The 56,071-nt window shown below is 60.8% G+C and carries 58 protein-coding genes and 1 tRNA gene (2 of these 59 cut by a window edge); 41 read left to right on the top strand and 18 right to left on the bottom strand.

Features of this window, described 5'->3' with window-relative positions; translation table 11 throughout:
* The 4 genes in view from NXT3_RS11540 to eutB are tightly spaced (at most 43 nt apart) and all read left to right on the top strand, a layout consistent with a single transcriptional unit that may run on beyond the window.
* On the top strand, positions 1 to 1,951 hold the 3' portion of the coding sequence (locus NXT3_RS11540; RefSeq protein WP_104839357.1) for a phosphoketolase family protein. It extends 506 nt beyond the left edge of the window; 1,951 of the gene's 2,457 nt are visible here — the last part of the coding sequence; its start codon lies beyond the left edge, outside the window; its stop codon occupies positions 1,949 to 1,951.
* Between the two features lie 43 nt (positions 1,952 to 1,994).
* The gene (locus NXT3_RS11535; protein ID WP_104839356.1) at positions 1,995 to 5,867 is read left to right on the top strand and encodes a GH36-type glycosyl hydrolase domain-containing protein; all 3,873 of its coding nucleotides are present in this window, start codon (positions 1,995 to 1,997) and stop codon (positions 5,865 to 5,867) included.
* Between the two features lie 2 nt (positions 5,868 to 5,869).
* Positions 5,870 to 7,189 (top strand): glucoamylase family protein, encoded by a 1,320-nt coding sequence (locus NXT3_RS11530; RefSeq protein WP_104839355.1) that lies wholly within the window; start codon positions 5,870 to 5,872, stop codon positions 7,187 to 7,189.
* A 35-nt stretch (positions 7,190 to 7,224) separates the two neighbouring features.
* The gene (eutB, locus tag NXT3_RS11525; RefSeq protein ID WP_104839354.1) at positions 7,225 to 9,576 is read left to right on the top strand and encodes an ethanolamine ammonia-lyase subunit EutB; all 2,352 of its coding nucleotides are present in this window, start codon (positions 7,225 to 7,227) and stop codon (positions 9,574 to 9,576) included.
* A 167-nt stretch (positions 9,577 to 9,743) separates the two neighbouring features.
* Here the strand turns inward: eutB and NXT3_RS11520 are convergent.
* Positions 9,744 to 9,819 (bottom strand) — tRNA-Lys (locus NXT3_RS11520).
* Between the two features lie 276 nt (positions 9,820 to 10,095).
* On the opposite strand from NXT3_RS11520, the gene NXT3_RS11515 reads away from it, so the two are divergent.
* The 4 genes from NXT3_RS11515 to NXT3_RS11500 all read left to right on the top strand — a co-directional run bounded on the left by NXT3_RS11515 (position 10,096) and on the right by NXT3_RS11500 (position 14,112).
* Positions 10,096 to 10,866 (top strand): Stf0 family sulfotransferase, encoded by a 771-nt coding sequence (locus NXT3_RS11515; RefSeq protein ID WP_037423437.1) that lies wholly within the window; start codon positions 10,096 to 10,098, stop codon positions 10,864 to 10,866.
* 196 nt (positions 10,867 to 11,062) lie between these two features.
* The gene (locus NXT3_RS11510) at positions 11,063 to 12,070 is read left to right on the top strand and encodes a glycosyltransferase family 2 protein (protein WP_050988333.1); all 1,008 of its coding nucleotides are present in this window, start codon (positions 11,063 to 11,065) and stop codon (positions 12,068 to 12,070) included.
* 140 nt (positions 12,071 to 12,210) lie between these two features.
* The gene (locus tag NXT3_RS11505; RefSeq protein WP_097524998.1) at positions 12,211 to 13,218 is read left to right on the top strand and encodes a TIM44-like domain-containing protein; all 1,008 of its coding nucleotides are present in this window, start codon (positions 12,211 to 12,213) and stop codon (positions 13,216 to 13,218) included.
* A 177-nt stretch (positions 13,219 to 13,395) separates the two neighbouring features.
* Positions 13,396 to 14,112: a pentapeptide repeat-containing protein gene (locus NXT3_RS11500; protein ID WP_234819708.1), complete on the top strand. Its 717-nt coding sequence runs from the start codon at positions 13,396 to 13,398 to the stop codon at positions 14,110 to 14,112.
* 49 nt (positions 14,113 to 14,161) lie between these two features.
* Here the strand turns inward: NXT3_RS11500 and NXT3_RS11495 are convergent, their stop codons facing one another.
* The 4 genes from NXT3_RS11495 to NXT3_RS11480 form a co-directional block, all read right to left on the bottom strand.
* A complete protein-coding gene (locus tag NXT3_RS11495) occupies positions 14,162 to 14,656 on the bottom strand; it encodes a hypothetical protein (protein ID WP_234828036.1) in 495 nt (164 codons plus the stop codon).
* A 48-nt stretch (positions 14,657 to 14,704) separates the two neighbouring features.
* Positions 14,705 to 14,968, bottom strand: coding sequence for a hypothetical protein (locus tag NXT3_RS11490; protein WP_037423441.1), 264 nt, complete (start codon positions 14,966 to 14,968; stop codon positions 14,705 to 14,707).
* Complete coding sequence (locus NXT3_RS11485; protein ID WP_037423442.1) at positions 14,968 to 15,294, bottom strand: hypothetical protein; 327 nt, start codon at positions 15,292 to 15,294, stop codon at positions 14,968 to 14,970. Before NXT3_RS11485 ends, NXT3_RS11490 begins: the two co-directional genes overlap by 1 nt.
* A gap of 207 nt (positions 15,295 to 15,501) precedes the next feature.
* Entirely contained in the window at positions 15,502 to 16,179 is a 678-nt protein-coding gene (locus NXT3_RS11480; protein ID WP_199773281.1) for a LexA family transcriptional regulator, read from the bottom strand.
* A gap of 401 nt (positions 16,180 to 16,580) precedes the next feature.
* Between NXT3_RS11480 and NXT3_RS11475 the strand changes: the two genes are divergently transcribed.
* From NXT3_RS11475 to NXT3_RS11460, 4 genes are all read left to right on the top strand, one after another.
* Positions 16,581 to 17,081: a helix-turn-helix domain-containing protein gene (locus NXT3_RS11475; protein WP_097538173.1), complete on the top strand. Its 501-nt coding sequence runs from the start codon at positions 16,581 to 16,583 to the stop codon at positions 17,079 to 17,081.
* A gap of 133 nt (positions 17,082 to 17,214) precedes the next feature.
* On the top strand, positions 17,215 to 17,823 hold the full coding sequence (locus NXT3_RS11470) for a hypothetical protein (RefSeq protein WP_097524992.1): 609 nt from the start codon (positions 17,215 to 17,217) through the stop codon (positions 17,821 to 17,823).
* A gap of 196 nt (positions 17,824 to 18,019) precedes the next feature.
* Entirely contained in the window at positions 18,020 to 18,514 is a 495-nt protein-coding gene (locus NXT3_RS11465) for a BA14K family protein (RefSeq protein ID WP_083854219.1), read from the top strand.
* Between the two features lie 245 nt (positions 18,515 to 18,759).
* A complete protein-coding gene (locus tag NXT3_RS11460; RefSeq protein WP_050988334.1) occupies positions 18,760 to 19,128 on the top strand; it encodes a BA14K family protein in 369 nt (122 codons plus the stop codon).
* Positions 19,129 to 19,156: 28 nt separating this feature from the next.
* Here the strand turns inward: NXT3_RS11460 and NXT3_RS11455 are convergent, their stop codons facing one another.
* Together NXT3_RS11455 and NXT3_RS11450 are read right to left on the bottom strand one after the other, a co-directional pair.
* Positions 19,157 to 19,336 carry a hypothetical protein gene (locus NXT3_RS11455; protein WP_097538175.1) on the bottom strand — a complete coding sequence of 60 codons (180 nt, stop codon included), beginning with the start codon at positions 19,334 to 19,336 and terminating at the stop codon, positions 19,157 to 19,159.
* A gap of 196 nt (positions 19,337 to 19,532) precedes the next feature.
* Positions 19,533 to 19,727 carry a hypothetical protein gene (locus tag NXT3_RS11450; protein ID WP_037423450.1) on the bottom strand — a complete coding sequence of 65 codons (195 nt, stop codon included), beginning with the start codon at positions 19,725 to 19,727 and terminating at the stop codon, positions 19,533 to 19,535.
* A gap of 887 nt (positions 19,728 to 20,614) precedes the next feature.
* Here NXT3_RS11450 and NXT3_RS11445 point away from each other — a divergent pair.
* Entirely contained in the window at positions 20,615 to 20,980 is a 366-nt protein-coding gene (locus NXT3_RS11445) for a hypothetical protein (RefSeq protein WP_083854223.1), read from the top strand.
* 70 nt (positions 20,981 to 21,050) lie between these two features.
* Here NXT3_RS11445 and NXT3_RS11440 read toward each other — a convergent pair whose 3' ends face one another.
* Positions 21,051 to 21,452, bottom strand: a complete 402-nt coding sequence (locus NXT3_RS11440) for a hypothetical protein (RefSeq protein ID WP_037423452.1) — start codon at positions 21,450 to 21,452, stop codon at positions 21,051 to 21,053.
* A gap of 344 nt (positions 21,453 to 21,796) precedes the next feature.
* On the opposite strand from NXT3_RS11440, the gene NXT3_RS11435 reads away from it, so the two are divergent.
* On the top strand, positions 21,797 to 21,952 hold the full coding sequence (locus NXT3_RS11435; RefSeq protein WP_037423507.1) for a DUF3309 family protein: 156 nt from the start codon (positions 21,797 to 21,799) through the stop codon (positions 21,950 to 21,952).
* 33 nt (positions 21,953 to 21,985) lie between these two features.
* On the opposite strand, the gene NXT3_RS11430 is transcribed toward NXT3_RS11435, so the two are convergent.
* Positions 21,986 to 22,327, bottom strand: coding sequence for a GFA family protein (locus tag NXT3_RS11430; RefSeq protein WP_037423455.1), 342 nt, complete (start codon positions 22,325 to 22,327; stop codon positions 21,986 to 21,988).
* Positions 22,328 to 22,486: 159 nt separating this feature from the next.
* On the opposite strand from NXT3_RS11430, the gene NXT3_RS11425 reads away from it, so the two are divergent.
* The 14 genes from NXT3_RS11425 (at position 22,487) to NXT3_RS11365 (ending at position 35,968) form a co-directional block, all read left to right on the top strand.
* Positions 22,487 to 23,917 carry a terminase large subunit domain-containing protein gene (locus NXT3_RS11425; RefSeq protein WP_199773280.1) on the top strand — a complete coding sequence of 477 codons (1,431 nt, stop codon included), beginning with the start codon at positions 22,487 to 22,489 and terminating at the stop codon, positions 23,915 to 23,917.
* Complete coding sequence (locus tag NXT3_RS11420) at positions 23,917 to 25,971, top strand: portal protein (protein WP_097538178.1); 2,055 nt, start codon at positions 23,917 to 23,919, stop codon at positions 25,969 to 25,971. Before NXT3_RS11425 ends, NXT3_RS11420 begins: the two co-directional genes overlap by 1 nt.
* Positions 25,972 to 26,508: 537 nt before the next feature.
* Entirely contained in the window at positions 26,509 to 26,745 is a 237-nt protein-coding gene (locus NXT3_RS11415) for a hypothetical protein (RefSeq protein ID WP_037423463.1), read from the top strand.
* Between the two features lie 157 nt (positions 26,746 to 26,902).
* Positions 26,903 to 27,847 carry a hypothetical protein gene (locus tag NXT3_RS11410; protein WP_104839350.1) on the top strand — a complete coding sequence of 315 codons (945 nt, stop codon included), beginning with the start codon at positions 26,903 to 26,905 and terminating at the stop codon, positions 27,845 to 27,847.
* 147 nt (positions 27,848 to 27,994) lie between these two features.
* Positions 27,995 to 28,990: a DUF5309 domain-containing protein gene (locus tag NXT3_RS11405; RefSeq protein WP_104839349.1), complete on the top strand. Its 996-nt coding sequence runs from the start codon at positions 27,995 to 27,997 to the stop codon at positions 28,988 to 28,990.
* Between the two features lie 66 nt (positions 28,991 to 29,056).
* Complete coding sequence (locus NXT3_RS31965; protein ID WP_199773279.1) at positions 29,057 to 29,233, top strand: hypothetical protein; 177 nt, start codon at positions 29,057 to 29,059, stop codon at positions 29,231 to 29,233.
* Positions 29,230 to 29,553 (top strand): hypothetical protein, encoded by a 324-nt coding sequence (locus NXT3_RS11400; RefSeq protein ID WP_037423469.1) that lies wholly within the window; start codon positions 29,230 to 29,232, stop codon positions 29,551 to 29,553. The genes NXT3_RS31965 and NXT3_RS11400 overlap by 4 nt, the downstream gene beginning before the upstream one ends.
* Complete coding sequence (locus NXT3_RS11395; RefSeq protein ID WP_104839348.1) at positions 29,550 to 30,146, top strand: phage adaptor protein; 597 nt, start codon at positions 29,550 to 29,552, stop codon at positions 30,144 to 30,146. The genes NXT3_RS11400 and NXT3_RS11395 overlap by 4 nt, the downstream gene beginning before the upstream one ends.
* Positions 30,143 to 30,745: a hypothetical protein gene (locus NXT3_RS11390; RefSeq protein WP_104839347.1), complete on the top strand. Its 603-nt coding sequence runs from the start codon at positions 30,143 to 30,145 to the stop codon at positions 30,743 to 30,745. The genes NXT3_RS11395 and NXT3_RS11390 overlap by 4 nt, the downstream gene beginning before the upstream one ends.
* The gene (locus NXT3_RS11385) at positions 30,742 to 32,370 is read left to right on the top strand and encodes a hypothetical protein (protein WP_179864700.1); all 1,629 of its coding nucleotides are present in this window, start codon (positions 30,742 to 30,744) and stop codon (positions 32,368 to 32,370) included. The genes NXT3_RS11390 and NXT3_RS11385 overlap by 4 nt, the downstream gene beginning before the upstream one ends.
* Complete coding sequence (locus NXT3_RS11380; protein WP_097524984.1) at positions 32,367 to 32,813, top strand: GNAT family N-acetyltransferase; 447 nt, start codon at positions 32,367 to 32,369, stop codon at positions 32,811 to 32,813. Before NXT3_RS11385 ends, NXT3_RS11380 begins: the two co-directional genes overlap by 4 nt.
* 7 nt (positions 32,814 to 32,820) lie before the next feature.
* Positions 32,821 to 34,170, top strand: coding sequence for a tail fiber domain-containing protein (locus NXT3_RS11375; protein ID WP_104839346.1), 1,350 nt, complete (start codon positions 32,821 to 32,823; stop codon positions 34,168 to 34,170).
* Positions 34,171 to 34,260: 90 nt separating this feature from the next.
* Complete coding sequence (locus NXT3_RS11370) at positions 34,261 to 35,472, top strand: hypothetical protein (RefSeq protein WP_097524982.1); 1,212 nt, start codon at positions 34,261 to 34,263, stop codon at positions 35,470 to 35,472.
* 1 nt (position 35,473) lies between these two features.
* A complete protein-coding gene (locus tag NXT3_RS11365) occupies positions 35,474 to 35,968 on the top strand; it encodes a hypothetical protein (RefSeq protein WP_104839345.1) in 495 nt (164 codons plus the stop codon).
* Between the two features lie 136 nt (positions 35,969 to 36,104).
* Here NXT3_RS11365 and NXT3_RS11360 read toward each other — a convergent pair whose 3' ends face one another.
* Positions 36,105 to 36,947: a glycosyltransferase family 2 protein gene (locus tag NXT3_RS11360; RefSeq protein WP_097524980.1), complete on the bottom strand. Its 843-nt coding sequence runs from the start codon at positions 36,945 to 36,947 to the stop codon at positions 36,105 to 36,107.
* 318 nt (positions 36,948 to 37,265) lie between these two features.
* Here NXT3_RS11360 and NXT3_RS11355 point away from each other — a divergent pair, with 318 nt between their 5' ends.
* From NXT3_RS11355 to NXT3_RS11330, 6 genes are all read left to right on the top strand, one after another.
* Positions 37,266 to 38,024 carry a TylF/MycF/NovP-related O-methyltransferase gene (locus NXT3_RS11355; RefSeq protein ID WP_037386506.1) on the top strand — a complete coding sequence of 253 codons (759 nt, stop codon included), beginning with the start codon at positions 37,266 to 37,268 and terminating at the stop codon, positions 38,022 to 38,024.
* Positions 38,025 to 38,092: 68 nt separating this feature from the next.
* A complete protein-coding gene (locus tag NXT3_RS31640) occupies positions 38,093 to 38,428 on the top strand; it encodes a hypothetical protein (RefSeq protein WP_052035560.1) in 336 nt (111 codons plus the stop codon).
* A gap of 212 nt (positions 38,429 to 38,640) precedes the next feature.
* Entirely contained in the window at positions 38,641 to 39,948 is a 1,308-nt protein-coding gene (locus NXT3_RS11350; protein ID WP_234819693.1) for a calcium-binding protein, read from the top strand.
* Between the two features lie 93 nt (positions 39,949 to 40,041).
* On the top strand, positions 40,042 to 40,887 hold the full coding sequence (locus NXT3_RS11345; protein WP_234819692.1) for a glycoside hydrolase family 108 protein: 846 nt from the start codon (positions 40,042 to 40,044) through the stop codon (positions 40,885 to 40,887).
* 120 nt (positions 40,888 to 41,007) lie between these two features.
* Positions 41,008 to 41,259, top strand: coding sequence for a hypothetical protein (locus NXT3_RS32370; protein WP_234819691.1), 252 nt, complete (start codon positions 41,008 to 41,010; stop codon positions 41,257 to 41,259).
* Entirely contained in the window at positions 41,252 to 41,590 is a 339-nt protein-coding gene (locus NXT3_RS11330) for a DUF1515 family protein (RefSeq protein ID WP_104839344.1), read from the top strand. The genes NXT3_RS32370 and NXT3_RS11330 overlap by 8 nt, the downstream gene beginning before the upstream one ends.
* Before the next feature lie 76 nt (positions 41,591 to 41,666).
* On the opposite strand, the gene NXT3_RS11325 is transcribed toward NXT3_RS11330, so the two are convergent.
* On the bottom strand, positions 41,667 to 41,957 hold the full coding sequence (locus NXT3_RS11325; RefSeq protein WP_097538187.1) for a hypothetical protein: 291 nt from the start codon (positions 41,955 to 41,957) through the stop codon (positions 41,667 to 41,669).
* 32 nt (positions 41,958 to 41,989) lie between these two features.
* The gene (locus NXT3_RS11320; protein ID WP_037423532.1) at positions 41,990 to 42,268 is read right to left on the bottom strand and encodes a putative periplasmic lipoprotein; all 279 of its coding nucleotides are present in this window, start codon (positions 42,266 to 42,268) and stop codon (positions 41,990 to 41,992) included.
* Between the two features lie 333 nt (positions 42,269 to 42,601).
* On the opposite strand from NXT3_RS11320, the gene NXT3_RS11315 reads away from it, so the two are divergent.
* The 4 genes from NXT3_RS11315 (at position 42,602) to NXT3_RS11300 (ending at position 48,474) form a co-directional block, all read left to right on the top strand.
* Entirely contained in the window at positions 42,602 to 44,377 is a 1,776-nt protein-coding gene (locus NXT3_RS11315) for an SLC13 family permease (protein WP_097538188.1), read from the top strand.
* A gap of 173 nt (positions 44,378 to 44,550) precedes the next feature.
* Complete coding sequence (locus NXT3_RS11310; RefSeq protein WP_097538189.1) at positions 44,551 to 45,111, top strand: DUF924 family protein; 561 nt, start codon at positions 44,551 to 44,553, stop codon at positions 45,109 to 45,111.
* Between the two features lie 86 nt (positions 45,112 to 45,197).
* On the top strand, positions 45,198 to 45,665 hold the full coding sequence (locus NXT3_RS11305) for a GFA family protein (protein WP_104839343.1): 468 nt from the start codon (positions 45,198 to 45,200) through the stop codon (positions 45,663 to 45,665).
* 202 nt (positions 45,666 to 45,867) lie between these two features.
* Entirely contained in the window at positions 45,868 to 48,474 is a 2,607-nt protein-coding gene (locus tag NXT3_RS11300) for a mechanosensitive ion channel family protein (protein ID WP_104839342.1), read from the top strand.
* A 349-nt stretch (positions 48,475 to 48,823) separates the two neighbouring features.
* Here the strand turns inward: NXT3_RS11300 and NXT3_RS11295 are convergent, their stop codons facing one another.
* Positions 48,824 to 49,456: a TerC family protein gene (locus tag NXT3_RS11295; RefSeq protein ID WP_097524971.1), complete on the bottom strand. Its 633-nt coding sequence runs from the start codon at positions 49,454 to 49,456 to the stop codon at positions 48,824 to 48,826.
* A gap of 375 nt (positions 49,457 to 49,831) precedes the next feature.
* On the opposite strand from NXT3_RS11295, the gene NXT3_RS11290 reads away from it, so the two are divergent.
* A complete protein-coding gene (locus tag NXT3_RS11290) occupies positions 49,832 to 50,095 on the top strand; it encodes a hypothetical protein (protein WP_104839988.1) in 264 nt (87 codons plus the stop codon).
* A 79-nt stretch (positions 50,096 to 50,174) separates the two neighbouring features.
* On the opposite strand, the gene NXT3_RS11285 is transcribed toward NXT3_RS11290, so the two are convergent.
* From NXT3_RS11285 to NXT3_RS11270, 4 genes are all read right to left on the bottom strand, one after another.
* Positions 50,175 to 50,594: a CBS domain-containing protein gene (locus NXT3_RS11285; protein WP_104839987.1), complete on the bottom strand. Its 420-nt coding sequence runs from the start codon at positions 50,592 to 50,594 to the stop codon at positions 50,175 to 50,177.
* Positions 50,595 to 50,731: 137 nt separating this feature from the next.
* The gene (locus NXT3_RS11280; RefSeq protein ID WP_104839341.1) at positions 50,732 to 51,391 is read right to left on the bottom strand and encodes a dihydrofolate reductase family protein; all 660 of its coding nucleotides are present in this window, start codon (positions 51,389 to 51,391) and stop codon (positions 50,732 to 50,734) included.
* 106 nt (positions 51,392 to 51,497) lie between these two features.
* Positions 51,498 to 51,791 (bottom strand): hypothetical protein, encoded by a 294-nt coding sequence (locus NXT3_RS11275; RefSeq protein ID WP_234819689.1) that lies wholly within the window; start codon positions 51,789 to 51,791, stop codon positions 51,498 to 51,500.
* Positions 51,792 to 51,836: 45 nt separating this feature from the next.
* Complete coding sequence (locus NXT3_RS11270) at positions 51,837 to 53,246, bottom strand: adenylate/guanylate cyclase domain-containing protein (RefSeq protein ID WP_104839340.1); 1,410 nt, start codon at positions 53,244 to 53,246, stop codon at positions 51,837 to 51,839.
* Between the two features lie 230 nt (positions 53,247 to 53,476).
* Between NXT3_RS11270 and NXT3_RS11265 the strand changes: the two genes are divergently transcribed.
* Positions 53,477 to 54,310: a response regulator gene (locus NXT3_RS11265; protein ID WP_097538194.1), complete on the top strand. Its 834-nt coding sequence runs from the start codon at positions 53,477 to 53,479 to the stop codon at positions 54,308 to 54,310.
* A gap of 274 nt (positions 54,311 to 54,584) precedes the next feature.
* Positions 54,585 to 55,916, top strand: a complete 1,332-nt coding sequence (locus NXT3_RS11260; RefSeq protein WP_104839339.1) for a GGDEF domain-containing protein — start codon at positions 54,585 to 54,587, stop codon at positions 55,914 to 55,916.
* A gap of 52 nt (positions 55,917 to 55,968) precedes the next feature.
* Here NXT3_RS11260 and NXT3_RS11255 read toward each other — a convergent pair whose 3' ends face one another.
* A protein-coding gene (locus NXT3_RS11255) for a GlxA family transcriptional regulator (protein WP_012708387.1) crosses the window boundary here: on the bottom strand, positions 55,969 to 56,071 show its end. Its footprint extends 902 nt past the window's final position; the window shows 103 of its 1,005 coding nt (coding positions 903-1,005); its start codon lies off the right edge, out of view; its stop codon occupies positions 55,969 to 55,971.

Raw genomic sequence — 56,071 nt, 5'->3', positions numbered from 1 at the left:
CGGCGCGGCATTCGACAACCCTGACCTCATCGTCGCCTGTGTCGTTGGCGATGGCGAGGCCGAGACAGGACCTCTCGCGACCGGTTGGCAAGGCAACAAGTTCCTGAATCCCGCGCGCGACGGCTGTGTGCTGCCGATCCTGCACTTGAACGGATACAAGATCGCCAATCCGTGTTTTCTCGCCCGGATACCGCATGATGAATTGCGGAAATTCTTCGAGGGCATGGGTTACAAGCCCTATTTCGTCGAGGGGCATGAGCCGGGTAACGTTCACCAGCAATTGGCAGGCGTGCTCGATACCGCCGTCGCCGACATTCGCGAAATCTGGGACGGCGCCCGGACCAGAGGCAATCTGAAACGCCCGGCATGGCCGATGATCGTCTTTCGCACGCCGAAAGGCTGGACCTGCCCCTCAGAGATCGACGGCAAGAAGTGCGAGGACTATTGGCGATCGCACCAGGTGCCGATGGGCGAGATGGACAAGCCGGAGCATATCCTCATCCTCGAGCAATGGATGAAAAGCTACCGTCCAGAGGAGCTTTTCAATGACGAGGGGCGGCTGAAGCCGGAGTTGGCCGCGCTGGCGCCGAGCGGACGTCGTCGAATGAGCGACAACCCGCACGCCAATGGTGGGCTGCTGCTGCGCGACCTCAAGATGCCGGCTTTTCGGGACTATGCGGTCGATGTTCCGCGTCCCGGAGCGACGACCGTGGAAGCCGCCCGTCTCATGGGCAAGTTCTTGCGGGACGTGATGAAGCTCAACATGGACAGCCGGAACTTCCGCCTGTTCAGCCCGGACGAAAACAACTCCAACCGATGGCAGGACGTGCTCGAGGTCACCGATCGTTGCTACATGGCCGAGATCCTTCCGGAGGACGACCACCTGTCGCCGGATGGCCGCATCATGGAGGTCCTGAGCGAGCACCAGTGCCAGGGCTGGCTGGAAGGCTATCTGCTAACGGGCCGCCATGGGTTCTTCTCCTGCTATGAAGCCTTCATCCACATCATAGATTCAATGTTCAATCAGCACGCCAAATGGCTGAAGGTGTGCAACGAGATCCCGTGGCGCAGGCCGGTCGCCTCCCTGAACTATTTCCTCAGTTCCCATGTCTGGCGGCAGGATCACAACGGGTTCAGCCATCAGGATCCCGGGTTCATCGACCACGTCGTCAACAAGAAGGCTGACGTCATTCGCGTCTACCTGCCGCCGGACGCCAATACGCTTCTTTCCGTGACCGACCATTGCCTGCGCAGCCGCAACTACATCAACGTCGTCGTCGCCGGCAAGCAGCCCGCTCCGCAATGGCTGACCATGGAGCAAGCCGTGCGGCATTGCAGCATGGGTCTCAGCATATGGGACTGGGCGAGCAACGACAGAGACGGCGAACCCGATGTCGTCATGGCCTGTTGCGGCGACGTCCCCACTCTTGAGACCTTGGCTGCGGTCCAGTTGCTGCGCGAGCACCTGCCGGAGGTGAAGGTGCGGGTCATCAATGTCGTCAACCTGATGAAGCTGCAGCCGGCGGAGGAGCACCCGCACGGGCTGTCTGACCGGGATTTCGATGGCCTTTTCACCAGGGACAAGCCGATCATCTTCGCCTTCCACGGCTATCCGTGGCTCATCCACCGGCTGACCTATCGCCGGACGAACCATGGAAATCTTCACGTGCGCGGCTACAAGGAAGAGGGCACGACGACGACGCCATTCGATATGGTTGTCCTCAACGAGCTCGATCGCTTCCATCTCGTCAGCGACGTCATCGATCGGCTGCCGCAGCTCGGTGCACGCGCTGCCTATTTCAAGCAAGCCATTCAGGCAAAGCTGATCGAGCACCGGGAATATATCGAGAAGTATGGCGACGACATGCCGTCCATCAGCGGATGGCAATGGGGCGTCAAGGGCATGGAGCAAGTGCGGGGAGCGACATCCACGGAAGGCGACAATGCCTAGCTGCGACAGGAGCTCTGCCCGCATCGATTGAGGGATCGGTCTGATGGCCCAGTCGGTTGACAGGAAAGAAGACGTCGCTGCGGCGCATCCGGTGGGGTCGCGCCCCGACACGGCCTTGCTTTCGAACGGCCGATACAGCCTGCTCCTTACGGAGTCCGGTGCCGGATTTGCATCCTGGTGCGGCCACGATGTCACCCGTTGGCGGGAGGATGGCACGCGAGATTGCTGGGGCCAGTTCTGCTACATCCGTGATCTTGAGGACGGGAAGGTGTGGACAATCGGCCGGCAGCCGATCTGTCGGGCGGATGCCATTTACGAGCGCAGCTTTCGCGGCGACCGCGCGGAGTTTCGCTGTTCGGCCGGGGACATCGACATTTGGTGGGAGGTCTGCGTCGCAACGGATTGCGATGCCGAGGTGCGTCTGCTCCGGCTGTTCAACAGGGGCACGACGGCGAAAGAACTTGACCTGACGAGCTGTGCTGAAGTCTGCCTGAATGGCCGACGCGCCGACAGTGCGCATCCGGCCTTTGCCAAGCTCTTCGTCGAAACGTGGTTCGACGAACAAACTTCCGCATTGTTCGCCCGGCGCCGGCCACGCAGCGCATCGGAGAAGCCGATCTGGGCGGTGCACGTTTCCGCAGCGAGCGCGGATGACCAGCCTGCGGTCGAGTACGAGACGGACCGCCGCAGGTTTCTTGGCCGCGGACGGACGCCATCGAACCCCAGCGCACTCGGACGTGGAAAGAGCCTGTCAGCCACGACGGGTCCCGTGCTCGACCCAATCTTCAGCCTACGCAGGAGAGTTCTTCTGAAACCCTCTGAAACGCAGCGTATCGCCTTCGCGACGGGCGCGGCTGACAGCGAGGCGGCGGTTGCAGCCATCGCAAAGCGGTTTGCAGACGTCAATGCCGCTGGCCGGGCGCTGTCAGATGCGTTTGAAACCTATGCCACGGAACTCGCGTCCTCTAAGCTCTCCCCGGAAAAGGTGGACGTCTGCAATCAACTCGCAGGAAGCCTGGCATTCTTTGATTCCGATCTTCGAGATAGCGGCGCTCTGAGACAAGAGCCGCTGAGCACTGGGAACCTGTGGTCGGTGGGGATATCCGGCGATCTCCCTATAATGCTGCTGCGCATCGACAAGACGGATGCAAACGCGCTCGTCGAGGAGGTTATCGACGCTCACGCCTTCATCACCAACCGTGGGCTTTCCTTCGACCTGGTCCTGCTCGACGAGAGCGGCGCGATCGAGGAAATGCAGTTGAGCGACAAGGCGAAGGGCCAAATGGAGAGGGCGCCTGGCGGCCCCGGAGGCGTTCACGTCCTGTCCGCGTCCGCTATTTCGAGTGCCGCAGCGGATGCCATCGCCGCCGCGGCGCGCGTTCTCCTTTGTTGCAGACGAGGATCGCTTGCCGATCAGCTCGAGCCGAAGTCGACGGCCAAGCTCTCCGCTTCGAAGCACACCGAGACGAACTTCCGTGACGCTCCCGTAAGACAAGGCGGCGCAGCCCGGACCGACTTGCTTTTTTGGAACGGTCGCGGGGGATTCACCCGGGATGGGCGCGAATATGTGATCGCGATGGGCGACGGCGCAGAGACGCCGACGCCCTGGTGCAACGTCATAGCCAATCACGCATGTGGCTGCATGACCAGCGAGAGCGGCCTTGGCTACAGCTGGGCGGGCAACAGCCAATTGAACAGGCTCACGCCCTGGTCGAACGATCCGGTGTCGGATCCCCCGAGTGAGATCATCTACCTGCGCGATGAGCGAACCGGAGAGCTCTGGACGCCGACGCACTTGCCTCTTGGGCATACTTCGACGAGCACCGTTAGACATGGGCAGGGTTACAGCCTCTACGAGAGCGCCGACAGGCTGCTACACCAGGAAATGACGGTGCATGTCCCGGTGTCGGAACCGATCAAGATCGTCCGCCTCGCTATACGCAACGAGGGAGCGGAAACGCGCACGCTTACCGCCACCTATTTCATCGAATGGGTTCTCGGTACGCTGCGTGAGAACGCTTCCGGTCGGGTGGCATGTGAGTTCGACACCCATACCGGTGCCGTTATTGCGCGGAACGTCTGGGAAAGTGATTTCTCCGGAAAACTGGCATTCGTTGCCTCGAGCGCGCCGCTGCGGTCGTTTACCTGCGACCGGCGTGAGTTTCTCGGCAGCAACGGCTCCGCATTTCTGCCGGCGGGACTGGAGGGTCCCAATCTCAGCGGCAGCGTCGGATCCCCCATAGACCCCTGCGCTGCGCTGATGGTCGAGGCGTCGGTTCCACCCGGCGAAAGCGTCGAACTGGTTTTCGTGCTCGGGCAAGCAGATAGCCTCGATGATGTCCGCCGGCTGGTTCGCGAATATGCCGCGCCAGAGAGTGCCCGAAACTCTCTGGCGATCGTCACTCGCCAATGGGACGGGCTGCTGAGCTCCGTTACGGTTCGAACGCCCGACACCGCCTTTGACCTCATGATGAACCGCTGGCTGATTTATCAGGTGTTGTGTTGCCGCGTCTGGGCTCGAACGGGCTTCTATCAGTCAGGCGGCGCATACGGTTTTCGCGATCAACTCCAGGATGTGGCGGCCCTGGTGCATTCCGCGCCCCATGAAGCGCGCGCCCACATCCTTCGAGCCGCTGCGCGTCAGTTCACCGAGGGGGACGTTCAACACTGGTGGCATCCTCCGTCGGGCGTCGGGGTGCGGACGCGCATGACCGATGACCTCTATTTCCTGCCCTACGTCGTCCAGCACTACGTATCGGTCACAGGGGACCACGGGCTTCTGGGCGAGCGGGTTCCTTTCATCACCTCGCCGCTGCTAGCCGACGATCAGGAGGAGAGCTTCGGCGTTCCGCAGGTGAGCGAGGAAAGCGGGACCATATATGAGCACTGCTGCCGCGCGCTGGATTGGGGTTTCCGGCTCGGCAGCCATGGGCTTCCGCTTATGGGAACGGGCGACTGGAACGACGGCATGAACAAGGTGGGCGCCGAAGGCAAGGGCGAGAGCGTCTGGAACGGCTGGTTCTTCCTGACTGTGCTCAACTCTTTTGACGCCATCGCGTCGGCAATGGGAGACGAAGAACGCGCCGCGTGGTGCCGCGAGTCCGCCGAGGCGTTGCGCACTGCCCTGGAGGCCGAGGCCTGGGACGGCGACTGGTATCGGCGTGCCTATTTCGACGACGGTACTCCCCTTGGCTCACACCTGAATGACGAGTGCCAGATCGACGCCATCCCTCAGGCATGGGCGGTGATCTCCGGTGCCGCTGATGCCGAGCGGGCTTCCAGGGCAATGCGGGCAGTCTGGGAGCGGCTCGTTCGTTCCGACGACAAGCTGATCCAGCTTTTCGATCCGCCCTTCGACAAGGGGGCGCTGCAGCCGGGTTACATAAGAGGCTATGTGCCGGGAATTCGAGAAAATGGCGGGCAATATACCCATGCGGCCGCCTGGGTTGTGTGGGCGACTGCATTGCTGGGGGATGGAGATCGGGCGTTTGAACTCTGGAGCCTGCTCAATCCCATCAACCATGCCCTTTCTCCCGAGGAAACCGAGCATTACATGGTCGAACCCTATGTGGTCAGCGCCGACGTCTATGGTGCGTTTCCGCATACGGGCCGCGGGGGCTGGACCTGGTATACGGGATCGGCCGGCTGGCTCTACCGCGTCGGCCTTGAAGCTATTCTCGGCATCCGTCGGGAGGGAGCTCGTCTTTTCGTCGAGCCGTGCATTCCGGCGCGATGGCCCGGGTACGAGGTGGACCTTCGGTATGGGGCAGCCACCTATCGGATACGGGTCAACCGCGAAGCCGAAGCTGGCGGAAGGCCGCGCCCGCTGACCCTTGACGGCAAGGACCTCGCTGAACGGTATGTTCCGCTCGTGGACGACGGACGAAACCATGACGTCCACCTGGTGGTCGGCTAGCCATGTCGCAATTGCTGTCGACCGATCCCGACCTGAACCGCATGCCGACCGATCAGGATCTCGCTCGGCTGCAGTTCACGACGCTCCTCTACTATCTGCACTGCACCAACCCGGACAACGGGCTCGTTCGTGACAAGACGCAGGCCGAGGCTCCGGCAAGCATTGCCGCGATCGGCATGGCCCTTGCCACAATCCCCGTGCTCGTGGAGCGGAGGATTATCATCCGCAAGTTCGCCTCGAAGATAGCGCGCCGAAGGCTTAGATGTCTCCTGGAGTGCCCCCAGGGACCTGATCCCGACGCGTCCGGCTACAAAGGCTTCTTCTATCATTTCCTTGATATCGAAACCGGCAGACGTGTGTGGGAGTGCGAACTGTCCACGATCGATTCAGCCTTCCTGTTCGCAGGTGCACTGACAGTCGCCGCCTATTTTGACGGAGACGCGGATGAAGAAATCGAAATTCGCCGCCTGGCAAACGCGCTCTACGAACGCGCCGACTGGAACTGGGCCTGCGATCACGGCCTGACGCTGACCCACGGCTGGAGGCCGGAGGACGGGTTCATTCCCTATCGGTGGCGCGGCTACGACGAGGGCTTGCTCCTCTACATCCTTGGCCTCGGTTCACCCACTCATCCGCTGCCGCCGGAATCCTATGCCGCCTACACCGAGAGCTACGAGTGGCGGAACCTTTATGGCCGGGACCTGCTCTATTCGGGACCGCTGTTCACCCACCAGCTCTCGCACATGTGGATCGACTTCCGCGGCATCCGCGACGAATTCATGCGGGAGCACAACAGCGACTATTTCCAGAACAGCCGGCATGCGACCTTTGTCCAGCAGGAATACGCCCTCCGCAATCCCCTGAACTTTGTCGGCTATGGCGAGCACTGCTGGGGGTTCACGGCCAGCGACGGGCCTGGCTGGACCAAGAGAAACATCGACGGCGTCGACAGGGAGTTCTTCGACTACATCGCCCGCGGCGCGCCATACGGACCGGACGACGGGACCGTATCCCCGTGGGCAGTCGTCGCTTCGCTGCCATTTGCGCCAGAGATCGTCATCCCGACCGTTTGGAACTGTGCGCGCATGAATCTCGGCATGACGCGGCTTTACGGATTCAAACCCTCGTTCAACCAGACCTATGCGGTGGAAGACAGCGAAACCGGGTGGTGGGTCAGCCCCTATCATTTCGGCATCGATCAAGGTCCCGTCGTTCTGATGATCGAAAACTACAGAACCGGATTGCTGTGGAACATCATGCGTCGCTGCGAGCCGCTGGTCGTGGGACTGAGGCGAGCCGGGTTCTCCGGCGGCTGGCTATGAGGTCGATGCAACTCAATGGGCGGAAAGGAATAGCCATGAACAAGGGCTTGCTCTTCGATCAGCATGAAGGGATTTCCAGAAGAGATCTCCTCGTGATGGCGGGAACTGCCGCCGCTACGCTCGCGAGCTATCGCCCTAGCGCCAGAGCGGCGCTTGGCGAAGGTGCTTTTGCAATTGAGGAGGTCAAGCAGGGCGAGGACGTCTTTGGCTATATCGGCAGGATTAAAGGCGGGTTTGACCAGACGGCTTACCAGCAGGTGATAGGCGCCGCGAATGCCTTCAAGGAAGGAGATGAGGCTATTGAAGTGGGGGCCGAAGATGAGACGACGCGACGGAATGCGCGCGCCCTTCTGGCAAACACGAAAATCAATGACCTCCACCAGCGCCCGCTGTTTGAGGATGATCTGCATAAATTGATCTGGCAGACGACGGACCGGGCCCAGTACGAAAAGGTCAAGGACTGGACCATGGGACAACTCAAGGAATTTCTTCTGGCCGAACCAGAGGAGAACATCAAAGGCATCATGAATGGCCTGACCAGCGACACGATCGGCTTTGTCCCGAAACTGATGAGCAACGAGGAACTGGTCTCGCTCAGCCAGAAGATCTTCAACGTAATGCCTGGCACCAGGATGGGAGCCAAAGGGTACATGGGCGCCCGGATCCAGCCCAATTCTCCGACAGACCACCCCGATGACATCGTCTGGCAGGTTTTCGATGCCTTCTCCTATGCAACCGGGGACATCGTCATCGGTACCAACCCGGTGGACAGCACGGTCGCGAGCGTCGTCGCCGTTCAACGCGCGCTCAAGGATATCGTCGATACCTTCGGGCTTGGCGAAGTGATCCCTTGGTGCGTGCTCGCACATATCGATGTCCAGGCCGAAGTCAGCGACAGTTTCCCGGGAACAGTCTCCACGATGTTCCAAAGCCTTGCTGGGACGGATGACTGCAACAAGATTTTCGACATCACGAATGAGAAAATCCTGAAATATGCGCGCGCAAAGGAGGGAGAAAGATACGGCCTCTACTTCGAAACCGGGCAGGGCTCGGAATTTACCAATGGCGCAGCAAACGGCGTCGACATGATGGTGCTCGAGTCGCGAAAATACGGCTTCAGCAGAGCGGTCGGCCTCGAACTCGCAAAGGTACAGCCGAGCGGCGCATGGCTGCATGTCAACGATGTTGCCGGTTTCATTGGACCGGAGGTCTTCAAGAGCCGCGAACAACTGGTGAGATGCTGCCTCGAAGACATGGTCATGGGCAAGCTCCATGGGCTTACTATCGGTCTGGATATCTGTACGACCCTGCACATGACGGTCAGCCTCGAAGACCTGGATTGGTGCCAGGACCAGATCATGCCGGCCAATCCCGCCTACCTGATTGCGCTGCCCACCAAGAACGACCCGATGCTGAGCTATCTCACCACGTCGTTCCAGGATCACGTCCGGATCAGGGAAAGATTTGGCTTCAAGGTCAACGATGCGATGTGGGACTTCTACAAACGGATCGGGATCGTTGGCGAAGACAACAGCTACACAGCGAATTATGGAGATCCCCTTTGGGTGTATTACCAGTATCGCCTCGCCAAAGGGGATGGGCGTTCCAAGGATGCTATTTACGTCGAGGGCGGCCGGAAGATGCGGGAAGTTGAAGCAAGAGGTGTCGACCTGGCCACGGGGCACGGGGAGAAAATCTGGGACCTCAATCCAACGCTCGCGGCCAAGGTGAAGGCCCTCTACGACGACGCCAAGCAGTCTCTGTGGGCCGAGCTCACGCCGGAATTTATCGCCGCCGTACCCGACGTCGTGCCCGTCCGCACCCTGTCCAAGGACCGCAACGATTACATTGCCCACCCGAACACAGGTGAAACGCTCGGTCCCGAAGCAGTCGCGGAGATCGAAAGAATAAGAGATGCGTGGGGAGACGGCATGCCCAAGGGCCAGATCGTCATCTCGGACGGTCTGAACGCCAAAGCCATCATGGACGAAGGACATCTCGCGCCTTACCTCGAGGAAATGCGCCGGTTGCTCGCCGAGGCGGGTGTCACGATGGGCGACAAGAACATCATGGTCACCAGCGGAAGGGTGCGGGCCGGCTACCGGATTGGTGAAGTGCTTTTCGAAAATGCGGATCCCAACAGCTTCAGGGGGATTCTTCACATCATCGGTGAGCGGCCCGGAACCATGCACCACGCCTACTCGGTCTACATCACCGTCGCCAAGGGCAAGCAATGGTCCGAGAAGAAGATCGACCATGACATGACGAAGCTGGTGAGCAATGTCGCAGACACGGCCTTGGCACCAAAAGAAGCCGCCAGGGAAACCCTGACCATTATCCGTGAGATCGTCGGCAAGGACGTGAATGGCAGCCGTCGTTATGGGTAATGCCAAATCGCGCTAACGTCGATGCGAAAGCCAGCTCGGCGGCAAGGCGTTCGTCGATACGCATTCGGCGTGCCAGAGATGCAGATTTCGGGCCTCGCCAAATGCGAGCATTAGCCAGGAATATTCCGGCTATGATTTCTGTAAAGCTCTGGTTTCTTAGAAGTTTTTGGTGGGTGATCACGGGCTCGAACCGTGGACCCGCTGATTAAGAGTCAGCTGCTCTACCAACTGAGCTAATCACCCGTCCAAGACCGCGTCGCAGCGATCTGGTGGGGCGTATAATGGCGTTGGCCCGGCTTGTCCAGCACCCTCTGCAAAATTCTTGGCAAAAAATTCTTCGCCCTTCGGGACCAACGGCCCCGCAAGCGCGCTCCGCGAATTTTTCGGTGGTCGGCGTCAATGCTCCAGTTGGCGGTGCTCTCCCGCTGAAGCGGACGGTACGCTCCAAAAAAACGCCGACATTTTTGACTAGAACACGCGCCGGCTGGGGAGGCTGCACGGCGAATCGAATGGAGAATTATGCGCGGCTATCTACTTTTGACCGAGGCGAGAAGCGGCTCCAACTGGCTCGGCTCACTCATCAATGGTTCGGGGAACATGGGGCGGTCGAGCGAATGGCTGTCGCCGAAAATCCATCGTCTGGATGCCGGTTCATTGTCGTGGGAGGTGTTCTTCGACCAAATTATCAGAAAGAGTTCCAGCGATAATGGAAATTTCGGGCTGAAGATCTTCCCCAATCATCTTTTCGTCACGCGTGAAAAATACGGCATGGACTTCATTCAATATTGCCTGTCCGTGCATGACGTGGCGCTCATCTTCTTGCGGCGCAAGGATACGCTGCGCCAAGCAATCTCCTATGCCCGGGCAAGACAAACGCGCAGTTTCGCTGCTCATATCGAAAGCAAGGCCGAGCCCCAATACGATTTCGAAGAAATCGCGAAATGCTTCTTCTATATCCGCGACAGCAATAGCTTCTGGCAGAGCTATCTCGAACTCACGGGCGCGAAATTCACCGAGTTCGTCTATGAGGAGCTTGTCGCGGACCCAACTCCGTTCGTCACTTGCGTTGCGGAACATCTGAGAGTGCCTCCTCCGATTGAGCTTCAAACATCGATGGCGGTTCAGCGTGACGACCTGACCGACGAATGGGTAGCCCGGTTCAACAAGGACCGCAGATCTGCACACCTGCTGGACGCCTATGATCGCCGCGAACACATCCCCGGCAAGATCAAGAACTTCTTCAAGCTGGCGACGCGGAGTCTCGAGCCGCGCTATCCTTTCGCGTTTTGACGGGAGAGGTTCGCAATCTGGAAGCGGCGAGCGGGCAGGGTGCCGCTACGCTCCTATTCCCGTGGAGTTGAATTATCGACGCGATGCCGATAAACGCTCGCATCGTGGCAGCCGACTGGAGCGCATGGTGGGCGATCTTCATTATCCTTTTCGTCTTTCCGGCACCGGGCGGAGCCAAAGGAGCCTTCTGGACCGGTTGCTGACCCGTTACGAGACCCACAAGCTGACGGCTCGGGTGCGCAAGAGAAAACGGGCGATCGAGATCGTCTGCCTTCGGGAAGGTGGTCATCGGCCCCTCGCGAAGAATGATATTCCGCTCGTTTTCAATACGCACAACGACATAAAGCTGATGCCGTCCTTCCTGGCGCATTACAGGAAGCTTGGCGTTTCGCGCTTCATCTGTGTCGATGACGTTTCATCGGACGGGACACGCGAATACCTGCTTTCTCAAGCCGATGTCGATGTGTGGCGGTCACCCCTGCGTTACCGCGACGCTCGACGCGGCCGCGAGTGGCGCGAAGCCCTGTTCGATCGCTACGGCGGCGATCGTTGGTATCTCAATGTTGATTCCGATGAATTCCTGATCTATCAGGATTGTGAGCATCAACGTCTCGACAGGCTCATACAGGTTCTCGAACGGCGGGGCGAAAAGCGCCTCGCTGCTCCCATGATCGACATGTATCCGATCGAACCGCTGGGCTCGGCCACGTTTGGCACCGATGACCAGCGCATGCCGTGGGAAATCGCCGATCATTTCGATGGCGACGGATATGAAATCGGCTACACCAAGCGGGCGATAAGCATCACGGGCGGCCCGCGCAAACGCAAGTTCGCGCATATATTGGAGCTCATCAAATACCCGCTGATCTTCTGGGACAGGAATTGCAGCCTTAGCGTCAGCATCCACCAGCCGCTGCCGTGCGAGCGAAACTTCCTGGAAATTTGCGGGGTGCTGCTGCATTTCAAGTTCTTTTCCGACTACCGAGAGAAGATCGAGCAGGCGGTCAGCGACGGGCAATATTTCGATGGGGCCGCGATCTACCGCAAGATGCTGGATGACCTGGAGAAAGCCGGCGAATTCGATTTTGCGCATGAGCATTCCGTCCGGTTCTCCGGGTCAAGGCAGCTGCTTGAACTCGGTTTCATAGCGCCTATCCCATTTGAGCGAGACGCAGCGCGGGAAGCAGCGCGGCAGATGAGGTAACGCTACAGCGCTGGGCGCTTTAGCGTTGCACCCGCGACCGCCTATAATTCGCACGAAGCTCTTAAACTCCCGCACCGCAAGCTCTATATGCCCCTTGCGTGGCCGCCTCGCGGTCGGGATTTGTAACGGGAAGCAGAAGAATGCAGCGTATTCTGTCGATAATGGCGGTTGCCCTTGTGGTCATGGTGACGGCGGTGGACTTCGCCGAGGCACGGCGGGCGGGCGGCGGCTTTGGCTCACGCGGTAGCCGGACGTTCTCGACCGCGCCGGTGACGCGCACGGCGCCCACTCCGGCGGCGCCGATCGAGCGGACCATGACGCCGCGGCAGAATGCGCCGGCCGCGACCAGCCCGACAACCCAGAATCCGGCGGCAAACCGTCCCGGCTTCTTCAACAGCTTCGGAGGATCGATGCTGGGCGGTCTGCTCATGGGCGGACTGTTCGGCATGCTGCTCGGGCACGGGTTTGGAGGCGGCATCGGTTTCCTCGGATTGCTGCTGCAACTTGGCCTGATCGTCCTCGTCGTGTCCTTCGCGATGCGGCTCTTTGGCCGCGGGCAGAGGCCGGCCTATTCGGCACCCTCGGCTTCAGCGTCCTCCTCACAGTCCCCTGCATCCGCTGCGGCGCCCGGATCCTTCCGCATTCCGCGGATTGGGGAGGGGCTCGGCGGCCTTGGCGCGAGCGCCGCCCCAGCTTCCGCAACGGCGTCTGCGGCCGCCATGAACGGGAAGACGGATGAGATCGGAATCGCTCAGAACGACCTCGACCGGTTCGAAGCCATGCTGAAGGAGTTGCAGGCGGCCTATGCTGCGGAAGACTACGCAGCCTTGCGCCGGCTAACGACGCCGGAAGCCATGTCCTATCTCGCCGAAGAGCTTAGCGAAAACGCGACGAAGGGGCTCAAGAACGACGTGCGCGACGTTCATCTTGTCCAGGGCGATGTCGCCGAGGCTTGGCGCGAAGGCAGCAGCGACTATGCGACGGTCGCCATGCGCTACGAGAGCATCGACGTGATGCGCGACCGGGCGACCGGTCGCGTCGTCAGCGGCGACGCCGAACGCCCGACCGAAGCCGTGGAACTGTGGACCTTCCTGCGCAAGCCGGCTGGCGACTGGCAGATTTCCGCGATTCAGGCGGTCGAGGAATAGGCGAGGGCCAGGCAGACGCTGGCGGTCGTGTCGCATTTTCTTTCGCAAGAATGGCGGCGTTCGGGATATCCGGAGCAGCGGCGGACTTTCGTCGGCGCGTGTTGGGTAATAAAATAGCATTCCTCTCAAGGAGCGGACTATATGGTCTTGTGGGCGGCGACATCGGCCGAGCATGCGATGACTTCACGCGAGGCCGTCAAACAGCGCGGCCTCATTGCATGCCTTGTCGTTTTTGCGGTGTCGGGCTTTGCCAGCGGTGCGGCGGCTGCGGATTGCAAGAGCCTGCCGGGACCGGGGGTGGACTGGCGGCAATGCAACAAGCGGCAGCTGATGCTCGGTGGGAGCAACCTCCAAGGCAGCAATCTGGTCGATACGGATTTTGCCGCCACGGATCTGAACGGCGCCGATCTTACGGCGGCGAATCTGGAAAAGGCCACATTGGTGCGTGCCTCGCTTGCCGGCGCCAGGGCCGATAAGGCGAATTTCTCCAGAGTGGAGGCCTATCGCGGTGACTTCTCCGGCATTTCTGCCGAGGGTGCGCTGTTCGTCAGTTCCGAGCTGCAGCGTGCCGATTTCACCGGCGCAAAGCTGAAGGGGGCCGACTTCGAGAAGGCTGAACTTGGCCGTGCAAACTTCGACAAGGCCGTTCTGACCGGCACGCGCTTCTCCGTTGCGAATCTCTCGCGGGCCAATTTGAGCGGAGCTCTTTTCGAGGGGCCGATCGATTTCGACCGCGCCTTCATGTTCCTGACCAGGATCGAGGGACTGGACCTGGCGGCCGCGAAGGGGCTTAGCCAGGAGCAGGTCGATCTCGCTTGCGGTGACGCCGCAACGAAGCTGCCCACTGGCCTGACTGCCCCCGCCAAATGGCCGTGCCCTCCCGATGACGACTGATGATGTTTGGTCAATCAGGCGACTGAGAAGACGCGAGCCGCGGAAGAATTCAGTTGATGCGTTTGCCGAAGGAACGCTCGGGGAACAGGCAAAACATCGGCTTGCAGCGAAGCGCGATCGCCGATCTCGCGCGTGAGGCCAGCCACCGCCGCACGGCGTCCTCGGCAGTTTCGTCGCTCGCCACCTCGATCGATCGGCCCATGAGGTCGAGGCGGCGGCCGGCATAGCCGGCATCCGCGGGATGCCTGCCGAAACGCGACGGACCGAGGTCGCTGCACCAGCGTTTTCGGTGCGGAAATGGCTTTGCGGGACCGGCCTCGAAGAATGCCCAGACGTCGAAGTCCTTGATGCCGTTCGCGCCATCGAGGTAGTGGAGCGCGCTTCCCTGTGCGAGAGCCACCAGGATCAGACGGTGGCGGTGGAGGCCGGCGACCGCTGCACGATCAAAAATAGCGCAAAGTTCCCGCATGGCGGCCGAGGCGAGCATGCTCAGATCGGCCGAGGTCAGCGGTTCGTAGGACCTTTCGGTGACGTCTCCAATCACGTCTGCTCCTGCCGGTTCCCTGGACATCGCGCAACTATATCTGAATTCCTATTCCACGAGTGCGTTGGGCACGAGCCTCAGGCCACCGTTGGCTGACGGACGGCTTCCCTTTAGACCCTCCGCGGATATGTCGCCTGGAACGACCGCGGTCACCTCATATCCCAACGCCGTGGCGACCTTCTTCAGCATTTCGCGCGCCCGGAACTCGTGGCGGGCGGCAGATTCCTCTTCCGTGACGAAATAGGCGGCGCTCACGGCTTCGATGAGGTTCAAGGCAGCGAGATTGACGACGGCATATGTCTCGGCGTGCATTACAACGAGCCCCCGAATTGCTGGCGATGATTGTGTGTTCCGTGTGATTTCTGCGGTTGATCGTCTCGCCCAGCTGAAAACTGATCCTCGAGATTTCTTTCGAAGTAAGCCTCGTCGGCGATCTCTGCCGCAGGGACGGCCTCGCGCTGAAAAACGTGGCCGTCGGCGCCAAGGTGCCAGGTCAGCGAGGCGAGGCTTGAATAGGTGCAGGAGAGAAATGTCTTTAACGCCCTCTGATTTTCCGCGTCGCTCGAGCGCAGCAGATCGGCGGAGAAGAGTTCTTCCACATGGTCGTGGAGATTGGATCTTATTACGGGAATGGACATCCGGCGCTCCTGTTGTCTCAGCCGGCAGGACCCCCGCCGCAGCCGAGATGTTGTGTCGAACACAGCATTCCGCACAACACGACTGATGTCAACATTATGCATGTTGTTTTTGTGTTGCAGCGCGGGCAGTTGTGACAGCCTGGGCAGGATTGGACGTCCGCTTCTTGCGATATGCTGGCGTTCAGTGACGCAGGCAGGCAACGAACTTCAGGCGTTTCCGGCGAGGGCGATGTAGTGGACAGAGTGCACTGTGTGAGCCTCAAAGCGCAGTTCTTTTTGCGGGTTGAACTGCTCGAGCACCAGCTCGGAACTATTGTGCCGGACGAATTTCTTCACATAGGCGAGCAGGGCGCCGCCCTCTTCCAGGCGGATCTGGGCGATCACATAGTCGCCCTTCCTGACGCGGCGCTCGGGGTCGACGAAGCAAACTTCGCCGTCTTCGTAACGGGGAGACATGGAATCGCCGGATACCGAGACAGCATAGGCTCCTGAGATGTCTGAAAGAATAGGCGGCGCCATGACTTCGTACAACATGGTACCGTTCATCAGAAACTCACCATCTACACCGCCGACGGCTTGCCCGAAGACAGGGATTTTCTTGCCCTGTCCGACCACCTTCGCGCCCACCTCGGCGTTCGGTGGGTCGATCACTCGTGTCGAGGGGATGGAGATCGGGTCCCCGGCCTTGCCACGCATCAACCAATAGGGATCGACGTTGAACTTGCGGGCGTAAATCTCGGCCTCGGCAAGCTCGAACTCATTCTGACCGTTCTCATGGGCGCGATAGGTCGAGGCGACGATGCCAAGGGCGTTCGCCGCATCGGAGGCGAAGCGGTAGCCCGCCCTGATGCGCGCCTGCCGTAGTCGTTCGGCTTTTTCAGTCATGACATGGGACATAGCAACATGCATAACACAAATCATGTTGACATTGCAACATGCGCGATGTCATTGATAGTCGAGTCAGAGAAAGGAGCCGAGCGCCTATGAACAACCCATATCCGATCTCTAAAGGGGAGGACGCGATTGCCCAGCGTGCCATCGAGCATCGTGGGTATCCGATCCGGAGCGACCGACCTTCGGGCTGCGGCATTTGCTTGCTGCGCGTGGTTTCGATGCGGGCTTCTTCTTGAGCGGTCGAACGGGCAGCGCCGCAAGGCGCTGCGGACGCTAAAGCGCGCTGCGTTCTGACGACTTCACGCGGCGCGCTTTAGGTCTTTGTTTTTGTGCATGTCGTCATCCGAAGACCCTGCACACCTTTGGTCGACATTGTATTAGAGGAGAAACGCATGACGAACTCGCAACTCGCAAGACAACACCGGCATTATCTCGCGGTGCGCGAGCGACTGGCCGGCTCTACCGCAGCACCAAGCCGATCGGCGGCAATAGCCGAACTCGAAATGCAGGTGGTCGAACTCGCCACCGAAAGTGCAGCAAAAACACGCCGGATCGCTGCGCTCGAGGAGGATTTGGCCGATGCGGAAGCGCGACTGCTCGCGCAGGCTCAAATGCTGCTTTCCGGCAGGCTTGCGGATGACAGCGACGGCGAAGCGAATGACGAGCAATCCTCGATCGAAGAGATCGTTGCCGCCGTCCTTGCGGATTTCCCAGGGGTGACATGGGCGGACATTATCAGCGTGCGGCGCGATCGCCGGCTGGTGAAGCCACGGCACGCCTGCATGCGGGCGGTATATGAGAAGCGCAAGGATTTGTCGCTGCCGCGGATCGGCCGCATCTTTCATCGCGACCACACGACGGTGCTCGCGGCAGTGAAAGGCGTGGCTCCCTAATCCACCTCACTTGGCACAATTTCGATCTACGACCCGTGGCCGAGGCTGACACGCTGTCGGTCCGCGCCGAGGCCGTCCTCAAGGACGGAAATCGACTGCCATTTTTCTCGTTCCGATATCGAAAGGATAAAACATGATGAGCAAGGCTCAGAAGCTCCGTGCCAAGCGAAAAGCGCAACTTGGACGTCCGCGCAAAGCAAACGCCGAGCGCTTCGCCTGCGGCAAGATCAAGCCCGGTTGGTCCAAGCGGGAGAGCGAGAAGGAGGCGATGGCGGTGGCGCTTGCGGCGCGCAAGCGCATGCACGGGCTCGAAACAAGCAGCAGCTTTGCCGGCTACACGCTGGGACGCCTGTTCCTCGACGGGCGGATCACCGAGGCGCAACGGGAGGCGGGAGATGACTATGCGAAGGGGATGGCGCGATACTATCACCTGACCGGTATCCCCTTTCCAAGCGTCCGCGCCCAAGCGATCGACCGGGTGCGGGGACATGCCCCCGAAACGAACGAGGAGCGCCATCGTCAGATCAAGCGGGCGTCCGATAAAGTGATGCGGCTCGAAGGCGTGTTGCTCGGATGCGACGAGGGGCGACAGGTCAAGACGACCGTCTTCAACGTGTGCGTGATGGACTATGAAGGCTTGCGGATGATGCCGGAGGCGCAATTGTTGTGGCTGAAGCGTGGCTTGAACGCCCTTGTCTTCGAAAAGGGCTTGCGCGACTACGGCGAGAGAGTATCCATTTAACTAATGATAGGAAAATAAACCTACTGATGGATTTCGAGAATCGGCCGGCCGGAAACTGAGCTGTAACCAGTCCGGCCACGCCAGGCTGGTCGAGACCGATCAACACTTCGTGATCGGTCTCTAAGTGCTGGCACAAAAACAGAATTCGGCCATTCTCTCTTTCGAAGGGATTAATATCCTACGAAAGGTGTAGGCAATGAAAAGGCTAGCAATCATTGCCCTGTCGCTGGCGACGGCGATGAGCAGCGTTCCTCCTCCCGCAGAGGCGTTTCCAACAATGCCCACGATAAGGGCTGAGACCGCCGATGTTCAGCGGGTGCAGTTTTCCTACGAACGGGGCGAACAGTTCAAAGGGCGGGGATGCCGATATCCGTGTTTTCGCGGGCGCGATTATCGGCGCGGGCACTACAGCAACCGCCACTATCGGAACGGATACCGTCGCCATCACTATCGCCATTACGATGACGACGATGACGATATAGGCGCGCTGTTCGGCGGTCTGGCGGCCGGCGCACTGATCGGCGGGCTGCTCGCGCAGCCGCGATACTATGCTCCTGCGCCACGATATTACGCCGGCGGCAATGGCCATACCCAATGGTGCTATGCACGCTATCGGTCCTATCGGGCATACGACAATACGTTCCAGCCCTACTACGGTCCGCGGCGACAGTGTGTTTCACCTTATATGTAAGGTGAGACCTGCTTAGCCCGAACTCCATGATCGCCGCCCGTCTCGTGAATTTCGAGGCGGGCTGGCTTCGGTTCGATGTTTTCCGGCCCCTAAAGGCACGCCAGGAAATGAGGGGAAGTGCGGCTGACAATCTGCTAATATCGAAGCCCGATCAAGGCTGCGCCTGGGGCGATCTCCGGCGTAGGGGCATTTCTGCGAGACTGACGGCTAGGCCTGTGAAAACATCATCAATCATCTCCCTGGCGATGTTGAGTGCGCTGGCAGTTGCTGCCCCGGTGGAGGGGCAAACATGCATCGGCATTTGCGGGGGACCTTCCAAGCATGAACTCTTTGTCGAGCGGCAATACAGGGACTTTGTCCTGCCCCGCTACCCAAGCTATGGCATGCGCTATCAAGGGCAAAGACCGGATATCAGCATCGGGCCGGGGGCGACGGTCGGCGGGCCTTTGCCCGGGGCCGCCGGGACGCGGATGCGCCCCCGCCGCGAAATCCGCCTCGACTTGAACGCCCATCTGCGCTGGTGCCTCGAGCGCTATGCCTCATACCGCTTCGACGACAACAGCTATCAGCCCTTCCGTGGCCGTCGCCGCCAGTGCAATTCGCCCTACGACTGACACGCGAAGCGAGCCGAAAAGGCGCTCGTCAGCCGCGCCTCTCAAGCAATTTCATTGCGGCCTCTGCCGCCGCTTGCGCCTGAAGCTCGCTGCCAAATTGGCCCTGGGCAGGGTAGGTCACCCCGCGATAGGTGAGCACGAAGGCCCAGCGGCCGTTCATGCGCTTTTCGACCCGGATCGTCGCAGCGGGTTTCTTGTCAGAATTCAAGGCGGACTCCCTCGCTTCCACTGCATGTTTTCTTCAATCGGAGCCGTGAAGGAAACATGCAGTATTTCCAATTGCTTCAAGCGACTTTGCTCGTCCGAAAGGACGCGCGGCGCTTTAGTGCCGGCAGGTTGCGAGTACCTTGCGCATCCTTCTCAGAAACGCAAGAGCGCTGGAGGACGAGGGAACCGTGGAGTCGTTACTCTACCGCTGTGGCAGGGCCGAAGCGCTCCATGACGAACGAGGTCTGGATGGTGGGCGCATGCAGACGGCTGGTTTTTTCGAGCTTCAGGGTGACCTCCTGGACCGGCGGCGTGCGCTGCCAGGCAGTCGAGAGAAACAACGCAGCGCCGGCGATAAATCCGATGGCGACATAGATCCAATGGTTGCGCATGTGGACAACTCCTTCTCCCGCGAGGCAATGCGTTGAGGGCCTTTCTGGTTCCCGGCGCGACCGGGACGCGGGCAAAATGTTTAGCTTCTAAAAATAACCGCGGTTGGCACCGCGTCTTGGCAGTCAGTTTAAATAGCGCCGTCAGCTTCCGTGGGGGTGCTGACGGCATTCAAATGATAGTATGGCTCGCCCGGAGTGGGCATCAGTCCAGCGTCCGCAAATCGGTGCGATGCCGGGGTATTCGTTAGCGTCATGCGGTTTGAAGCATTCCTCAAGAGACCTAGGCCCAAGCCCTTTTGCATCAACCCTTCGAGGATTGAAACAGAGCCCAATGTATTATGCAAGCAGATTGTAATATACGCCTGTATAACAGCATTGGCTGAGGATAATCGGCGAGCATCACCCCGGAGAAGGCAGGGAAAAGGCGCATGCCGCGCTTCATGACTTGGCGGTGCAGGCTGCTCGCACAATTCTGTGGCTAACCGGAAAACCGAACCGAAAGCCGCGGCGCGCGGCTTGCGCGTTCAGGGTTCTCGGAGTATTCCTTAAGTCAAGGATAGGAATTTTGTCCTCCTCCTGCAGCAACAGCAGTTGATGCCGGCACTTCGACCCGGGATAGGTTGTCAGTCCAGCACTGCGTAGTTTTCTACTAATCAAAGCTTACGGCGGCCAGCGCGTCTCTAGACGCCGCGGTGCCGTATGCGGCCGGCGATGCGTCTTCGCGTCGATCCGAATCCGCATGGCGGTTCGGAAGTATTACGGTGCGTGGCTCGCTCGATGCCTGCTCTTCCAGAGAGCGGCACGCGAGCTGGCGGCATCGCCGGCCGCGATGTCGACGCCATCGTTTTGGCGCCGCGAAAGGGATGACGAAGACAAGCGGGGTCGCAATGGTGGGTCATGAAACGCAGCCGGCTACAGAAACGGCTGACGATCTGGCGGTCGCGGAGGGACTTGCTTCGAAACAGGCTGCTGGTGGACGTGGCCGACTTGGCGGTGCATTCCTGGATGCTGTTCAGGCGGACTTCGCTGCGCACGGCGCTGGTGTGATCGCTCGCATTCGGGAGGAGAAGCCGGAGACTTACTTGAAGCTCGTTGCTGCGGTCACGCCGAAGGATTTGAGTGCAAGCACGAACGCCATGGACGAGCTTTCGAACGAACAGCTAATCGAACGGATTCGCGCGCTGGACACGGTGATACGGCCGTTGCTCGAAAAGAAGGCGCGCGCCCGGCGAAAGCCGACCTCCAAGCCCTGATCGCCAGTGCGTGAGAGGCAGCGACTAGGCGCCGCTGGGTGCGGCGCCATTATCCGTCGTGGAGCACTGATCAGCGTGCTGGAGATGCCGCAACCGCGACAGGCTCGTTGCTCGAAAAGATGATCACGGCGAACAGGAGAACTCCGGCAAAGGCGATGAGCGACGAGACGGCGACAATCGGCTCCATCGCGCTATTGCCGGAGAGCAACAGATAGAGCGACGGGATCAAGACGGCCACGCCGAATGTGTAGACGGCGTATTGAATCGTCGCCAGACGTCTTGCCGCCTTCTGCGGATTGAGCGCGTGATAGCCGCCGAAGATCGCCATCGTGACCCAGCCGAGCAGGTTGGCATGCGCGTGGGCGCCAGTGGCGGCGTGATTCCCCGAAATCGACATATGGAGCCCGATCGAGATGCCCAAGATCAAGAAGACGATGGCGGTTCTGAAATAAAGATTTGCAATAGGTGGCATTTGGATTCCTCCCCCGTGTAGCCAAGAGAACATTAGCACGCTCTCAAAATGCTGAGAATGAGCCCATAGGAGCGCCTTTTCAGCTTCTCGGCTGTTCCCGACGGTACAATTCGGACGATCCGATGTCGTTGGGCGCGTTCGATGCTCACCGCCGCGCCGCGCTCTCATGAAGGTGCGGGCTTTCCCGTACGGAACTAACAGAGACCCTTCGGCATTCCGTAAGCGTGAAACACTGGTTGCAGCGCGCCGTCCTCTTTCAGGACGCGACAAAATCGCTGCAGTAACTTGGAATGCTGCATGAAATTTTCGCCAAAATCGCGAAACGTGCAGCGGAGGATCGCGATATGCTTGGAACCGTCCTTCTTATTATTCTGGTACTGCTCCTGATCGGTGCCATTCCGGCCTGGCCCTATTCGGCCAACTGGGGGTATGGCCCTTCCGGGCTGCTCGGAGTGGTGGTCGTCATACTCCTGATCCTGTTGCTGATGGGCAGGATATGATGTGCGGCGGGTCCGATCAGGACCCGCCGGCTTTCACCAAGCCGCGCCGTCGATAAGGCGGTGCGGGATATCTTCCCAGACCGAGCGATCGAACATCCGCAGGTTCACGCCCATCTTCGTCGCGCTGCGACCGATCGGCGACCAGTGGGTGATGCAGCCGCAGATGCTGCAATGGAACATGGTAAGCGTCTTGTCGCCCTGGACATAGCCGACGAGGCGCTTCTCCTCATCGCTGACCGTAACGTCGCTCGGGGCGTAATAGCCCCAGAGCCCGCCAACCCTGCTGCAGAGCGAACAATTGCAATCACCGAGCGTTTCAGGGCGGACCGGCACGGTGATGCGAACCGACCTGCAATGGCAATGGCCTTCGATCATTTTCGAGTCTCCCCATCGGCGCCCCGTGAGCGGGCAGTCGTCGATTGAGGCATTATCGACCTTATCCGACCGCAGTCCAGCGGCGCCACCTCGGCCGACATTCCTCTGCTGACGAACGACACGCGCGCGGACCTCTATCCAGACAGGGCATCGCCACCGATGACACCCTCCAGCACATCCGCCGCGGGCGCGCCCGAGATTTCGGCGATGCTGAAAGAGCAGGCCATGCTCATGGCGGAGCTCGACCGGCGTCGAAGGACCGATATTCTGGCGCGGTACCGGCCGTACTCCAAGCAGAGGGACTTTCATTCGGCCGGAGCCAGCTATCGCGAGCGGCTGTTCATGGCGGGCAACCAGCTCGGCAAGACGCTGGCGGGAGCGGCCGAAGCGGCGATGCATCTGACGGGGCGTTACCCGGACTGGTGGCAGGGGAGGCGCTTCGAGAAGCCGATCGTCATGCTCGCCGGCTCGGAATCCTACGAGCTGACGCGCGACGGCGTGCAGCGGCTGCTCGTCGGGCCGCCGTTGACCGAGGAGGACTGGGGCATGGGCTTCATTCCGAAGGCGGCGATCCATGCGACAACCCGGCGCTCCGGCGCGTCCGGGGCACTCGACAGCGTAACGGTGCGGCATGTCTCAGGCGGCGTCTCGACGCTGCTTTTCAAGGCCTATGAGCAGGGGCGCGGCAAGTGGCAGGCGAACACGGTGGACTATGTCTGGTTCGACGAGGAGCCGCCGGAGGACGTCTATTTCGAGGGCATCACCCGCACCAATGCGACGCGCGGCTCGGTTGCCGTAACCTTCACGCCGCTCAAGGGCCTGAGCGGCGTCGTGGCGCGATATCTCATGGAAAAGTCGCCGGATCGCCAAGTGATCACCATGACGATCGATGAGGCCGAGCACTATACGGCCGAAGAACGCCAAAGGATCATCGACAGCTACCCTGCCCATGAGCGCGAAGCGCGCACCAAGGGGGTACCGGCTCTCGGCTCCGGCCGCATCTTTCCCGTGACGGAGGAGGCGATCCGCGTCGAGCCCTTCGATGTGCCGAAACATTGGGTGCAGATCGGCGGCATCGACTTCGGCTGGGACCACCCCTTCGCCGCCGCCGGCTGTGCCTGGGACCGCGACGCCGACGTCTTCTATGTGACCAAACTCTATCGCGAGCGGGAGGCGACGCCGATCATCCATGCGGCGGCGCTGAAGCCCTGGGGAGCCTGGCTGCCTTTCGCCTGGCCGCATGACGGGCTGCAGCACGACAAGGGCAGCGGCGAGCAGCTTGCCGCCCAATATCGCGCACAGGGACTGGCGCTGCTTTCCGAGCGGGCGACCTTCGACGACGGCACCAACGGTGTCGAGGCCGGGCTTTCCGACATGCTGCAAAGGATGCAGACCGGGCGCTGGAAGGTGTTTTCCACCTGTACGGAATGGTTCGAGGAATTCCGTCTCTACCACCGAAAGAATGGCAGGATTGTCAAGGAGCGCGACGACCTGATCTCCGCCTCGCGCTACGCGCTGATGATGAAGCGCTATGCGAGAGCGAACAACGGCAACGCAAACTGGAATTTCACCGCCCGAAAGGTTCTCTGATGGCCGCGATGACCGATGAACGCCTGTGCGCCCTTGTGAGCGAGCTCGTCAAGGACTGCGAAAACTATCGCGATGAGCTTGCGATCGATCGCATCAAGGCGATGGAATATTACGACGGCACGATGAAGGACGTGCCGGCCGATGCCAACCGCTCGAAAGTCGTCTCTCGCGACGTGCGCGCGGCGATCAAGAAGGTGCTGCCGTCGCTGATCCGCACCATTCTCGGCAACGACAAGGTGGTGGAATACTTCCCCGTCAACGAGGGCGACGAGGCGGCGGCAGAACAGGCGACCGACTACATCAACTATGTCGTCTTTCCCGAAAGCAATGGTTACGACGCCGTGCAGGACGCGGCGCATGATGCGCTGAAGCTCCGGAACGGCGTGATCCGCTGGTGGTATGAGAAGGAGGCCACGGTTCAGGTCTCGACCCATACGGGGCTCGACGAGGCGGCGCTGATCCAGCTTGTCGGCGACGACGCGGTGGAGGTGCTGGAGCAATCGAAAACGGTCGAAGTGCTGGAAACGCTACAGGGTCCGGTCGAGCAGCCGCTCTACAATGTGAAGATCCGCCGCCGGAGCGAGCAGGGCACGCCGCGGCTGGCCGGGGTGCCTTTGGAAGAATTCCTGATCCATCCGGATGCGATTTCGATCGAGGATAGCCCGATCACCGGCATTGCCACGCGCATGCGCCGCACGGACCTGATTGCGATGGGACACGACCGGGATCTCATCGAGAGCCTGCCGGCTTCGACCCGCGACGGCGGCCGCGACGACGAGGAATTCACCCGCCGGCGCGGTGCCTTCGAGGCCAAGGATGCCGTGCCGAAGGCGCTCGAGGAGGTGGACTATTACGAGCTCTACGTGAAGGTGGATGCCGACGACGACGGCATCGCGGAGCTTCGCCGCATCGTGCTCGCCGGCGGCACGGGCGAGGAGAACCTCATCTCCAACGACGAGTGGGACGAGGTGCCCTTCGCCGACCTGATCGTCGAGCGGCGCCCGCACCAGCGTGAGGGCGGCTCGGTGACCGACGATCTGGCGGAAATCCAGCGCGTGAAGACCGTGCTGATGCGCCAGACGCTCGACAATCTCTACTGGCAGAACAACCAGCAGCCGATCGTCCAGGAGGGCGCGATCGCCAATCCGGAAAGCGTGCTCAACCCGAAATTCGGCCAGCCGATCCGCGTCAGCCAGGGCATCGATGCGCGCGCCGCACTCGGCTACACCATGGTGCCCTTCGTCGCGAAGGAATCCTTCGCCATGCTCTCCTATCTCGACCAGGAGGCGACCGACCGCACCGGCATTTCGGACGCTTCGAGCGGGCTTGCCCCGGACGCGCTCACGAACATGACGGCGCGGGCAACGGCGCTGATCGAGCAGGCGGGGATCGGCCAGACGGAGCTGATGGTGCGCACCTTCGCACAGGGCCTGCGGCGCGTGTTCAAGGGCCTGCTTCGGCTCGTCATCAAGCACCAGGACCGGCCGCGCATGGTGAGGCTGCGCGGCCAATGGGTGAGCTTCGACCCGCGCCACTGGAACGCCGGGATGGACGCGACGGTGAATGTGGGGCTCGGCGCCGGGACCCGCGAGCGCGACATGATGATGGTGCAGATGGTCCAGCAGCTTCAGGAAAAACTGCTGATGACACTCGGGCCGGACAACCCCTATGTCTCGCCGGACAACCTTTATAACGGCATCGCCAAATCGGTGGAGGCCGCGGGGCTGAAATCGCCCGACCTCTATTTTTCGAAGCCCTCGCCGGAGGAGATCCAGCGGCGGATGCAGGCGAGCGCCAACCAGCCGAACCCGGAAATGCAGAAGCTTGAGATGCGGGCACACGTGGACGCCGAGAAGGCGCGGCTTTCAGCCGAAAACAACCGGCGGAAGCTGGAGATCGAGCGCGAGCTGAAGCTTGCCGAACTCCAGCAGAACGGCGCCCTGAAGCGCTACCAGATCGACGCCGAACTGAACCTGAAGCGACAACAGAGCCTGGCGGAGGCAGTGAGCGGCGAGCCGGTAACGTCGGTCCATATCGGAGGACGAACGGGATGAAAGTTGGGGGGTTGAAACCCGCTACGCCTCAGAATATGCCTACTGCATGAAAAATGTTCGCTACCTTTGCTTGTTCTTTGCAACGATCCCTTTCATCCTTGCATCTTGCAGCGAATCGACTGTGACCGCGGTGCCCGCACGTGCAGCGGTCAAGGCCCAAGCGCTGGCAACCAAACCGGCGGGCAAGCCGAGTCCCCGACAATGCTCGACACCGGCCCAAGTCTGCCCCTATGGCACCGGTTCCGCCGGTGAGCCATGCTCCTGTTGGGCAACCGACGGCACGCCGGATGTAGGCGTTACGACGCTAGGCGCGAAGGTTTCCCCCGAGACGCGTGACTAAAAGCTGATCGGAGGCACCTTTCGTCGGGGTGCCCGCTCGTCTTTGGGAAAATCGACGACGGCTCTTTTTGGCTCGCATCCTCGCGCAGCCGAGGGTGTCTGCACCACTCCTTTCCGAGCAACTGGTAGAGAATCAACATACTGCCGTGTGCCCGCTCGGTTGGTCCGTCGGGCTGCTCGCAAGAAAGAGCACTGGATATGAAGGCAGAAGAAAAAAAGGCGGCTGCGCGAGCGCTTCTCGACAATCCGCTGTTCGAGCGCTTGATGGAGGAGTTGGAGGCGGCGGCCATCAACGGCTGCATCAACGCGAATCTCACGGACCACGAAGCGCGCGCCGCCTTCGCGGCAGAAGCTCGGGCAGTCCGCAACTTCCGCGCAAGGCTGAAGTTCTTCGCGGAGCAAGCCAAATCCGAAGGCATGAACGCCCCGGTGTGAAGGTGTGCACTGCGCGGCAGGCCTGCCTTCCTGAAGCGCCTCATTGTCAAACTGATTCAAGAAATCGGGGCGGCATCTGAAATCTCCCCAAATTTCTCGGTGCGGGAGTGCGCGAAAGCGGCACCTCCGCTCCGAATCTCTCTCAAGAGGTCTTTCCATGATGAACGATAGTGCCAACCCGCCTTCCGGCGGGAGCAAAGCCGTTGTCGACTCGCATGAGCTCCCAAGTATCGACAACCTCGACTTCTGGGAGCCGCACAAGGCGAACCCGCACGACGAGGAAGAGCGGCACGGCGAGGGGGCCGTAGACGACGAGCGAGACGAGGCCCACGTCGAAGGCGAAGAGCCAACCCTTCCTGATGAGGAGGAGGCAACGAATGAAGCCGAGAACATGATCGTCACGCTCAAGGGCGGGGAAGAGGTTCCGCTCAAGGAATTGAAGCTCGGCTACATGCGGGACCGCGACTATCGCCATAAGACCCAGGATCTCGCCAAGCGGGGGCGGGCCTTGGAAAGCATGAGCAGCAGGGTCGCCGCAACTGCCAGTGCCGTTGCGGAACTGGTTGCGGCCCAAATCCCCTTGGAGCCGCCGGAGGAACTGCGGGTCCACAATCCGGATGCCTATCAGCGACAGTGGGCGCTACACCAGGCCGGGCGGGAACAGCTTGCGCGGGTGATGGCCCTGGGCGAAGAACCGACGGACGTTGCGGCGGAGCTTCAGGCCGCGGCGAGCGAGGAGAGGCTGGAGGCAGAAAATGCCAAACTCCTCGAGGCTTTCCCGCAGACCGGGCATGACGAGGGTCGGCAGGCCTTCTTCGCCGAAGCCTTCGAGGCGGCGAAGGACCTCGGCTTTTCCGACGAGGAGGTGCGCGAGGTCGTCGATCATCGGCTGTTCAAGCTCGCGCATTACGCTCGCCTCGGCCTGCTTGCGGAACGGTCGCGGGCAAGGGCCTTGCAGAAGGTGGCCGCGGCGCCTGCCGCCGCGCCGCGCATGAAAGCAAAGAACCAGGCGCAGCGGCAGCAGCGCGAAAGCCGCGAGGCAATGCAGCGACTTGCAAGAACGGGATCGATCCGCGACGCGATGGCGGTCGATTTCGAGTAATTCGACAAGCGTTGGCCGAGCGGCAAGCGTTCACGAAGCGCTGCTCAGCGATCGCTCGCATGCACCTTCATTCGACACAGTGACCGCCTTCCATGTGCCTGTCCGGGCGCGTGGCGACGGATCACGTCACCACATAAGGACCATCAAATGGCAGTTCTCACCAATACCTTTCAGACAACGCAGGCCGTCGGCAACCGCGAGGAGCTTTCCGACGTGGTGTCGCGGATCACTCCAGAAGATACCCCCATCTATTCACTGATCGAAAAGGGCAAGTGCACGACCTATCACCCGGAATGGGAGACGGACGAACTTGCCGCGCCCGGCGCAAATATCCGTGAAGAAGGCGAGGAATACGCCTTCGGCGCGATCACTCCGCCGATGCGGCTTGGTAACTACACCCAGATCATGCGCAAGGACTGGATTATCTCCGCGACGCAGGAGGTGACGGCTGAGGCTGGTAACGTGCAGAAGCGGAAATACCAGAAGCTGAAGAAGGGCGTCGAAATTCGCAAGGACGTGGAGTTCGCGATCGTCGATACTAACGCAACGGTCGCCGGCAGTACCCGTGAATTCGGGTCGCTCAGCACTTGGACAATTAGCAACGTCTCTCGCGGGGCCGGTGGCGCAAATGGCGGCTTTAACGTTGGCACCGGTCTGACCGTGGCGCCAACCGAAGGGACGCAGCGTCCCTTTACCAAGGCCATCCTCGATGCTGTGATGCAGCAGGGCTATCAGAACGGCGCCAATTTCCGTCACGTCTCCGTCTCTCCGTATGTGAAATCCGTCTTCGTCACCTTCATGTCCGACAGCAACGTAGCGCCTTTCCGGTATGCGGTGTCGCAAAGCGGTGAGCGCAACACCATTGTCGCGACGGCGGACTACTACGAAGGGCCATTCGGGACGGTGATGATTCACCCGAACCGGGTGCAGGCGGTGAACGCCGGAGTTGCCCGCAACGCCTTTTTCATCGACTCCGACATGCTCTCCTTTCTGTGGCTCCGCCAGATCCAGGAAGACCGCGACGTCGCCAAGACGGGCGATGCGGACAAGGGCGTCATCATCGGTGAGGGCACGCTGAAGGTGCACAACGAGAGGGGCCTGGGCGTTGCCGCTGACCTCTTCGGACTGAGTTCCGCCAGCTAGTTCCAGGTTCCCAATTTCGACGCAAGCGCACCAACTGCGCGTCGGTCCCTGTCTCGGGAGAAATGAATGACAGACACAAAGACCACCACGGTACCCGTTAAACTTCTCTATGATACCTGGGCGATTGACGAACAACGCATTCCAGCCGGCACCGTACTCGACTTGCCAGTCAAGGCGGCGAAAATCCTGATCGCCCAGGGCAAAGCCGAACGCAACGATCCTCTTCCAGGTGAAGAGGGATGATTGTACGCGACGGCGACTGGAAACTCTTCGACTATGATTTTCACACCGGCCGCTCCGTCTGGGTGATGGACGATGGCGACAGGACCCATTGGCGGACGGATTACCCGGTCGAAAACCTCGTCCGCCAGAACCAGTTCACGCGTCATGCGACCGCCGGCAACGCCTTCGGCGAGTGGACCAAGGTCGCCTCGATGCCGCTGAACCTGGCGCATTCCGAAAACCTCGTCCGGGCGCATTCCGAAGGCGACGACCGCTATGTGAAGCGGTGGCTCAACAACGGCGACAACCGCGCCTGGCGCAGTTTCGAGGGACATCTATGACCATATTCGATTATGCGTCGCTCCTCGTCGACGCCGGCGACTACTCCGGCCGCGATGACGTCGCGCATTTTTTCCCGCGCTTCCTCGCGCTTGCCGAGCTCAAGCTCAACCGCGTGATGCGCGTTGCCGACATGGAGAAGACGGTGGCGGTGCCGCTGACGGAAGGCGAAGGCAGCCTGCCGGCGGATTTCCTGGAGGCGCGGCAGGTGCTTGCCGCTAGCGGCCGGGCGCTTCGGGCGCTGCCGCTGCAGGAACTCAGCAATCACGTGACCTCCGACGGCGCTCCGATCGGCTACGCGATCGTCGGCAGCGCCATCCAGGTGCGGCCGAAGCGCGGCGAGAACATCCAACTGACCTATTACGGGAAAATCCCGCCGCTGACGGCCGGTGCGCCAGGGAGCTGGCTGATCGAAAGGGCGCCGGACGTCTATCTCTACGCGCTCGTCGAGGAGATAGCCATCTGGGAGCGGGACGCAGCCAAGGCGGGTGCGGCTGAGGCGCTGAAGCGACAGGCGATGGCCGGGCTCGGGCTTGCCGACGAGCGGCTGCGCTTCGGTAATGCCGCAATCGTCATCGGAGGGCTGACGCCATGACGCTTCTGACCGTGATCAACGAGGTCGCGGACATCGTTTCGCTCGACCGCTTCGACAGCGTTTACGGCACGAACGATCCGAATGCGCAGACGATGGTGGCGCTGGCCGAGGAGGCGGGTGCGGAGATTGCGCGGCGCGCCGACTGGAAGAGGATGCTGACGACGCATGCCGTCTCCGCTTCGCCGGAGCTCCTGCCTGCCGACTATCAGCGGCTGGCGCCCGGCGGGGCGGTGCGGGCGGCTGACGGCCACTTCTTCCGACCTATCGCCAACGGCGCGCAATGGGCGGTGATCGTCGGCATCGCCTCGGCAGAGCCCTACTGCCACCTCCGCGGCAGGGAGATGCATTTTTCGCCGGCCGCTTTCGCCGCCGGTGCGACGATCGAATACGTCTCGAAAAATTGGGTACTCGGCGATCCTTACGAGGAGCGGGATACCTTCCGGGCCGACGACGACACGACGCTCTTTCCCGAGTGGCTGCTGAAGAAGGGGCTGATCTGGCGCTGGAAGCGCCAGAAGGGCCTCTCCTTCGAAGACAACCTCGCAGAGTTCGAGGCGGATCTCCTGCAGGAGATCAACGCGGACAGGGGAACATCATGATGACAGTTCGCACGAATACAGTCCGGCCGGGCCGCCTAGCGCAGACCAACCGGGGGCAGGCGAGAATCGGCCGGCCGCAGGCCTCGCAATCGGTCACATTCCCGGCTCCGAAAGAGGGGCTCGTCACGACCGCTGACATGGCATCGCAGACCCCGGGCTCGGCCACGGTGCTCACGAACTTCCTGCCGACGCTTGCCGGCTGCAGGATCCGTGGCGGTTCGCGCAAGGTCGGGCTTGCGGCCGACGGCGGCGCCATCCGCAGCGCCTTCAAATACAAGTTCGGCAGCAACGAAAAGCTGTTCATGGCGACGGAGAGCGCGATCTACGATATGACCGCGCCGGCCGCTCCGCCGGCAACGACTGCGGCGGCGGTGGGCGGGCTTTCCGGCGGCGACTGGTGCGCCTTCCAACACACGACCGCCGGCGGCTCGTTTCTCGTCTGCCTCAATGGCGCCGACACGCGCCGCATCTATGACGGCACCACCTGGACGACGACGCCGACGATCACATTTTCCGACTCGACCACCATGGCGCAGCTCAACTACGGCTGGCTGTTCAAGAACCGCGAATTCTTCCTGAAGAACGCGACGCTCGACGCCTACTATTTGCCGGTGAACGCGATCGGCGGCGCGGCGGCCGTGTTTCCGCTTGGCGGGGTGATGAAGAAGGGCGGGTCGCTCATCACCGGCTTTTCCTGGTCGCTCGAAAGCGGCGACGGGCTTTCCGATCTCTGCGTCTTCGTCTCGACGGAAGGGGAGATCGCCGTCTATGCAGGCTCTGACCCCTCCAGCGCCAGCGACTTCGCGTTGAAGGGCGTCTACCAGATCGGCAAGCCGCTTGGAAAGAACGCCTGGATCCGCGTTGGGGGTGACGTGCTGATTGCGACTTCGGACGGGCTGACGCCGATGTCGCAGGTGTTTCAGCGCGACCGGCAGGCTCTGATCCAGGTCTCGGTCTCGCGGTCGATCGAGGACGACTGGCGGCGGGCGGCGAACGCCACCGGCTCCGGCTGGACACTGGAACCGTGGGCCGAACAGAACCTGGTCTTCATCGCCTTTCCCGAGAACAGCGTCGTGAGCGACAAGACCTTTGTCCTGAATGTGCTCAGCGGGCGCTGGGCGACGATCAGCAACTGGCGGGCCAACTGCTTCGAGACGCTGCAGGGCGGACTCTTCTTCGGCTCGCGCGAGGGCTATTGCTGGCAGGGCGACACCGGCGGCACCGACGACGGGCTGACCTTCGCGGCCACCTATCTCTCGCAGTTCGCGCCGGTCGGACAGTTCGGTCAGCGGACGGCGGCGACGATGGCACATATGTATTTCCGCGCCAAGACGAAGCCAAAGGTGCAGCTCTTCGCCCGCGCCGACTTCGACCGGAGGGTGCCGCCCTTCGCCCGGGTGACGGAGGGGGATGCGGGTTCGCCGGAATGGGATGTCGGCCTCTGGGATGTGGCGCGCTGGGACGGCGTGTCGGAGGCGCTGCGCTACGATTTTCGCCAGAATGTGCGGGCGAGCGGCGACATGCTGGCCGTCGGTTGCGTGATCACCTCAGGCGGCGCGGTGAAACTCGACATCGAAGTGGACCTCGCGACGTTGCAAGTAGCAGCGGGGGAGGCGAGCGCTTGAACATCATTTGGGGCGGGGCGGGCGACCCTGCAACCAATCAGGGGATCGCCGCTTTTGTTGCCGACCGGATCGACGGCTGCGAGAGGGGCTTTGCCGACTTTACGGCGCTCGGCGTGACGGAGGAGGGCAGGCTCCTCGCCGGCGTCGTCTTTCACAACTATTCGCCCGAAGCGGGCGTCATCGAGCTTTCGGCCGCGGCCACCAGCAAACGCTGGCTGACGCGGCCGGTGCTGAAGGCCATGTTCGGCTATCCATTCGACGAGATCGGCTGCCAGATGGCGGTGCTGCGCGTCTCGGAAGAGAACCGCGGCATGGTCTCGATCGCCCGCCGCTTCGGGTTCACGAGCTACCGCATCCCCCGCCTTCGCGGGCGGGAAGAGGCGGAAATCATCTTCACTCTGACAGACAACGACTGGCGGGCACATCCCGTCAATCGAAGGTAGGTGTGCTATCGGAAAGTCAAAAGCTCCCACGCCCCCCGATCCGAAGGCGACGGCGGCGGCACAGACCGCCACCAATATCGGCACTGCCGTTGCCAACGGATATATGGGCAATGTCAACCAGGTGACGCCGGACGGCAGCCTCAGCTACAGCTACACGACGCAGAAATGGACCGATCCACTGAGCGGCAACGTCTATGATCTGCCCGTGGCGACGGCGACGCAGAAGCTTTCGGAGATGCAGCAGAAGATCAAGGATCAGAACGATGTGGCGAGCCTCAACTTAGCGACGCTCGCCACATCGCAATCGAGCCGGCTGAACGATCTGCTCGGCAAGCCGATGGACATATCGAAAGCTCCGGTCGCCGGTGACCCTTCGAAGCTGAGGTTGCCGCAATACCAGCAGTTTGCTGCTGGGCCCAGGCTTCAGACCTCCATCGGCAATGCCGGCGACATCATGCGAAGCTACGAGACGGATTTCGATACTTCGACATACGAGAACGCGCTGATGGCCCGGCTCAATCCGCAGCTCGAGCGCGACCGCGCGGCGCTGGAGACGCGGCTTGCCAATCAGGGCCTGCAGCCGGGGTCTGAGGCCTATAACCGGGCGATCGACGAGGCGAACCGGACGTCGAACGACGCCCGCATCGCCGCCGTGCTCAATGCCGGCCAGGAGCAGACGCGGCTTGCCAACGTCGCGAACCAGAAGGCGAGCTTCGAGAATGCGGCGCAGGCGCAGGCCTACGGACAGGCATTGCAGAACGCCGATTTCGGCAACAACGCAAACCAGCAGATGTACCAGAACGGCCAATCGGCGACGGCGGCCAACAATGCGCTCCAGGACCAGAGCTTCAACGCTCAGCAGGCGCAGATCAATGCCCAGAACACCGCCCGCTCGAACTATCTCAACGAGCAATATGCGAGCCGCAACCAGCCGATCAACGAGATCGCGGCGCTGCTTTCAGGCGCACAGGTGACGAGCCCGAATTTCGTGCAGACGCAGGGGCAGTCGATCCAGCCGGTCGATTATGCCGGGTTGGTGCAGCAGAACTACCAGAACCAGATGGCGGCCTATAACGCCCGGCAGCAGGCGGGCGGCAATTTGCTCGACTCCCTGCTGGGCTTTCTTCCGAAGTCCGACCGCCGCGCCAAGAAGAACATCGAGAAGGTCGGCAGGCTCAAGGGCCACAACCTCTATGAGTTCCAATACAAGGGCGAACCCACCTCCGGGCCGAAGCATATCGGCGTGATGGCGCAGGAGGTGGAAAAGACCCGGCCAGAGGCGGTGCTGCGCGGGGCTGACGGTATGCGCCGGGTGGATTATGGCCAGCTTTTCGCGGCGGGGAGGGGGCGGAAGTAAAGGCAGCCGCGGCAAGGTGCGGAGGTGGCGGGCGCCATTCCAATCCATGTTCCATTCGTTTCGCGGGCCTCCCATCGGGGGTCATTTTTCATGGAGGCTATCTTGCCAAGGACAGGCGGAGTCTATTCCCCACCGGCCGGCACCAAGGGGGTGCCGAACACCACGATCCAAAGCGTCCCCTACAATGCGCTGATCGACGACCTGACGGCCGACGCCAATGCGGCGCGGCCGATCACCGCGGGCGGAACGGGCGCCACAAGCGCCAGCGCCGCCCGCGCAGCTCTCGGCGCGCAGGCTGCGAGCGCGGCGCTCGCCTCGATTGCCGGACTTGCAACGGGCGCGGACAAAATGATCTACACGACCGCGGCGGACGCCTATACGACGACCGCTTTGACGCCGTTTGCGCGCACACTTCTGGACGATGCGACTGCCGGAGCCGCCCTTACGACGTTGGGCGTCTCAGCTTTTGCGCAGACCGTGCTCGACGATGCGGACGCTGCCGCGGCGCGGGCAACGCTCGGTGCCAATAACGCATCGAATCTCACGGCGGGCACGGTACCCTCAGCTCGACTCGATGGCGCCTATGTCGACTTCATACAGATTGCCGTAACCACGGATGGCGAAGCGGTCAAACTCGTGGGCTCGGCGACGGGCGACCCGTATGTCGGATTCTGGAAGGCGACCGCGCGCCAGGGCTACATTCAGCATCGCGACGGCACGGCGAATGGCGACGGTCTTCGCGCAGCCAACGACGTGACCGGCGACTATTTGTACCTTTCGAATGTGAACAGCACCGATGCGTTGAAATTCTACGACAGCTCCGTTGCGGCGCATAACACCGTCTGGCATTCGGGCAACCTCGCTGCTGCAGACGTCAACGCGCTCTATGGCTACACGCCTGCAAGCAATGCGGTACAGGTGATCGCCGGCAGCGGGCTTACCGGCGGCGGCGCGATTTCGGCAAACCGCACGCTGACGCTGGGCACGCCATCCGACATCACCAACTCAACCACAAATTCCGTTAGCGGGACGAGCCATACGCATGCGCTGGGGTTCGTCGCGGCGGAAGTTTATACTGGAAGCTCATCTACCAATACCAGCTTCCCGATTGGGACAGTGCTCACGATGGCGCAGAATGGATCCAACCCTGCGCGGCAAGCTTCAGTTATCCCCTGTTTGTACAGTACCAACGCCTACGTTCAAAGCGGCTATTCCGGGGCAGGCGCAGCGCTTTCAGGTACTTGGCGGGTGCGGGGGATTGTCGCTACGGCTGATTGGCTTGTCGTTCAAAGGACTGCGTAACATGACTAGTACCATGCACGGTAGAATGGAGCTCAACCTGGTCCATGCGGTCGTTGCGACGGAGGAGCCGGACGCTTACGAGCTGTCGATCAATCTTACCGACGTGAGCGGTCAAACCTACGACTGCGAATATCTGTCGAGACCCGATGATAGCTTCGGTTTGAACCCCATCATTCGAAAATGGCTCGCCGACAATCCAAATTTTCCAATCCAGCCTCACACACCGCCGGGGGTAGAGCAGATACGCGCTTCCATGCCCTCACTTTCGGCGCGACAATTGCGTCTTGGACTCATCCACGCCGGGATTTCTCACACCCAAGTAATAGCTGCCATTGACACAATGCCGCTTGGCCATGAAAAGGATCTGGCGCTGATTGAGTGGGAATATGCTACCTCGTTTAGCCGACTAAATCCGCTGATAGCAGTCGTAGGTCCGGCACTCGGCTTAACCGACATACAAATCGATGCGATGTGGACTGTCGCGCGCGATCTTTAACACGCTCTTGCAATGTTCCGTCAGTAATTCGGCACCGTCAACTTTTTTAGTCTGCGCACCAGTACGGCACCGCACGCCCGGCGATGACGTTCTCTAAAGGCAATCAATGACACTCCTGTGGTCAGGTGATGCCTAATTAAAAAAACCAGAAAATCTTGTAACGCGTTTTTCTCCTTGCGTCGTTCCAGCACATCCGAAAGAACTTTAATCTTGTGATGAAGCCAGCTTTCGGAAGCTTCTTAGTTAACTTGTAGCATCCGAAAGTGTATCTCAACCGCTGCCTGAGTCGTTCGCGGAGGCTCTTTGCTCCGTAGCGTTGCTCTGATCCCGATCCCTCGGTGAAATCGTATGTTGGTCCGGGAACGTACACCACCAAATCGCGGACGACAAACTCTGATATAACATAGGATGCTAGACACCACGGGTTTCCCAATTCGAACCAGCGTGCCATTAGTAAGTCTTTCGCGCTGGCCCTGTAGAGGCCGTAAATCCATTCTGCCGGAAACGTTAGATTTCTTGGTACGCGCCCAGACAAATATGCTGGGGTGAAATCGAAGATAGATTTATCTGGAGATTTGATTCGATGTCCGTTCGGTCCAACTAGTTTTGTCGAGCAGGCCGCAAGCAATTTCATAGGCTCTCGATCAAGTGCTTCGACCAAACATGCTAGGAAATCTAGAGAAGAGTAGTCATCGCACGCACGCAGACAAAAATATTCGCCTTTCGCTGCGCCAATTTGGATTGCGCGAGCGAAGTTTTCCGGTGCGCTCACATGCTGCTCGTTTCTGACCACGGTGAAGCGACGATCGGTTCTGCAGAACTGCTCAGCCACGCGAAGTGTGTCGTCTGTTGATTTATTATCAAGAATAACCCCGTGAAAATCTCTAAATGTCTGATCAGCAATGCATTGCAGACTCATCTCCAAGGTCCTAGCCCCGTTGAAAACGGGGAATACGACGACGACTTTCGATTTGGGCATAAGGTCCTCGGAGTTTGCAACGGCGCGACCTTCTCTGTTCTGATCGTTCGGAAGAGTCAATGAATTCGTAGCGCGCAGAACGCGCAGTTCGTCGTCGGCATTACTGAAAATTCAAGGACGGCGCGTTCGCGTCGCGTCGGTCCTTTCCAGCAACAAAGGTAACAATGATGACCCACATCATGCCTGCCGGTCGGCCACCGCAGGATCTACACCACGTTCAGGAGTGCGATTTTGGCGCACGTCCGAACTCGGAGGGGTCAGCGCTTGTCAACCTACTCAGCTGCAACTAAGGATGGATAAAATTTCTAAGGGGTGGAAATGGGTATTCGCGAGTTAAAAAGGCGCATCCGCTTTCTTGTGAATGGAGAGGAGTCCCTTCCGGGCTACCAGGCAGACGGATTTCGCGTGACGAACAAGAATATAGAGTTCATGAACGAGCCAAAATTTGCTTCGGCCTGGAGGTTTTCAGAAGCGGGCAACAGGGAAGCTTGGGCGAAGCGCAAGCGAGTGCCGGACGTCCGATGGCGAGCTCACACTTGCTGCTTCGCCGCACAGCGCGCGATGAAGATCGACGGCGATTTCGTGGAGTTCGGGGTGAATGCCGGCCTGCTTTCGATGACTGTGTGCGAGTATCTCAATTTCGGCGCTCTTGATCGAAAGTTCTGGCTTTTCGACACCTTCGCTGGAATTCCAGAAGGAGAGATGACTGCTCAGGAAGCAGTCCTGGCCAAGCGGCGCAACGCGGGCATCTATTTCGATGTCTACGATATAGCCAAGCGCAATTTCGCGAAGTTTCAGAACGCGGTGCTCGTGAAGGGTTTTCTGCCGCAGACGCTTGATGGAATTCCGATCAGCAAAATCGCCTATCTCTCGATCGATCTTAATGTCGCACGATACGAGAAGGAATGCATCGATCGGGTTTGGGATAAGGTCGTCCCAGGAGCCAGCATTGTGCTTGACGATTATGCCTTTGTCGGGTGCGAAGAGCAGAACGCTATGTGGAACGAGTTTGCCGCTGTCCACGGTCAATCAATCTTGACCCTTCCCACCGGACAAGGACTGATGATTAAGCAATAGGGAACGTTCGGCCTCCGTTCATCATTGATGCTCTAGCATCACGCGTGATGAAAAGAGGAGACCTGAAAATGAAAGGTTTACCGTTCCGGCTTTTTCTCGCCGCTGTTGCAGCCGCTACCCTGACTGCACCGGAGGTGACCTTTTCGCAAGACTTCGACGTCTATATCGGCCGCGGTGGCCCTCGCTACTACGAAGAATACCGACCACGCCGATACTATCGCGAGGAGCCAGAAGCCTATCAATGCACAACGCGCCAGGCGCTCTATATAGCTCGACGCTACCTACGCAACCCTAGGATTGGTCGTACATCGAACGATGTCATCGAGGTGAAGGGCATCGGCCGGCGAGGAGAACGCAATCGCATCATTTTCGGAGCTGAGCCGGGCTGCCCCAGGATTGGCTGATCTTTGAATGCTGTAAGCCCCGCGGCGGGACGGGGCTTTTCTCTGTGTCGCGTTACGCCTTGCAGTCTTGCCTGATCCGCTTCGGCCGATTTTAACAGCATGGACAAAACGGTGCGGGGCGATCCTGCTGAGATTCGAGGCGTGCGTTATCCCGATTGCCCGCAACCTAAAACTGTTTTATGGCTTGCCTCCACAGGGTATTGGGGGCACAAATGGCAAACATTTCAGTGGCGTCGAATTACTCGCTCAACATGAGCGATTTCGATTTCAGCACGATCTATTACGGGACGTCCTACGTCCAGACAGGAACGCTCTTTCGGGTATATTATTCGAACGGTGTCATTGAAGATTTCCGCGGCACTGGCCTCACTTACAACGCCTATGGTGAGCCAATAACCGGCACGATCACAAGCTATGCGGCCTGGTACAGCGGGCAGCAGCTCTTCAACGTGCAGGGGTCGGTCGCTGCTACCAAGATTGTCGCAGCCGCGCAGACCGTCGGTACCAGTGATGATCTTGGTGTCATTATCGAAGTTTTGAAAGGCAATGACACCATTTCGGGTGGCAATCTTGCCGATGTCCTTTACGCCTTCGACGGGAATGATGTCGTTAACGGCAATGGCGGCAACGACTTCCTTTATGGCTATGCTGGCAACGACACCATCATTGGCGGAACAGGCAGTGACAGGATCGATGGTGGGGCCGGCAGTGACACCGCCTCCTATGCCACCGCTTCGGTCGGGATTACGGCGAGCCTGATTGCACCTGCGAGCAACACGAACGATGCCAAGGGTGACACCTACTATTTTATCGAGAACCTCCTTGGCTCGCGCTTCAACGACCTGCTTGTCGGCAACTCAGGGATCAACATCCTCACTGGTGGAGACGGCAACGACGCCCTGATCGGCGGCGCCGGCGGCGACAAGCTCTATGGGGGTAATGGATCCGACACCGCCTCTTATGCCAACGCAGCGGCCGGGATCATCGCTAACCTCGGCATGACGAGCTCCAACACCGGAGACGCGAAAGGGGATAGCTATTCGTCAATCGAGCACCTGATCGGCTCCAAGTACGCCGACGAACTCTATGGCACGGCCGGCGCCAACAGCATCTCCGGCGGCGCCGGCAACGACATCATCGGCGCAGGCTGGGGCAATGACCTGGTCTATGGGGGAGCCGGGGCCGATCGGCTGGTCGGCGGCACGGGCGCTGACAGGTTCGTGTTCAAGGCACTTTCGGAGTCTGCAGGATCGACGTTCGATTCGATCTTCGACTTCATGACCAGCGAGCAGGACAGGCTTGACCTTTCCTCGATCGATGCGAGCACCCTGGCCGCCGGCAATCAGGCATTCGCGTTTATCGGCACTGCCACTTTCACGGGCACGGCCGGGCAGGTTCGATACGTGAAGCAAGCCTCCGACACCTACATCTACGGGGACGTGAACGGCGACAAAATTGCTGACCTCAAGATCCACCTGGATGACGCCGTGACGCTGACGAAGGACTATTTCATCCTCTGATCGCGCTCACCGCAACTGCACAGGGAACCCCGCTCCGGCGGGGTTTTTTATTGCCTATGGGTAGACACTTCCTCTCACAAAAGATGGTGATGCATGGCTCGGGAAACTCTTCCCGTCGCCCTCGAACTCATGTTCGGGGATGAGGGCGGCTATTCGAATCGCAGCTCGGATCGCGGCAACTGGCTGCATGGTGCGCTCGTCGGCACGAAATACGGCGTCACGGGCGCCACGCTTGCGGCGCACCGTGGCGTGAAATCGGTCACTGCGGACCAGGTCAGGGCAATGAGCCGCGAAGAGGCTGTCGACATTTACCGGCGATCGTTCTGGCCGCAGTGCGGCGGCGATCTCCTTCCGCCGGGGCTTGACTATGCCGTGTTCAATAGCGGTGGGATGTCCGGTCCTTCGAGAGCCGTGAAGATCCTGCAGAGCGTCCTCGGCGTGCGCGAGGACGGGCATGTAGGCGAGCAGACGCTCGGGGCTGTGCGCAAGTATCCAGGCGGCGTAAGCACGTTGGTCCATGCCTATTGCGACGCCTACATGCGTTTCCTGCGATCGCTCACGAATGCCAAGACTGGCTTTCCGGTCAACGGTCGCGGCTGGACCATTCGCATCACCGGCAAGGACCCGAAGGGTGAATGGGCTGATCAGCTGGGTGTGGTTGGAAATGCCGCGAGCCTGGCGGCTGACGCCGGCGGCCAGACCGTGGAGAAGCCGCAAACGCCGCCGGAGGCTGCCGCCAAGGCCGATAGCCGCGATACGGGCCTCCGCGAGATCCTGAAGAAGCCTGAGGCATGGGGGCCGATCGGCAGCATTCTCACTGCCGGAGGTGCGATCATCGCTGGCAACGGTCCAGTGCAGTGGGCGCTAGCCGCGATCATGGTTGCCAGTGCCGGCCTCGGGCTCTGGTATTTCGTGCGGCGTGTGCGGGAGGCGGGGTAATGCTCTCGAGTGCGCGCATGGTCGCGGCTGCGGCCACGCTGGCTGTCGTCGCCGGTGTTCTTGTCTGGATCTACCGGCAGGGCGGCGACGGCGTCAGAAACTCCGTCGAAAGGCAAAACAATGAAGCGGCGAATAGCGCTGATACAAAGCGCCTTGACTATGATGCCTGCTCTCATTCTGGCGGGTTGTGGAACTTCGGCGCCGGCAAATGTGAGCGGCCTGCGCGGCGTGGTCGGCACTGACCTCGTCGGCGCTCGCGGCGCGACGGCGGCAGACCAGCGCAGGATTGACAGGACGGTGGTCGGCCTTTGTGCCGCTTCGGTCTGGGTAAAGAGCGAATGCACGAGACACGGGGAGCTCCGCGATGGTTGACGCCACGGTCCACCAACAGCTTGGGACATTGATTGCCGAGGTGAAAAACCTGCGGGAGGATTTCCGCCGTGCGGAGGACAGGTCCGACGCCGGGCGAAACTCCATGGATCGGCGCATGGACGAACTCGTCGAACGGGTTGGAACGCTCGAGACGTCGATGACGCTCGTCAAGGACGACATCGTCGAGATTAAGCCGGTGACCGAGGACGTCCGCAAATGGAAGCTGATAGGCATGGGGGCGCTTGGCGTCATCGGCATCGGTGGCGCGGCACTCGGCGTCACCTTCGCGGATGCGGCCCGGCGGGCGATCATGCTGATCAGGGCAGCGTAGCTTATGTGCGGTGCGCAAACCCCCGGCGCCTTCGAGAAGCTGGCCCTCGTCGCCCGGTTCGAACGGCTCTTTCGCGTCAGTCGTCGTCGAAAAGCAGGAAATCCCGATAACGCCGGCTGACAAGCCGGAGCGACCGATCCGGCTCGATCACATAGGTCTCGTAAACGCGACGACCGAACGGACCAATGAACTGGTGCGGCACGATGCTGCCGACCGGCGCCTTGGTGAGTTTCGTGCGCGGCTGGCCACCGTAGGTGATGCTGCCGGGAATGGGCTCAAGGCCGTACGAATAGCCGACCGAGGATGTCGTCATCTCGCAGCCGGCAAGCAAGAGGGCCGTGCAGAGCGTGGGAAGTGTGTGTTTCATGGCAATCTCCGAATTGCAGAGTTCCTGCCGAGTCAGTCGAAGATATCGTAGTCGATGCGCCGGCTCGTCAGCCGCAGCGAGCGATCCGGTTCAATTATATAGGTTTCCGAGACGCGGCGCCCAAAATCGTCGAAGAAGCGGTGCGGCACGGTGCTGCCGACCGGCGCCTTGGTGAGCTTTGTGCGCGGCTGGCCGCCATAGGTGATGCTGCCGGGGATCGGCTCCAGATTGGGCCCATAGCCGACGGTCTGTGTCGAACTGCAAGCGCCGAGCATCAAAGCTGCGAAAATCGCGGAAAGGGCACTCCGCATGGCGATGTTCTCCGCTCGGGCGCGACGCCGCTGCAAGGCCGGCATCTGCAGGAGCTTCCTGCACGTTTAACTGGTGCATCATTGTATTCCCGAAGCCGCAACGATCAAAGAGCGGAACGCGTTTCTGCGGATTTCTGGTGAAACACAATATTTCAGTTCAAATTCTCGAACATTTCGGTTGCGCAGAACGGGAGGATTGAATGATTTAGGGCAGCCGGATACGCAATCAGCGACGTCCCGGGGGGAGCGTGGACCTTTTCAGGCGATGACGCGTTGCCGCCCTGCGGGCGTCCTTGTTGGCATGTCGCGACCAGTCCGCCGCAGGTGTTTTGCATGACTGTCGAGCAGTCTCTTTCGTTTCTCGTCATTGGCACGATGATGGTCTTCTTCATCTGGGACCGCTTCCGCTATGACGTCGTAGCCTGTTCGGCGCTGATGCTCGCGGTCGCCGTCGGCATCGTACCCTACGACCACGCCTTCGACGGCTTCAGCGACGATATCGTGATCATCGTCGGCAGCGCGCTGATCGTCAGCGCCGGCGTCGCGCGATCCGGCATCGTCGATGCGGCGATCCAGCGCTTCCTTCCGGACCTCAATTCGGTGAGGGCACAGCTCGCGCTGCTGGTGGTAACCGTTACGGTCCTTTCGTCCTTCATCAAGAACATCGGCGCGCTTGCCATCATGATGCCGGTCGCCTTCCAATTCGCCCGGCGCTCGAACGTGCAGCCTTCGGTCTTCCTGATGCCCATGGCCTTCGGCGCGCTGATCGGCGGGCTCATGACGCAGGTGGGCACCTCACCGAACGTTGTCGTATCGCGCATGCGGCAGGAACTGACCGGCGAAAGCTTCAGCATGTTCGATTTCACGCCTGTCGGCGCCTCGCTGGCGTTGGTCGGGGCGATTTTTCTGCTCTTTGCCTATCGGCTCGTTCCGGAGCGAAAAAGCCAGCAGGTCTCGGTGCAGCACGCGATCGAAATCACCGATTATACGTCCGAGGCTATGGCGGCCCCCGGTTCCCCGGCGATCGGAAAGTCGCTCAGCAACCTCGTGAAGCTCGGCGACGGCGGCGCCGTCGTCATCGCCATCTTCCGTCGCGGCACCCACCTGGCGCCGCTCCCCGACGTGGTCATCGAGGCCGATGACATTCTGCTGCTTGAAGGCGGCCCTGCTGCGCTGGACCGCATCGTTTCCCAGGCGAAACTGAAAATCTCCGGCGATCGATCGCCAACGTCCACCGAGACGGCGAGGGCGGAGATTGAGGCGATCGAAGCGGTGATTGCCAGCGGCTCGCCGCTGGTCGGAATGTCTGCGGAGCGGCTCGCCCTGTTTCACAATCACAATATCAACCTGCTTGCCGTGAGCCGCCAAGGCGAACGGCTGAAGCAGCGCCTCGGTAGCATAAGGCTGCGGGCCGGCGACATCGTCGTCTTGCAGGGCCGGCGTGCGGAACTGCCGGCGTTCCTTCAGGATTTCAGTTGCTTGCCGCTCGCCCAGCGGGACATCCTGCTCGGGACCACCCGACGTGCCCCCGTGCCGCTGATCGTGTTGGCGACGGCCATGGGCGCGACGGCGGTCGGCATTCTGCCGGTGCAGGTTGCTTTCTTTGCCGCAGCGCTTGCCATGGTGGTCTTTCGCGTCATTCCGCTGCGGGAGGTTTATCGGGCCGTCGACGGGCCGATCCTCGTCATGCTAGCGGCGCTGATCCCGGTCAGCGACACGTTGCGCACGACCGGCGGCTCAGACCTGATAGCGGGCTGGTTGAGCGGCATAGCGGTCAACCTGCCTCCGGCCGGCGCGCTCATGCTCATCCTCGTGGCGGCCATGGCTGTGACTCCGTTTCTCAACAATGCCGCCACGGTGCTCGTCATGGCGCCGATCGCCGCGAGCTTCGCATCGGCGCTGGACTACAGGCCTGATGCCTTCCTGATGGCGGTGGCGATCGGCGCCGGTTCCGACTTCCTGACGCCGATCGGCCACCAGTGCAACACGCTGGTGATGGGGCCAGGCGGCTATCGCTTCGGCGACTATCCGCGGCTCGGCCTGCCGCTCTCCATCGTCATCATCCTCGTCGCCGTGCCGATGCTGATGTGGGTCTGGCCGCTTAGATAAGGAAAGATCCTCGCTGATCTTGTTGCCTCTGTCCGGCGACCGCTCGCCTTCGGGCCTGTTGGAGGTCCGCTAGCAGAGGCGGCGCTGAAGAGTGAATGGGCGGCATTGAAGATCGACGGTGGAAACCGCAAGATCGGCTCCTATCTGAAGAGCGAGTCACGAGAGGCGGTCACATGAACGATGGGGCGGAAATTTGCACGCCGGAAGAGGTGCTGGAGTTCTGGTTCACGGAGCTTTCCTATGACCACTGGTTCACGCCGAGCACCGAACTCGATCGTCAGTGCGTGCAGCGCTTTCAGGCATCGCATCTGGCACTTTCACGGAAGCTCGACGATGGCTGGCGCCAGACGCCGGGCAATCGGCTCGCCGCGATCATCCTGTTCGATCAGTTGCCGCGCAACATGTATCGAGGCTCGCCACTCGCCTATGCGACCGACTGCCTCGCGTTGCGCGAGGCAAAGCTCGCCATAGGGGCCAGTGCCGATATTGCGGTGCCGGCGGAATGGCGTCCGTTTTTCTACATGCCGTTCGAACACTCCGAGAACCTCACCGATCAGACGATGTCGGTGAAGCTGTTTACCGCGCTCGGCGACCCCGGCTATCTCGACTATGCCATTCGCCACCGGGAGGTGATCGAACGGTTCGGGCGCTTTCCGCATCGCAACGCGATCTTGGGGCGCACTTCGACGCCGGCCGAAGAGGAGTATCTCGCGCAGCCGGGGGCGGGCTTCTAGACCAATCGTGCTAATACAGGTCAACTGCGCCGCTTGTGGTCTCAACAGACGCAAGGACAGCGGACATCACGCAAGGGAGAAACGCCATGAGCATGAAAAGGCTGCCGTGGGAGGGCGGGTGCCGCTGCGGACGGGTGCGCATCGAGGTCAGCGCTCCGCCGCTTGTCACCATGGCCTGCCATTGCACGGGGTGCCAGCGCATGACGGCGAGCGCTTACTCATTAAGCGTCGCGGTCCCGAGCGAGGGCTTCGCGGTAACCAAGGGAGACCCGGTGATCGGCGGACTGCACGGCGCGACGCGCCACTATTTTTGCCCGCACTGCATGAGCTGGATGTTCACCCGCCCCGAAGGGATGGATTGGTTCGTGAACCTTCGTGCGACGATGCTCGACGACGCCAGCTGGTTCGCGCCTTTCATCGAGACCTGGACAAGCGAGAAATTGCCATGGGCGACCACGCCCGCCGTCCATAGTTACGAAACGATCCCGGCGATGGAGGAGTATGAGGACCTGTTGCAAGGATATGCGGAATGGGCCGGGAAGCCCGACTCGTAGAACGTCGCGTTGTCTGCGGAAGAACGCCTCGTCTCGGACTTGGGTGCCGTGAAACAATTGTGAATTAGCGCCGATTCACGTAGAAATTCATCGCTCCGGGGCGGCTTTTGCATCTTTTTGCCGTCTTGCCTATGCACAGGAGACGAGCTGATCGCTCAGGCGATTTCGTCTGTGTGGCTCCCGGATTTCGAAGGATACCGAATTGCATCCCGCTGCGAAATTGACCGTTCTCTCGATTGCCATTTCGTTCGTCGTCCTGACGCTCGCCGGGGGCGGCACGGCGACGGCCCAGCAGGCGGCGCAACCGCAACAGGTCGCGCCTTCGACGCCGACGCCTGCGCAGCCGCCCCAACCGAGTCCGGAAGCGCAGTCCGCGCCACCCGCTCCGGCGGCCCAACGCGAAGCCGACGAGGCCCCGGCAAATGCTTCACCCTTGCTGCAGCAGGCGGAAGACCAGCTCGACCAGGCTGACCGAGAGCTCAAGCGGCTGGCCGATCGTGTCGGCGCCGCCGCCGATGACGATACGTTGCTTGCCGAACTCAAGGTCCAGGTCGACGAGCTGTCGAAGCAGATCATCTCGGCATCGGTGGCGACGCGGTCGCGTCTCGACGAAATCAAGGCGCGGCTTGCCGAGTTAGGCGATCCGCCGGGCGAGGGCCAGCCGCCCGAGGCGGCAATCGTCACCGAGGAGCGAAAGCGCCTGCTGGCCGAGCGCGGCGCCATCAACGCTCTGACCGGGAGAGCGGAAAATCTTTCCGTTGAGGCCAGGAAGCTCGCCAACGGCATCACTGCCACCCGCCGCGCGCTGTTCTCCAACACCCTGCTGAAGCGCACCGAGGTTTCCGTGGCGATGTTGAGCGAGGCGATCACGACCACGGCTGACGAGAGCAGGGCATTGTGGCGCAGCGTCAGCAGCTGGCTGACGTTTGCGTGGAACTACAAGCGCATTCCCTTCTTGACCGCGATCTTTCTTTCGCTCTGCGGGGCGATGATTTTTCTCGTCGGGGGCTATAGGTTTTTCTCGCCGTTCATTTTGCAGCACGAGGAGCAGGACGAGCCCACTTATTTCCGGCAGCTTTCGCTGGCCTTCTGGTCCACGCTTATTCCGACCATGGCGCTCATCGCCTTCGCAACCTCGAGCTATTTCTTCCTGAGCAGCTTCAATGTCTTGCGGCCGGACATAGCACCGATCATTGCGGTTACGCTTGGCATGGGTGTTGCCGTCTTCTTCGTCACCAGGCTGGCGAGTGCCGTGCTGTCGCCAGCGCGCTCGAGCTGGCGTCTCGTGCGCGTTTCGGATCGCGGTGCGCGCATGCTGATGGCGCCGATCTTTGCCATGGCGCTGGTCAACGGCCTCGACTACTTGCTCGGAAGCATCAGCGATTCCCTTGGTTCGCCGGTCCTGCTGACCGTCGCCAAGAGCTTTCTCGCATCGATCATCATCGGGCTGATATTGATGTCGATGGCATGGATCCGCCCGACGCTCAGGCAGGACGAGCCGTTTGACGCACCCGGTCGTCCGTGGCCGCGGTTCATTTCCGTGTCGCTGCTGTTGTTGGGAGCAGGGCTGATTGCAATAGCCCTTGCCGGGTATGTCGGCCTGGCGCGGTTCATTGCCACGCAGATCATCGTTACCGGCGCCATCCTGGTGACGATGTATATCGGCATTCTCACCGGTCGATCGGTCTCCAAACAGGGCGCCTTCGCGGAAACGGTCGGGGGACGCTATCTCGAACGTCGCTTCAAACTGGAACAGGTGGGGCTCGACCAGATCGGCCTTGTCGCCGGCCTCGGCATATATGCGCTCGTCGCGCTGTTTTTCATCCCGCTGATCCTGCTGCAATGGGGCTTCCAAATCGCGGATATCGAATCCTGGGTCTATCGGTTCGTTACCGAGATCCGGATCGGAACGATTACGATCTCGCTGGTCGGCCTTCTTGCGGGCGTGCTCTTCTTCGCGATCGGCTTTGTCGTCACCCGTTGGGTGCAGCGCTGGATCGACGGCAACGTCATGGCGCGTAGCCGTGTCGATGCCGGCGTGCGCAATTCCATCCGCACCGGCATCGGCTATATCGGCGTCGGCCTTGCCGGCCTCATCGGCCTGTCGGCGGCGGGCATCGATCTTTCAAGCCTCGCTCTCGTCGCCGGTGCTCTCTCGCTCGGCGTCGGTTTCGGCCTGCAGAACATCGTCTCGAATTTCGTCTCGGGCTTGATCCTGCTCGTCGAGCGGCCCTTCAAGGTCGGCGACTGGATCGTCAGCGGCACGACCGAGGGCTTCGTCCGGCGCATTTCCGTCCGCGCGACCGAGATCGAAACCTTCCAGCACCAGTCGATCATGATGCCGAACTCGCTGCTCATCAACGCATCGGTCGGCAACTGGACGCACCGAAACAAGCTTGGTCGCTCCGAAATTACCATCACGCTCAGCTATGCCAGCGATCCGCGCCGGGTCATCGAGCTGCTGCACGAAATCGCCGCCGCCCATCCGATGGTCCTCAAGAATCCGGCGCCGAATGTCGGCTTCACGGCCTTCGGCGACGAGCGCATGACTTTCGAATTGCGCATCTATGTCGCCGACGTGCTGACGGCGGGCAACGTCCGCAACGACATCCGTGTCTCGATTTACGAGCGTTTCCGCGACGAGGAGATCGGCGCCCCATTCCCTGTGAGGGTAGAGGACACGACGCCGGAGGAGGCGACGCCATCCGACATCGAGCTACCAGCGGCTGAGGAAGACAAAACCGAGATTCAGGCGGAGGAGAGCGAGACGCGCCGCCGGTCCTTCGGTGCGCGCAGCAGCAGCCGCTAACGCGAATGAATTTCGAAGCTTCGGTAGCAATTCGAAGTGCTACAGCGCCCCGCAGTAAACGACGGTGGCACGCCCTCATGTGCTTGTCACAGCGACGGCGCGTCGGCAGCGCAGAAGATTTTTCAGCCCAAGGACTTGGACTGCTGGATTCCTGTGACAAGCACAGGAATGAGGGAGAAGAGCAGTGCGTACGGTAGACGACAAGGCGTATTCATGCTGCTGTCGTGCACTGTGGCGTCTGAGGATGCACGGCGCCGTGTAGGCGACTTGCAGATGCTCTTCGGCGCCGCAAGGTTATCGCCGCAGTGCCGGAACCGGCGCGTCCACGCGCCGGTTCCGGAACATGCTGTCAGAGCCCGGCCATGGCCTGGGCGACCGGCGCGACGTGTGGCCATACCTCCAAGGCGCCGCGATAGATCATATCGAGAGCGACGTAGAGAATGATCGCCAGGCCGACATAGGCGATCCAATGGTAGCGGGCGAGCAGCTTGGCAATGAAGGTTGCCGCAACGCCCATCAAGGCGATGGAGAGCATGAGCCCGAAGACGAGGACGGTCGGATGCTCGCGTGCGGCGCCTGCGACCGCAAGCACGTTGTCGAGCGACATCGACACGTCTGCCACGACGATCTGGGTCGCGGCCTGCCTGAATGTCTTCTTCGGTGCGTTGGCGTCGTCCAATCCAAGCTCTTCATGGCCGCCTGAACGAATCTCCCGCCACATTTTCCAGCAGACCCAAAGCAGGAGAATGCCGCCGGCGAGGAGAAGCCCGATGATAGCCAGAAGCTGAACCGTGAAGGCCGCGAGCACGATACGAAGTACGGTCGCCGCAATAATGCCGACGAGAATGGCCTTCTTGCGTTGCTCTATCGGCAGGCCCGCTGCCGCGAGGCCGATCACGACGGCGTTGTCCCCGGCAAGCACGAGGTCGATGACGATAACTTGCATAAGCGCCAATAGTCCGGCGGACGTGAAAATCTCCATAAGCGGTAATCCTTGTATACCCTGATCCCCGAAAACGCCGGGCCGGCGTCGCAAACGCATAGACCGTCAACAATCGCCGGATCAAGGGGCAGGGGAGATCTCGTCCAAAGATATTGCGGAGATCGGCAAATTGCCGCCGCGTCCGGCTCCGGTCCCCGTGTCGAAGAACACGATACAAGCTGCCGGCCTTCGTCCTTCTGAACGACAGCTCAACGCGCCATTCAGCGCCTATTCAGCAGTTCTCTCATAAAAAGCATGCAATTCAACCGGCCATTGTCTAGGTTGGCGTGGGCTGAAGGGGGCCGGTAGTTTTTGCCACGGGGCGAAAGGGTGACCGGCCAAAGGGGGCGGCGCGCGGGTAGCGCGCCGATGGCGATGAAGACAGTTGTTGCTGCCTCGCTTTGCGGCATGTTTGCCGCTGGCGTCGCGAATGCTGCAATGGTGACCAACAAGGATGGCGAATCCGCCATATTGGTGATCGTCGAGGGAGAAAGCCGGATAGAGGTGGTCGTCGATTCCGGCGCTACGGAAATGATCTGCCCGAGCGGCTGCTTCGTGACCGCGCCGAGTGGCGACCATATTGGCCTTCAAGGCGACGAGACCATCGAAATCGTCAACGGCTCCGTTGTGGTGAAGTAACTGAACAGCCGGTCGCGTGAAGGCGGCGGGACCGTGGTGCCCCGCCGCTCCTTAATGCTGGACAATTGTGTCCAATGGCTCAGGCGTGGTGAGCGCTGACTGCCTTGACCAATTCGCCTGCCAATTGCTGGCTGGTGCAGTGGGAAATGTCGCCCAGCGACAGCATGCCGACCATGCGCTTGTCATCGTTGATCACCGGCAGCCGCCGGATCTTCTTCGACTCCATCAGGCGAATGGCGTCTTCGACGGATTCATTGGTGCGGCAATAGACGATCTCCCTGGTCATAACGTCGCGAGCCGTCAGCGAGGAGACGTCGCGGCCGTTCGCCAATGCACGCAGAGTGAGATCGCGATCGGTTACCATTCCGATCAAGCGATCGTTCTCGCCGACCGGCAGCGCGCCGATGTCTTCCTCCTTCATGATCCGCGCGATGGTTCGCAGATCCGCTTCCGGGCCGATCCAACGAACACCGGAATGCATCGCTTCTTCGGTTCTCATCATATCCTCCCTTGCTATACTCAGCCGCATTACACGCCTGAAACATGGCCAATCGTTGGAAACCGGTGTTTCGATGCGAATTCGGCACGAACTTTACACGTTCGTGGAAAAGATGCGGTCCACAGTCGCGAAATCGCTCACGTCAATTTTCGTCGCCGTTCGAGTTCCGCTTCGGATGGCTGATCGAATTCGAATGAACCGGTGACGACCGGTCCTCCGCGGATATATTTGTTGACCGTGACGCCGGTTCCGGAGACCTTCGAACTTACCAGTTTCAACGCCATCGGTGCTGCGCCTTCGCCGAACAGCCTCTTCCCCTTTCCGAGAATGATGGGAAAGTACGAGATATACATCTCGTCCACCAGGTCATGGCGGAAAAGGGTCTGGAGGAAATCGGTCGAGCCCTGCGTCAGCAGGTCCGGTCCTTGCTCAGCTTTCAGTTCTTGCAGTGTAGCAAGCACGTCGTTGCCCAATGTCTGACTGTTCTTCCAGTCGAGCTTCAGGTCCGGATTGCGCGTCGCGACGTATTTGGTGATGCGGTCGAACAATGAGCCGATCGGGTCGTCCGCGCCGGCACAGGGCCAATGCGCCGCGAAGATCTCATAGGTCTTCCGGCCAAGCAGGAGGTCAAACGGCTTGGCGAACATCTCGTCCACCGCTTGTCCCATGGCCTCGTCGAAATAGGGGAAGGCCCAGCCGCCATATTTGAAGCCGCCGACGGGATCTTCGTGCGGTCCCCCCGGCGCCTGCATGATTCCGTCCAGACTTACGAATGCGCCAACGATGATCTTTCTCATTATCGCTCTCCTTAGTCGCCTCCTGATATCGACTAAGACGGATGGCGGGGGCTGATTCCGACCGCCGCCAGCGACAATTTCGGCCTAACTTCCAAAATCGATCAGGTCAGTCCTCATGATAAAAATAGCGGCGCCATTCTCCTTCGCCACCACGGCGTCCCTCGCGATAGGTCCGGCGCCAGACGCGGCGTTCGCAATAGCCGTCCTCGCAGTAGGTGTCGACGATCCGCTCGTTGACGACTCCGTTGTTGGATGAACTGTTCGAGCTCGTGTTCGACGATTGACTGCCGGCCTCGGCCTTTCCGGTTGTCATCGCTGCGGCGACAAATAGAAACGGCAGGATACGTATGGCTTCCTCCTTCACTCCCGCCAGAGTGGGCCTCCGAGCCTGAACGTCCACTGAACGATGGACTCCAGGAGTGCGGCACCTTTCTCAGTCGCGGCCTCACGGAATAGCGAAGATGCTGATCTCGGTGGCAATGCCGCGCAGCGTGACATTGTGTGACATCGGGCTCAGACCCCGATCCGAAAGCAGGTTGGAGGCTCGCGGGTCTTCGAGCACAGAGCCGGTAGCAAAGATCTCGCGCGACGTGGCCAGGTGCTGGACGCGCGAGGCGATGTTGACGGTCTGGCCGAAATAGTCTTGCCGCTCGTTCAAATTGACGGCGATGCACGGTCCTTCGTGGATACCGATTTTCAGGAGCAGGTCCTCGCTGCCGCGTTCGTCATTGAGCTTGCGCATGGCGTCGCGCATCCGCATGGCCGCGGCGACCGCCCGGTCCGGTGTCGGAAAGGTCGCCATCACGGCGTCGCCGATCGTCTTGACGACGGCGCCGGCCTCGGCCGCAACGATCTCGTTCAGGACCCGGAAATGCGCCCGCACCAGATCGAATGCGGCCAGGTCGCCGACGCGCTCGTAGAGCTCGGTCGAACCGCGCAGGTCGGTAAAAAGGAAGGTCAGGCTAGTGATCTTCAGCCGTTGGTCGACGTCGAGCATGTCCGTGCGGTAAATGTCGCGGAAGGTCTGGTTGGAGAGCAGCCGCTTGGCGGTGAGGAACGGCCGCCGGCGGCCGAGCATGCCGTGCAGCGTCTCGTTGGCCATGCAGACCGAGGGGAGGGTGCGGACCTCCGCATGGTTTTCCACCTGAATGCGAAGCGGGCCGGGCTGCATCTTCAGCGTTTCGGCATGCCGGTGCGCGCGGTCGAAGACGAGCGAAAGATTGCGTCGTTCCCTGGTCGGCTCGCCGCTGACATCCAGGAACTGCGCCGCATGCGTCACCGGTTCGAAGACGATGACGAATTCCGCGGGCAGCTGCAGCGAGATGACCGCCTTTTCGCCCGGCGGCAGTTCCAGCGTCTCGATAATGAACTGGTCGAATTTCTCCTCGTAGTCGTCCTCGGGCAGATCGATGCCGGAGCCCCAATACATCTGGCGGAAATATTCGATCGGCGGCAACTCGTGCGGATTGTGTGCCTCGATGTGGCGCATCCGCGGGCTCACCGTGAAGGTCACCTCGACCATCTCGTCGAGGGTCGGCTCGTAGCCTGCAGCACAGAGGGCACAGGTATATTCGGTGCTCTGCACCGACTTCAACGACGTATTGGCATCGAGCACGCCGCCGCAGCCGGGGCAGAGGACATTCCAGGAAAGCTCGAAAATGCCGAGCCGGGAGGCGTGCAGGAAGCCCGCGATCGTTTCTTCCTCGTCGAGCCCCTCGGCGCTAGCAAAGCCGAGCGCATTGATGCGGCAGAGCTTGCGGTCGGGCGCATCGCGAACCAGCCGCTCGAAGGCATTAGCGACCTTCGGCTTCACAGACTGGCGCAGCACTTCGAATAGCGTCTGAGCTTCACCCATGCCGGCATTCTATACGGAAACTGACGCGTGGTCAGGCGATTTGTCTTGTCTAACGAAGGCGAGCGGCCGCTTAGAGAAAGAGGGGCGCTCCTGCTTTCGCCGGCCAGGATGAGGGTAATCCATTCGCAAGCTTTACTGCGGCGCTTCACCCCGCGATTCCTCCCATTAACACCCGATAAAGTCTCTTCCCCTACGATGCTTTCGGGGACACTCTTTCACATAGGCGATCAATGTCATTCTTCGGCGTTTCCGGAATGTATTATTCCGGCGAATCCCTTGGCGAGCACCGCATTGTGCTTGCCGAGGACTCCAACCTGTTCTCATCGATGGTTTCGAAACGACTGAAGGAGTTGTTCGATATCGACGTGATCGTCTGCCGCGACTACGAGGATTTGCAGTTTGCCGTGGAGAATGCGTCCTTTCCGGCCTCGCTTGCCATTTCGAACATCAACCTGCCGGGTGCGGAGAACGGCGAGGCGCTCAACTATCTGATCGACATGAGCGTGCCGACGGTCGTCTTCACCGGTTCCTTTCAGGAGAAGACGCGTGAGGCGATTCTCGCCAAGGACATCGTCGACTATGTGATCAAGGACAGCGTCTTTGCTGTCGACATGCTGGCGGAATCGGTCTGCCGGTTCCTCACCAACCAGAAGCATCACGTGCTGATCGTCGACGACAGCCCGACCGCGCGGGCGCTGCTGACAACGCAGCTGAAGCGCTACAATTTTCGCACCAGCTCGGCCGAAAGCGGTGCGGCGGCGCTGAAGATCCTGAAGAACAATCCGGATATTGCGCTGGTCATCACCGATTACAACATGCCGGATATCGACGGCTTCGAGCTGACGCGCCGGATCCGCTCGGCCCACGGACCGCATCAGTTGCGCATCATCGGCGTCTCATCGTCGACCAACCGCTTGCTTTCCGCGCGCTTCCTCAAGGCCGGCGGCAATGATTTCGTCGTGCGTCCCTTCGTCAACGAGGAGTTCTATTGCCGCGTCAACCAGAACCTCGACACTTTGACGAAAATCAAGACTTTGAGCGAAAGGGTGAAAATTCCCGCCTGACGCTCGCGAATTTTCAAGCAAGCAGTTGAAATTCCATGCTGGTGGTTGCTGCGTTAACGAAATTGCAACCGGCAGCCCGTTCAATCGCAGCAGATGAACTGGGGATTCCCAGATAGGCGCATCTCACCGAGGGGCTTCGGTGACGATGCGAATCGGCGCAATTGCATATTGGGTCACGTGGCTCCGCCGCACGGATCGGATCGCGCAGAGGCAAAAGCCTTGGCGTCGCTGCGACCGGGGACGAGCTGCCGCAGGGGATAGGGTTGCAGGGGTCGTGAGATTGCGCCGCGCGTCGGGACGGGCGAACCATATTCAGAAGCACCGCGACAAGCGTCTGCTGCTCGTCGAGGATTCACGGATGTTCGCGGCCGCTCTCAAACACGGGCTGGAGCTTACGCACGGAATAAATGTCGCCCATTGCGCCTCGCTCGCCGCGGTGAAGGCCGAGGTTGCTGCGGCGGAGGAGTGGGTGTTTTCGCTCGCGGTCCTCGATCTCAACCTGCCCGACGCCCCGAATTGCGAGGCCTTGGACTTCATTCTGGCGAACAATGTCCCGGCAATCGTCTTCACCGCCGCCTTCAACGACAGCACCCGCGATCAGATCCTCAACCGGGGCGTTGCCGATTGCATCGTCAAGAACGAGCCAGAGTCGATCGAGCGGCTGATCGCGGCGGTCGACCGGGTCCTCACCAAGGGGCGAACCAATGTGCTGCTGGTGGATTCCTGTGCGGCCTCGCGGGAGCAGATGGCAGGCGTCCTGCGGCGGGGGCTATTTGCGGTGATCGAGACGTCGGAAGCGTGGGAAGCATTGCAGGTCCTGGACCAGGGCGGGGCAGTCGACGTGGTCGTCACCGATACAGGTCTTGCCGACCTTGCCGGTCTCGCCCTGCTCGAAGAAGTGCGCAAGCGCCAGGGCGAGGATGCCGTACCGATCATCGGTCTCTCGGAACAGGGCGATGCACGACTCGCTGCGCGCTTCTTCGAGGCCGGCGGCGCGGATTTCATCCGCAAGCCTTTCCTCGAGGCTGAGTTCAGCGGCCGCGTTCGGCACGCCGCCATGCTTCAGAAGCGCATTCAGGCCCTGAAACTCGCAGCGGCCAGCGACTACCTGACGGGAATCTTCAACCGCCGCCATTTCTTCATGACCGGCCCGCGCCTGGTTGATCAATATTTACGACGCGGCGAAGGGACCTCGATCGCCGTCCTCGACATCGACCATTTCAAACGCTTGAACGACACCTACGGCCACGAGATCGGCGATCTCGTATTGAAGCATGTCGCCCGGCAATTAAAGACTCTCGTTGGAGAGGAGCATCTCCTGGCGCGGCTCGGCGGCGAGGAGTTCGGTATCCTGTTCGATGGCCACGGCGTGCGCGACGCATTCGCCTTTTGTGAAAAACTGCGGGCGGAACTGGCGAAGACGAAGATCGTCGCCGACGATGAGGAGCTGGCGATCACCGTCTCGATCGGTCTTGCGACGATCGAGGCGCCGGAAGCCTTCGAGAACTACCTGCACGCCGCCGACCAGTTTCTCTATATGGCGAAACACGCCGGGCGAAACCGCGTCATTTCCGAGCTGACGCTGCTCGATGCGCTGGCGTCGTGAGGGTTGACGGGCCGGCTCGCGGTCCGCCTGCGATGCCTTGCTTCAGCCGGCCTCAGCGCGCCATCTGCAGCGTCAGCTTGCGCTCGGCGCGCTCCTGTTGCGGCGAGCGGTTGTAAAGTTCGCGATAACACTTGGAGAAGTGCGAGGCGGACACG

The organism is Sinorhizobium fredii (assembly GCF_002944405.1).
Taxonomy (GTDB): domain Bacteria; phylum Pseudomonadota; class Alphaproteobacteria; order Rhizobiales; family Rhizobiaceae; genus Sinorhizobium; species Sinorhizobium fredii_C.
The sequence above is the reverse complement of the archived record's forward strand: the minus strand, read 5'-3'. Positions and strand labels throughout refer to the sequence as shown.

Bases quoted from the DNA above. Each gene is read 5' to 3' on its own strand.
- NXT3_RS11315 (WP_097538188.1), top strand. From the start codon at position 42,602: ATGACTGTCGAGCAGTCTCTTTCGTTTCTCGTCATTGGCACGATGATG.
- NXT3_RS11440 (WP_037423452.1), bottom strand. From the start codon at position 21,452: ATGCCACCTATTGCAAATCTTTATTTCAGAACCGCCATCGTCTTCTTG.
- NXT3_RS11485 (WP_037423442.1), bottom strand. From the start codon at position 15,294: ATGTCCATTCCCGTAATAAGATCCAATCTCCACGACCATGTGGAAGAA.
- NXT3_RS11370 (WP_097524982.1), top strand. From the start codon at position 34,261: ATGGAGGCTATCTTGCCAAGGACAGGCGGAGTCTATTCCCCACCGGCC.
- NXT3_RS11500 (WP_234819708.1), top strand. From the start codon at position 13,396: ATGACTTCACGCGAGGCCGTCAAACAGCGCGGCCTCATTGCATGCCTT.
- NXT3_RS31640 (WP_052035560.1), top strand. From the start codon at position 38,093: ATGAAAGGTTTACCGTTCCGGCTTTTTCTCGCCGCTGTTGCAGCCGCT.
- NXT3_RS11360 (WP_097524980.1), bottom strand. From the start codon at position 36,947: ATGCCCAAATCGAAAGTCGTCGTCGTATTCCCCGTTTTCAACGGGGCT.
- eutB (WP_104839354.1), top strand. From the start codon at position 7,225: ATGAACAAGGGCTTGCTCTTCGATCAGCATGAAGGGATTTCCAGAAGA.
- NXT3_RS11390 (WP_104839347.1), top strand. From the start codon at position 30,143: ATGACGCTTCTGACCGTGATCAACGAGGTCGCGGACATCGTTTCGCTC.
- NXT3_RS11330 (WP_104839344.1), top strand. From the start codon at position 41,252: ATGGTTGACGCCACGGTCCACCAACAGCTTGGGACATTGATTGCCGAG.
- NXT3_RS11415 (WP_037423463.1), top strand. From the start codon at position 26,509: ATGAAGGCAGAAGAAAAAAAGGCGGCTGCGCGAGCGCTTCTCGACAAT.
- NXT3_RS11305 (WP_104839343.1), top strand. From the start codon at position 45,198: ATGAGCATGAAAAGGCTGCCGTGGGAGGGCGGGTGCCGCTGCGGACGG.
- NXT3_RS11310 (WP_097538189.1), top strand. From the start codon at position 44,551: ATGAACGATGGGGCGGAAATTTGCACGCCGGAAGAGGTGCTGGAGTTC.
- NXT3_RS31965 (WP_199773279.1), top strand. From the start codon at position 29,057: ATGACAGACACAAAGACCACCACGGTACCCGTTAAACTTCTCTATGAT.
- NXT3_RS11430 (WP_037423455.1), bottom strand. From the start codon at position 22,327: ATGATCGAAGGCCATTGCCATTGCAGGTCGGTTCGCATCACCGTGCCG.
- NXT3_RS11420 (WP_097538178.1), top strand. From the start codon at position 23,917: ATGGCCGCGATGACCGATGAACGCCTGTGCGCCCTTGTGAGCGAGCTC.
- NXT3_RS32370 (WP_234819691.1), top strand. From the start codon at position 41,008: ATGAAGCGGCGAATAGCGCTGATACAAAGCGCCTTGACTATGATGCCT.
- NXT3_RS11445 (WP_083854223.1), top strand. From the start codon at position 20,615: ATGGTGGGTCATGAAACGCAGCCGGCTACAGAAACGGCTGACGATCTG.
- NXT3_RS11475 (WP_097538173.1), top strand. From the start codon at position 16,581: ATGACGAACTCGCAACTCGCAAGACAACACCGGCATTATCTCGCGGTG.
- NXT3_RS11535 (WP_104839356.1), top strand. From the start codon at position 1,995: ATGGCCCAGTCGGTTGACAGGAAAGAAGACGTCGCTGCGGCGCATCCG.
- NXT3_RS11265 (WP_097538194.1), top strand. From the start codon at position 53,477: ATGTCATTCTTCGGCGTTTCCGGAATGTATTATTCCGGCGAATCCCTT.
- NXT3_RS11410 (WP_104839350.1), top strand. From the start codon at position 26,903: ATGATGAACGATAGTGCCAACCCGCCTTCCGGCGGGAGCAAAGCCGTT.
- NXT3_RS11505 (WP_097524998.1), top strand. From the start codon at position 12,211: ATGCAGCGTATTCTGTCGATAATGGCGGTTGCCCTTGTGGTCATGGTG.
- NXT3_RS11395 (WP_104839348.1), top strand. From the start codon at position 29,550: ATGACCATATTCGATTATGCGTCGCTCCTCGTCGACGCCGGCGACTAC.
- NXT3_RS11435 (WP_037423507.1), top strand. From the start codon at position 21,797: ATGCTTGGAACCGTCCTTCTTATTATTCTGGTACTGCTCCTGATCGGT.
- NXT3_RS11425 (WP_199773280.1), top strand. From the start codon at position 22,487: ATGACACCCTCCAGCACATCCGCCGCGGGCGCGCCCGAGATTTCGGCG.
- NXT3_RS11465 (WP_083854219.1), top strand. From the start codon at position 18,020: ATGAAAAGGCTAGCAATCATTGCCCTGTCGCTGGCGACGGCGATGAGC.
- NXT3_RS11470 (WP_097524992.1), top strand. From the start codon at position 17,215: ATGATGAGCAAGGCTCAGAAGCTCCGTGCCAAGCGAAAAGCGCAACTT.
- NXT3_RS11515 (WP_037423437.1), top strand. From the start codon at position 10,096: ATGCGCGGCTATCTACTTTTGACCGAGGCGAGAAGCGGCTCCAACTGG.
- NXT3_RS11530 (WP_104839355.1), top strand. From the start codon at position 5,870: ATGTCGCAATTGCTGTCGACCGATCCCGACCTGAACCGCATGCCGACC.
- NXT3_RS11350 (WP_234819693.1), top strand. From the start codon at position 38,641: ATGGCAAACATTTCAGTGGCGTCGAATTACTCGCTCAACATGAGCGAT.
- NXT3_RS11285 (WP_104839987.1), bottom strand. From the start codon at position 50,594: ATGAGAACCGAAGAAGCGATGCATTCCGGTGTTCGTTGGATCGGCCCG.
- NXT3_RS11490 (WP_037423441.1), bottom strand. From the start codon at position 14,968: ATGCACGCCGAGACATATGCCGTCGTCAATCTCGCTGCCTTGAACCTC.
- NXT3_RS11385 (WP_179864700.1), top strand. From the start codon at position 30,742: ATGATGACAGTTCGCACGAATACAGTCCGGCCGGGCCGCCTAGCGCAG.
- NXT3_RS11450 (WP_037423450.1), bottom strand. From the start codon at position 19,727: ATGCGCAACCATTGGATCTATGTCGCCATCGGATTTATCGCCGGCGCT.
- NXT3_RS11295 (WP_097524971.1), bottom strand. From the start codon at position 49,456: ATGGAGATTTTCACGTCCGCCGGACTATTGGCGCTTATGCAAGTTATC.
- NXT3_RS11320 (WP_037423532.1), bottom strand. From the start codon at position 42,268: ATGCGGAGTGCCCTTTCCGCGATTTTCGCAGCTTTGATGCTCGGCGCT.
- NXT3_RS11325 (WP_097538187.1), bottom strand. From the start codon at position 41,957: ATGAAACACACACTTCCCACGCTCTGCACGGCCCTCTTGCTTGCCGGC.
- NXT3_RS11290 (WP_104839988.1), top strand. From the start codon at position 49,832: ATGAAGACAGTTGTTGCTGCCTCGCTTTGCGGCATGTTTGCCGCTGGC.
- NXT3_RS11400 (WP_037423469.1), top strand. From the start codon at position 29,230: ATGATTGTACGCGACGGCGACTGGAAACTCTTCGACTATGATTTTCAC.
- NXT3_RS11365 (WP_104839345.1), top strand. From the start codon at position 35,474: ATGACTAGTACCATGCACGGTAGAATGGAGCTCAACCTGGTCCATGCG.
- NXT3_RS11345 (WP_234819692.1), top strand. From the start codon at position 40,042: ATGGCTCGGGAAACTCTTCCCGTCGCCCTCGAACTCATGTTCGGGGAT.
- NXT3_RS11480 (WP_199773281.1), bottom strand. From the start codon at position 16,179: ATGACTGAAAAAGCCGAACGACTACGGCAGGCGCGCATCAGGGCGGGC.
- NXT3_RS11460 (WP_050988334.1), top strand. From the start codon at position 18,760: ATGTTGAGTGCGCTGGCAGTTGCTGCCCCGGTGGAGGGGCAAACATGC.
- NXT3_RS11355 (WP_037386506.1), top strand. From the start codon at position 37,266: ATGGGTATTCGCGAGTTAAAAAGGCGCATCCGCTTTCTTGTGAATGGA.
- NXT3_RS11405 (WP_104839349.1), top strand. From the start codon at position 27,995: ATGGCAGTTCTCACCAATACCTTTCAGACAACGCAGGCCGTCGGCAAC.
- NXT3_RS11270 (WP_104839340.1), bottom strand. From the start codon at position 53,246: ATGGGTGAAGCTCAGACGCTATTCGAAGTGCTGCGCCAGTCTGTGAAG.
- NXT3_RS11280 (WP_104839341.1), bottom strand. From the start codon at position 51,391: ATGAGAAAGATCATCGTTGGCGCATTCGTAAGTCTGGACGGAATCATG.